Origin of the sequence: Azospira sp. I13 (assembly GCF_003112695.1) — a bacterium.
Taxonomy (GTDB): Bacteria; Pseudomonadota; Gammaproteobacteria; order Burkholderiales; family Rhodocyclaceae; genus Azospira.
The window spans coordinates 1-55,213 of sequence record NZ_BFBP01000025.1 but is presented as its reverse complement, the minus strand read 5'-3'; the positions used below and the strand labels follow the sequence as shown (position 1 = coordinate 55,213).

Sequence of the window (55,213 nt, the reverse complement as noted above, 5' to 3'; positions counted from 1 at the left end):
AGTGGTGGGAAGCGGTCCAGCTCGGCCCATTCGCTGGGCAGAGCGATATCGCCCCAGACTTCCTCCATGCCGCGGATGGCCACCAGGCGTTGCTGCTGCTCGTCCTGCAGGGCGGCGCAGGCTAGGCTGTAGCCGCCGGGGCCGCTCAATGCATGGCAGAAACGGTCGGCCAGGTCCGCTTCATCGGTGGCGGCAGCCATGGCATCGTGGCATTCCGCCAGCAAGGCCAGCAGGCGGCGCAGCCGGCCGCTTTCGCCGGGGGGGGCTTGATCGTGGTGTTGCGGGGACAAGAGGTCTCCTCCTCTGCAGGGTGGTGCTTTCTTTTTGTGCGGGCAGTGTAGCAAATGCCCCGCGCCCTGGTTGTTGCGGTGCGCCATGGGGCCCGGTCTTGCAGGCCTGTGCCATGACCGCTCGTTCCCCGTTCTGCCCCGTCCGGCGCCCTGCGGTTATCCCCCTATTGAGTCGCCCTCCAGGACTGGCACAATGACGGGGCACCCATCGGTGGTGCCTTCCTTCTTCCGCGTGGCCATTGCCCCTCCCTCATTACCCTCCCTATGCCTTTCCTCAATCGTCTGGCCGGTCGCCCCGGTTATCTACTTCTTGCTGTGGGCTGCATCAGTCTGGTTTCCGCCGGTCTGGTCATCCAGGAGATGGAGCGCTTGCAGCCTTGCCCCCTGTGCATTTTCCAGCGGGTGCTGTACATGCTGGTGGCTGTTCTTGCCCTGGGCGGGCTGGCCTGGCCCAAGGGGCGAGGCCTTTGGCTAGGCCTGATTGCCCTGACGGCGCTGGGCGGCATGGCTACCGCCGTTTACCAGACCTGGCTGCAATGGGTGGCGGACCCCGCCCTGGAGTGCGCCTACGGCGACCCGAATGCCATCGAACGCCTGGTGGATTGGCTGGGTATGCAATATCCGCCCCTGTTCATGGCAACGGGCTTCTGTTCCGCCCGGGACTGGACCTTCCTGCAGTTGAGCATGGCCAACTGGTCCATTCTTTGTTTTGGCGGCGTCCTTGTCGGTCTGCCGGTCATTGCCCGTCGCCCCGCAAGTATTTGAATCGTGCCGGACTGGCCGGCGGCTACCTGATTCGCGGTATGGCAAAGGCGAGTCTTTGCCGCATGGCAGCGACCTTGCCCAGCAGCACGGGGGAAAGGCGTATTGCTACGCGGAGAGGGGTGATGCCCTCCCTGCTAGGGGTCCTGCTGACGGCAGGAACGATGAAGATGCGAGGAGGTCTCAGGGTAGATCGCGCCGTTCAACGACTGCGGGACCAAAGTGGGGTGGGATGGTAACCCCCGCCTGTGATGCCGGGATGGGTAGCGCAAGGCGCGTCTTCCGCCTCTATTTTCCAGTTAGCAGCGAACCCCGATAACCCAACAAGCCCTGAGGTGGTGCCAGGTGCCAGGTAAGGACGTGCTGTTCAGGAGTTGAAGTACCAGAAGAAACACCTGCAGAAAAAGAAAAACCCGCCACGGGGGCGGGTTTTCAGTAGCCAAGCCAAGGGGCTTATTACTTCAGCTTGGTTTCCTTGTAGATCACGTGCTTGCGGACCTTCGGATCGTACTTCTTGATCTCGATCTTTTCGGGCTTGGTCCGCTTGTTCTTGGTGGTGGTGTAAAAATGGCCGGTCCCAGCAGTGGACTCCAGCTTGATCTTTTCGCGCATGGTTACAGCTCCTTAGCTCGTGAAGTGCTTACACTTCGCCGCGGGCACGCAGGTCGGCCAGGACCACGTCGATGCCCTTCTTGTCGATTACACGCAGGCCGGCGTTGGAAACGCGCAGGCGGACAAAGCGGTTTTCGCTCTCAACCCAGATGCGGCGATACTGCAGATTCGGCAGGAAGCGGCGCTTGGTTTTGTTGTTGGCATGGGAAATGTTGTTCCCGACCATCGGGGCCTTGCCCGTCACTTGGCAGACACGCGCCATGATTTTGCTCCAGAAGACTTGGAAGGAAAGCCCGCGATTGTAGCGCAAGCCCTAGGGGGATATCAAGACTATTTTTACTTTTTCTACAGGATGTTGCGTTTCGCAGCTGCATTCCGCGCCCTGCCTGTATCGGCCCGGGTTGGGCTGTCACGGGCACTACAAGGCGGCGGCCTTAACCGAAGTGCTGTTCCTGCTGGTTGGGCAGGAAGTGTTCGATGAGCACACGCTGCAGCTGGGATTTGGCCATACCCTTGAAACTGGTGAACTGGACCCCGTGGCGGAAGCAGCAGTGCTTGTGGGAGTGTACCGAATAGGCCATGTGACAGCGAATTTCCAGAACAATGGGCTTGCCCTGATTGTGGGTGGGGGGGACCGACAACATCATGGTAAAGGGGCTGGTGGTGCTCAAGTTGTGGTCGGTGAGGACCGCCGCTCCCGCTTCTGAGAGGTCATGGGTCCGGCCATGGTAGACCGTGCCGGGCTGGCAATCGAGCACGATCATGCATTGCCATCGGGCCGGATGCCGGATGTGCTGGCGCTGTTCTTTCATTTTATTAGGAATGGTTCGCGTTATCTGACTGGCGCCAGTATAACTTTGGTCGTTCCCTTCTGTTTGATTTAAATCAGAGCAAGCCCCGTTCAGCAAACGAAAGGGGCGGTGCGTTGCCGGCCACGACGAAATGGTCCAATACCTTCACGTCTACCAGGGCCAGGCTCTGCTTCAGGGCCGCGGTGAGTTGCTCATCGGCCCGGGAGGGCTCGGCGACGCCGGAGGGGTGGTTGTGGGCGAAGATGACTGCGGCCGCGTTGTGGGCCAGTGCCGTTTTCACCACCTCCCGGGGGTAAACGGCTGTCTGGGTCAGGGTGCCATGGAACAGGGCCTCGGCTGTAATCAATTGGTGGCGGGCATCCAGCCACAAGGCGAGAAAGACTTCCCGGGGTTCGGCGGCCAGGCGCAGGCGCAGATAGTCCCGCACGGCACCCGGAGAGGCGAAGGCGGTACCCTGTTTTAATTCCTCACCCAGGGCCCGCCGGGCCATTTCCAGTATGGCCTGGATCTGGGCGTACTTGGCATTCCCCATCCCGGGCACTGCCGCCAGTTCCCGCTGGCCGGCGGCAAAGAGACCATTGAGGCTGCCGAACCGTTGCAGCAGCTCCCGGGCCAGGTCCACCGCGCTTTTGCCCCGCACCCCGACGCGCAGGAAGATGGCCAGCAGTTCCGCATCGGAAAGGGCGCCAGCCCCCTGCCGGAGGAGGCGCTCACGGGGGCGTTCGTCTTCGGGCCAGTCGCTGATTGCCATAATTGAAGGGGATGGAGGTGGAGTTTTTGCCTGGGCAGCCGGGGAGATCAAGTAGAATCCGGCGAATCAGCCATTCTAGCGATTACGACAATGGAATTGTTGGGCAAAAAGATCGTACTCGGCATCACCGGCGGCATCGCCGCCTACAAAGCCGCCGAGCTGACCCGCCTGTTATTGAAGCAGGGGGCCGAAGTCCAGGTCGTGATGACCGAAGCGGCCACCCATTTCGTCGGCCCGGTGACTTTCCAGGCCCTGTCCGGAAAGCCCGTGTTCACCGACCAGTGGGACGCCCGGATGGCCAACAACATGGCCCACATCGACCTCTCCCGGGAGGCCGATCTGATCCTGGTGGCTCCCGCCTCCGCCGATTTCCTGGCCCGGGTGGCCCAGGGCCAGGCCGGTGACCTGCTCACCACCCTGGTTCTGGCCCGGGATTGCCCGTTGCTGGTGGCCCCGGCCATGAACCGGCAGATGTGGGAAAACCCGGCGACCCAGCGTAACGCCGCCACCCTGGCTGCTGACGGCATCGCCATTCTCGGCCCCGGCTGCGGCGAGCAGGCCTGCGGCGAGACTGGTGATGGCCGCATGCTGGAGCCGGCCGAGCTGTTGGAAGAGATCATCGCCTTCTTCCAGCCCAAGGTGCTGGCGGGCCGCAAGGTGCTGCTCACCGCCGGACCCACCTTCGAAGCCCTGGACCCGGTGCGGGGCATCACCAATCTCTCCTCCGGCAAAATGGGCTACGCCCTGGCCCGGGCCTGCCGCCAGGCCGGGGCCGAAGTGCTGCTGGTGTCCGGCCCCACCGGCCTGCCCTGCCCCCGGGGCGTGGTGCGGGTGGATGTGACGGCGGCCCTGGAAATGCACCAGGCCGTACTGGCCAAGGCCGCGGCCAGCGATGTTTTCATTGGCGTCGCCGCCGTGGCCGACTACCGGCCGGCGACCCCGGCAGAGCGCAAGATCAAGAAAAGTGCCGCAACCATGCAGGTGGACCTGGTCAAAAACCCGGACATCCTGGCCGATGTGGCCGCCCTGCCCAAGCCGCCCTATTGCGTCGGTTTTGCCGCTGAAAGCCACGACCTGCCCACCTACGCCGAAGGCAAGCGGGTAAACAAGAAGCTGCCCCTGGTGGTGGGCAACCTGATTACCGACGGCTTCGGCGGCGACCACAATACCGTGGTGCTGTTCGATGCCGCCGGTGCCCACCCCCTGCCCACGGCCAGCAAGGCCGAGGTGGCCCGGGCCATCGTGGCAGCCATTGCCGAGCGCCTGGCCTGAGCCGCGCCGATTTTCCGATCCTGACTCCCGGAGACCCCATGCACCCTGTCGACGTCAAACTGCTGGACCCCCGCCTGCACGAAAGTCCCCCTGAATACGCCACTGCCGGTTCTGCCGGGCTGGATTTGCGGGCCTGTGTCGAAGTGCCGGTCAAACTCAACCCGGGCGAGACCGTGCTCATTCCCACCGGCATTGCGGTGCACCTCAACGACCCGCGCATGGCCGCCATGATCCTGCCCCGCTCGGGCCTGGGCCATAAGCACGGCATCGTCCTGGGCAACCTGGTGGGCCTTATCGATTCCGACTACCAGGGCGAAATCATGGTTTCCACCTGGAACCGGGGCAAGGAAGCCTTCGTCATCAATCCCCTGGACCGTATCGCCCAGCTGGTGGTGGTGCCCGTGCTGCAGGTGAAGTTCAATATCGTGGACCAGTTCGCCGCCAGCAACCGGGGCGAAGGCGGCTTCGGCAGCACCGGCAAGAGCTGAGTCGCCGGCACCGCACCGTACCTGAATGCAAAAGGCCCCGGGTGATCCCCGGGGCCTTTTTGTTGGCCAGACGGTCGCCGCAGTGTTTCAGGCCAGGGCATCGGCCCAGATATTGCGGGCCCAGCTGAAGGCGTACTGGGCCTCCGCCGTGCTGCGGGCTGCTGACAGGCCACCGGCGCCGGGCACCGGCAGGACGGTCTTCTTCTCTGTGTCGTATTGGTGGATGGAGGCCACGTGGCAGGCCTCGCTGCCGCTGAGGAAGCTGTAGCAGGTGTTCATCACCACTGGCGTTGGATTGGGTGCCTCGCCGGCCAGCAGGTTGAGGATGGCCGCCGCTGCCACCTTGGCATGCTGGTTGGCCATATGGCCGGACTTGGGCATGGTGGGCGCGGAGAAGGTGGCGTCGCCCAGCACGTGGATGCCCGGGGTGGCAGTGGCCTCGGTGGTCAGCCAGTCCACATCCACCCAGCGATCATTGACCAGCTTGAGCCCGGCTGCCCGGGCGATGGCGCCCGCCCGCTGGGGCGGAATGACGTTCAGCACGTCGGCCCGGACCTTGTCGAATTCCAGCAGGGCGGTGCGGTTGCGTACATCCACATCTACCAGCTGCTGGTTCGGCTGGTATTCGATGATGCCCTTGTACAGCTCTTCCCAGGCCTTGAGGAACAGCCCCTTCTTGGAAATGATCTCCTCGTTGGCATCGAGGATCAGTACCTTGGAACGGGGTTTGTGGGCCTTGAAATAGCTGGCCACCACGGAGGCCCGCTCATAGGGGCCGGGGGGGCAGCGGTAGGGTGCCTTGGGAATGCTGATGGCGAAGACGCCGCCATCGGGCATGGCTTCCAGCTGGCGGCGCAGGGCCACCGTCTGGGGGCCGGCATTCCAGGCGTGGAGAATCTGCTGCCGGGCTTCCGGGGCCTGCAGGGCGGGCACTTTGTCCCATTGGAATTCGACGCCGGGGGAGAGCACCAGCCGGTCGTAGTTCAGTTCGCCGCCGCCGGCCAGGCGCAGGGTGCGCTTTACCGGGTCCACCGCCACCGCTTCGTCCTGGATGAGGCGCACGCCCCAGCGGTTCTTCAGGCCATCGTAAGAGACGGTCAGGTCTTCCAGGCGGCGATCGCCGGAGAGCACCAGATTGGAGAGGGGGCAGGAAACGAAGGCCGGGTCCCGTTCCACCAGGGTGACGCGGACGCCCCCTTCGCTCCACTTGCGCAGGTACTTGGCTGCGGTGGCGCCACCGTAGCCGCCACCCACGACGACGACGTGGCCGGAGGCCCGGGGGGGCGTCGTGGCGCAGCCCGCCAGGGCGGCAGCAGAGGCCAGGCCGGCGGCCTTGAGAAAATCGCGACGCTGCAGGGTCATGGCTTTTCCTCCCGCTTCTGGGCGGCCAGGTAGGCCGTGATCAGTTCCAGTTGTTGCGGGCTGTAGCCCTTGACGATCTGCTGCATGATGGTGGCCGGCCGGCTGCCGTCGCGAAAGCCTGCCAGCTTTTGCAGCAGCTGGGCCTGGTTCTGGCCGGCCAGGGAATCCAGGGCAGAGCCGGGCTGGGCCCGGCCGTCGGTACCGTGACAGTTGGCGCAGGTGGCGGCCAGATTGCGGGCCAGATAGGGGTCGGCAGCCTGGGCCAGGGCGCTGCCCAGGCCGAGCAGGAGGCCGAGGCAAAGGGATGCCAGGGGTAGGGGGCGGTGCGGGGGGCGGGGGAGGTACGGCGAGGAAGCAGGCGCGGCGGCCATGGAAATTCCCTTTCCGGAAAACGCTGAAATGCGGTTGGGCAGAAGCGCTGGGAGTATAGCAACGCCGCGCCAGCCCTGGATTTCCGGGGGAGTGGAATATTTTGGTCTGAGAGTTATAACCCGGGGATTTATAACCAGTGTCTAATTTTGTCGGGGGGCGCCTCCGGAGCCGGGACTCCGGAGGCTGCAGGCACAAAGTCTTTACACCACCGTCAGCCCTGGGTGGCGGCAGTGTCGTTGCCCAGGATTCGCACTTCCCGCTGGGGGAAGGGAATCTCGATGCCTTCCGCCTTGAAGCGTTTCCAGATGGCCAGGTTGATGTCCGAGCGCAGGGCGCCGGTGCCGGATTCCGGGTCGGCGATCCAGAACCCCACCTCCAGATTGATGCCGCTGTCGGCAAAGCCGGTGAGGTAGGCCCGGGGCGGCGAATCCTCCAGCACCCGGGGCTGGCTGCGGGCGATCTCTTCCAAAATGGCCATGGCCCGCTCCACGTCTGCGGTGTAGCCCACCTGCACGGCGGTCTTGAGGAAAACCCGGGTGTCGGTGAAGGACTGGTTCTGCACCACGTTGGCGACGAACTGCTCGTTGGGAATCAGGTATTCGGTACCGGCCAGGCCCCGCAGCACCGTGTAGCGGGTGGTGATCTGGGTGACCACGCCGCTGGTGTTGGCGTCGATGGATAGCACGCTGCCCAGGCGGATGGAGCGGTCCAGCAGGATGATGAAGCCGGACACATAGTTGCTGGCAATCTTCTGCAGACCGAAGCCCAGGCCCACGCCCAGGGCGCCGCCGAAGACCGAGAGGGTGGTGATGTCGATGCCCACCAGGGAAAGGCTGACCAGTACCGCCACCAGGGTCAGCAGGGCCTTCATGACCCGGGCCAGCACCACCCGCAGGTTGGAATCCAGCTTGTCTGCCGCCATCAGCCGGGTTTCGGCCATGCCGGCCAGCCACAGGGCACCGAGCACGGTGACGAAGACCGTCACCAGGCCGTGCAGGATCATCCACAGATCCAGCTTCTGCTTGCCGACGGCGAACTGCACCTGCTCCATGGCCTCGATTACCGGCACGTCCAGGCCGGTGATGTGCAGGGCCACGCCGCCCCACATCAGGGTGGCCACCAGGCGCTCCGAGGCCGCCAGCCAGCCGGAAGGGGCAAAGGCCCTGCGCAGGATGTACACCACCATGCGGATGATCGCCAGGGAAAGCAGCAGGGGCACGGCCAGGGAGAGCAGATTGACGTGCATGAAAGGCTTGAGCAGGGGCCGCGCCAGCAGCACCAGGCCCAGGGCCATGAGGGGAAAGAGCAGGCGGTTTACGCCGCTGCGGCCGGCATGCCAGCGCTCCGGCGTGGCCTGGATGCGCCCCCGCACGTGGCGGGCGGCGAAGAAGGCGGTGCCCAGGCAGACCAGCAGCACGGCGGCCTGCCACAGCATCTGGGGATTGCGCAGGTCGTCCCAGAGATCCCGGAGCAGGGTCGGCAGCATTTCCATGGCTTACCCCGGACGGCGCTCGAAGACAGCGGCGAAGAAGGCATCGCTGTCGTGGTGGTGGGGCAGCAGGGCCAGGCGGTTCTCAGGCATGGCTTCCAGGCCCGGCAGGGTGATGCCCTGGTCCGCCAGCAGGCCGGCTACCGGCACGGCGACGAATTCCGGGTGGGCCGCCAGGAAGGCATCGGCGACGGCGCCATTCTCTTCCTGCAGCAGGCTGCAGGTGGCGTACACCAGACGGCCACCGACCTTCACCAGGCGGGCAGCAGCGTTGAGAATGGCGGTCTGCTTGGCCGTCAGCTCGGCAATGGCCTGCTCGTTCTGGCGCCACTTCAGGTCCGGGTTGCGGCGCAGGGTGCCGAGGCCCGAGCAGGGCGCGTCCACCAGCACCCGGTCCAGCTTGCCGGCTAGGCGCTTGATCTTGGTGTCGTTCTCGCTGTCGATGCGCACCGGGTGCACGTTGGAGAGGCCGGAGCGGGCCAGGCGCGGCTTCAGGTTGGCGAGACGCTTTTCCGATACGTCGAAGGCGTAAAGGCGGCCGGTGGAGCGCATCAGGGCGCCCAGCAGCAGGGTCTTGCCGCCGGCGCCGGCACAGAAGTCGGCCACCATCTCGCCCCGCTTGGGGTTGAGCAGCAGGCCCAGCAGCTGGCTGCCCTCATCCTGCACTTCGAAGGCGCCTTCCAGGAACAGGGGGTGGCGGGAGAGGGCCGGCTTGCCCTTGAGGCGCAGGCCCAGGGGGGAGTAGGGGGTGGGCTGGGAGGCGATGCCATCCTTGGCCAGCTGGGCGGCCACGGCTTCCCGCTCGGCCTTCTGGCTATTCACCCGCAGATCCAGGGGCGCGCTGCGGTTGAGGGCGCCCACCAGGGCCTGCACTTCCTCGGCACCGTACTGGGCCAGCAGGCGCTGGTAGAGCCAGTCCGGCAGATCCAGGGCGATGGCGGGAGCGCTGTGGCTGAGGGGGCCGGCCGGGTCCAGGCAGTCCTCCCCCCGGGCGATGGCATCCCGGCGCTGGCGCAGGTGTTCCACCAACTCCGCCTCGCCTCCGCGCAGCAACGAGCCCAGGGCTTCGGTGTCCAGGTCCTGGTGGCAGGCCAGGTGAGCCAGCAGCAGGCGGCGGGAATTGACCTGGGGCATGACCAGGGCCTCCAGGCTGCGCTTGTGGCGCAGCACGGCGAATACCGCCTCAGCCACGAAACCCCGGTCCCGGTGGCCCAGCTGCTTGTGCTCACGGAAGTAGCGGGACAGCATGGCGTCTGCCGGGTGCGTCAGGCGCAACACCTCCGACAGGGCGGCGATGGCGTGTTGAAAAAGGGCGGGGGCAGGAGCTCGATTCATGGAGGCAGGTCGCAGTTCTTTGAGCCGCAGGGCGGCGGGTTCGGAGAGGGCGTGGCGGCAGGGCTGGTCGCCGCCCGGGGGCTGGCTGGTACGGCCGACTTGGCAGGTTTAGGCTGGGGAAGGCCGCAGCAGCCTCGGTCAGGTGGCATGAAGCCTGATCAGCTTGCCGCCGAAACCGCTAGTTTACCCTGTCGCACCGCTTCTTCCAGTTCCTTTGGCGTCATCGGGCGTCCGTAGAGGTAGCCCTGGAAGACGTGGCAGCCCGAATTGCGCAGGAAAGCGGCCTGGGCGTCGTTCTCCACCCCTTCCGCCAGCAGTTCTAGGCCCAGGTTATGGCCGAGGGCGATGATGGCGCAGGCGATGGCCCGGTCGCTGGCGTTGTTGGGCAGGTCCTTGACGAAGGCGCGGTCGAGCTTGAGGCGGTCCAGAGGCAAGGTCTTCAGGTAGGCAAGGGAGGAGTAGCCGGTGCCGAAGTCGTCCAGGGCTACCTTGATGCCCTTCTGCCGCAGCGTGTCGAGAATGGCGGCAGCCCCCTGGGGGTCGTGGATGAGCAGGCCTTCGGTGATTTCCAGCTCCAGCAGCCGGGCCGGCAGGCCGCTGTCCGCCAGGCAGCCGGCGACGGTCTGCATCAGGTCCTCGTGGCGGAATTGGCGGGCTGAGAGATTCACCGCCACCGGCAGGTCCACCCCAAACAGGCTGCGCCAGGCCTCAGCCTGGCGGCAAGCCTGCTGCATGACCCAGGCGCCGATGGGCAGGATGAGGCCGGTGGCCTCAGCGATGGGAATGAACTGGATGGGGGAGATGCTGCCCAGCTCCGGGTTGTGCCAGCGCAGCAGGGCCTCCATGCCCACCAGGCGCCGGCTGCCGGCGCTCACCTGGGGCTGGTACACCACGGAAAACTCACCCCGCTCCAGAGCCTGGCGCAGCATCTGCTCCAGTACCAGCAAACGGTTGCTGGCGGCGTTCATTTCCGCCGAGTAGAACTTGTAGCAGGCCCGGCCTTCTTCCTTGGCGCCGTAGAGGGCGGATTCGGCATTCTTCAGCAGGGCCCCGGTGGTGGCGCCGTCCGCCGGGTAGAGTACCGCCCCCAGGCTGACGGAGACATGCAGGGCCTGGCCATCCACTCCGATGGGCAGGGCAAAGGCGGCCAGCAGGCGTTCGCAGAAGGCGCCGATGTCCCGGGGGTCGTTCATGTCCTGCAGCAGGATGGAGAAGCGGTCGCCGCCGGAGCGGGCGGCCACGTCGTAGCGGCGCAGCAGGCGCTTGATGTTTTCCGCCGCCGCCACCAGCACCTTGTCGCCGGCCTCCAGGCCCAGGGATTCGTTGATCACCTTGAATCGGTCCAGGCCCACTTCAAGCAGGGCGAAATGGCCGTTGTTGCGCTGGGCCGTGGCCACCGCCTGATCCACCGCCGAATGCCAGGCCTCCCGGTTGGGCAGGCCGGTCAGGGGGTCGAAGGTGCGCAGCTGTTCCAGCAGGGCTTCCGTTTCCTTGTACTGGGTCAGGTCCACCGTCATGGCGATGTAGTGGCTGATGGCGCCCTTGCGGTCTTTCACGGCGACGATGGAGAGCAGGCCGGGGTAGATGTCGCCGCTCTTGCGCCGGTTCCAGATTTCCCCTTCCCAGCTGCCGTGGCGGTTGATCTTCTGCCACATGGCGGTGTAGAAAGCCTCGTCGTGGCGGCCCGATTGGAGCAGACGCGGGTGTTTGCCCAGCACCTCCTCCCGGCGGTAGCCGTTGATGCGGGTGAAGGCCTGATTCACCTCGATGATGCGGAAGTCGGCGTCGGTGATGAGGATGGATTCGACACTGTGGCCGAAGACCTTGGCCGCCAGGTGCAGGTTCTGTTCCGCCTCCTGCTTGCCGCGCCACAGCTTGACCAGCAGGGCGGCGGCCAGGGCGAAGGAGATCAGCACGGCCAGGGCGTTGAAGACCAGGGCCCACTCGGCTTCTTCCTCCAGGGCCCGGGAGCTGGCCAGGAGGCGGCCGCTCAGCACCTTCTCGAACTCCCCCAGGGCGTCGATGCGGCGGGAGGCCAGGTCGAACCATTGTTCCGCCGTGTAGCGGATGGCCGGCTTCTCCTGGCTGGCGGCCACGGCGACGATGAGGCGGCGGATGCGTTCGGCCTGGACCACGAAGGGTTCTTGGCTGATCCGGTCGTAGGCCGTCAGGGTTTCCGGGTCGGCCAGCTGGCGGAACTTCTCCAGCCGTGCTTCTTCCACCGCCTTGATGCGGTGATAGGCGGCCATGCGCAGGGCGCCGAAATCTTCTGCCGAAAGCATGGCGGTGACCAGGGCCCGTTCCTGGCCGGCCATTTCCTTGGTCTGCAGGAAAAAGATGAAGGCCAGCTGCTGGCGGTAGATCCAGCCTACCCGGCCGACGCTCATGGTGGCCATGAGATGGTCGAACTGAGGCGTGATGAGGGCGGAGTAACGGTCCACCACCGCCTCCCGGGAGAGGCGCAACTCCATGACCCCGGCCCGCAGCTGGGAGAGGGCCTCGAATCCCTGGAGCGTCGGCCGCAGGGCAGAATCCCGGTCGCTGACGGCGTAGAGCCGTTCCACGGCGCTGTCGGTGAGGTAGTACTGGGAAGCGAGGGCAGCGCCGAAGCGCTTGCCGCCGGAGGCGATGTAGCCGCTGGAGAGACCCCGCTCCTTCTGCAGTTCGTGAACCAGCTGGCTGATTTCAATGCTGGTTTCCGTCCAGCCGTGGATCAGCCGGGCGCTTTGCCGCTCCGCCGCTTTTTCCCGCAGGTTGTAGGCCGCCAGGGAGGAAATGGCGAGAAAGAAAGCCAGCAGCAGCCACAAGGCCTGGCGCTTGAGCGTGGTCAGGGACAGGGGCTGGCCGGAGGGCTCGGCCGGACTGTCGGAGGGCGACGAGGCAGGAATGTCCACGCTGATTTGGCTAGAATCGGAAACGGGAAGGGATAGCGCATTCTATGCTACTTTTCCCGCTATTTCGCCATGCGCAATGCGCCGTGTTTGCGCCCTCAGCCACAGGATGTCTATGCCTTTGAAATGGGATCAGAGCCTCGCTACCGGTATCCGCGAGATCGACCTGCAGCATCAGGAACTCATCGGCCTCATCAATGAGTTGGAGCGGGCCCAGTTGGCCGTGTCCGGCAATGGTGGCGATGCCGCCGGCCGGGCCGCGTTGGCGGAGGTGTTGCCGCGCCTCAGCAGCTATGTGCTGTTCCACTTTGGTACCGAGGAATCCATGATGGAAACCCTCCCAGGTCGGCCGCCCCACGTGGAAAAACACCTGCAGGAGCATCGCCGCTTCGCCGAGCGGGTGGCGGCCCTCAAGGGGCGGGAAGTGGCACCGGAGGAACTGGCGGCTTTCGTCGATTACCTGAAGCGCTGGATCGTCGAACACATCCAGCGTACCGACCGGGAACTGAGCACCTTCATTCTCTAGCCGGCACTTCGCCATCGGCCCGCAGTTCCGTGGCCACCTGATCGAAGACCTCGCCCTTCTTATCGATGTGGCGAATCTTCACCGGCAACAGGCTCCGCTCCGTGGCCAGCCAGACCTCCGTGGTGCTCTCACCCGCTGCCCGATAGTGGAGGGTAGGCACGGTGCCGAAGGCCAGGGCAAGGTTTTCCTCCCCGACCCGCATAAAACGCAGGGTTTCCAGCTTGCGCCCGGTTGCCACCGTCAATTCGACGCTGTTGCCGAGGGCGGGCAGCAGGCCGAACTGGTAATAGAAGCTGATGAAATCCTGGGCGCCCGCCGGCAGGTTCTGGCGCCGCCCCTCCTTGCCCAGGGCGATGCTGCCGCCCGGCCAGTCGAATTCTGCCCGGTCCCCCGTTTCGTTGCCGTTCTTGCGGGAGACGAAATGTTCCGGTACCAGTCCCGCCGCCAGCAGCTGCCCTCGGCTCTCGTAAGACACCCGCACCGGCTTGAAGAGGGCTGCCAGCCCCGTCGTCTCGGTCACGCCGGTGAGCTGGTAGGCCCCATCCACCACCTGCCATTCGTGGATGCTCTGGCCCACCTCGAAATTCTGATCCCCCTTGAATACGGCAAAGCGGATGCGGCCCCGGGGCGGCAGGGCAGGCATGGCGGCAGGCGCTGCGGTCGAAGTCTCAGGGCTTTGGCTCTCCCCGTTCGCGGGTCCGACGGGGCTTGCCGTTGTGGATTCCGCTGGCGATGCAGCGGCAGGGGACTCCGTGGGAGGGGGCGGCACCGCAGCAGGCCGGGGGGCGGCCGGTTGCGGCCGGGGGCGTGGCGAAGGCGCCGGTTTTGCCGGGAGAACTGCCGTCGGGGCAGTGGCCCGGGGCGGCGGTTGCAGGGTGGCCTCCAGGGGCGGCGGTGGTGTCTCCTCCCCCAGGCCGGGCAGGTCGATTTCCGGCAGGATCAGGGCTCCCAGGTGGAAGCCCAGGGATACTGCCAGCGCAACGGCCAGGGCCGTGGGGAGCGCAGGTTTCAGGGCATCAGCCCCAGACGGGCGGCGGCGAGGCGAGGGCAGCGCTGCCTGCCACCGGATTGTCGGCCAGGTGGACCCGGCCCTTGTCCAGGCGCAGGCGGCCCTGGCAGAACCAGGCCACGGCGGCGGGGAACACCTGGTGCTCCTGGGCCAGCACCCGGGCAGCCAGGGTGGCCTCGTCGTCCCCTTCCAGCACCGGCACTACGGCCTGGACGATGGCCGGCCCGTGATCCAGGGCTGGGGTGACGAAATGCACCGTGCAGCCATGGACGCGGCAGCCTTCCTCCAGGGCCCGCTGGTGGGTGTGCAAGCCCGGGAAGGCCGGCAGCAGGGAGGGGTGGATGTTGATCAGGCGGCCTTCGTAATGGGCGACAAAACCCGCCGAAAGAATGCGCATGAAGCCGGCCAGGATCACCAGGTCCGGCGCGTGGGCGTCGATGGCCTCGGCCAGGGCGGCATCAAAGGCTTCCCGGCTGGGGTAGGCCTTGTGATCCAGGGCGGCGGTGGCGATGCCGGCGGCCCGGGCCGTTTCCAGGCCCTTGGCGTCGGGCCGGTTGGCGATGACGGCAACCACTGCGCCGGGATAGGCGGGGTCGGCTGCGGCCTTGAGGATGGCTTCCATGTTGGAGCCGCGGCCGGAGATGAGGATGACGAGTCGTTTTTTCATTTCAGAGGAGTCAGGGCGGCGACGGGCAGGAGTACTGCCGTGGCCAGGTTTTGCATGACCCGGTTCACGGTGCGGCCGTTCTTGTCGGCCACCACCACCGAGAGGAAATCCAGGAGACCAATCAGCCGGCCGATTTCCCGTTCGAAGGAGAGATTGCGGAAAGCCGGGTCCGGTTCATTGGAAAGGATGAACAGTTCGCCTTCCACATTGCGGTTGTTGTTCAGCCGCCAGGCGATGATTTCCAGGTTGCGGGCGCAATTGTAGAGCTTCTGGGCATCCAGTTCGTCGAGAACGTAAAAATCCGTCTTGTGTTCGAAGGCTGCCTGGGTCATGCCCCGCAGGCCGGCCATGAGGGCCAGCACCCGGTCGCCGTGGTAGTCGTCGCGGAAGGCGAGGAGCACGGCCTGGCCCTCCTTGCGGCCTTCCAGTTCGGGCCAGTTGCTGCTTTCGAAGATGCGCGCCACGGCAGCTTCCAGCCCGGGCTGGCCGGCCTTCTTCCATTCCCGGGGATTGCGGCGGTAGAGCTTTTCCGTCAGGCGCTTGAGGCCGGCGGCCACTTCCCGCTGATTGGCGTCCACCACCCGGTCGATGTCGGTCTTGGCGATGGCCCGTGGGTCGAAGCGGGATTCGCCCTTGCCATCATGGCCAGTGCGGGTAGTGCAGCCGGGCAGGCAGAGCAGCCCCCCCAGCAGCAGGGCCGGCCCCCATTTGGTGTATCCCTGTTTCTCTGCCCCCATCTTGCGCCCCCGCTATTGTTGTCTTGTCGTTTCAATACGACTGGCTGTTGTCCGCCACTTTAACCGTTATTGGCTGTCGGCCTTGCGGGCCTTGAGAAAGCCGATGATGGCCGGCAGCAGGGAGACGACGATGATGCCGACCACCACTGCCGACAGATTGTTCTTGATCACCGGCAGGTTGCCGAACCAGTACCCGGCCAGGCTCAGGGAGACTACCCAGGAGAGTCCGCCCACCAGATTGAAGAAAGTGAAACGGCCGTAGCCCATTTCGCCCATGCCGGCGACGAAGGGGGCGAAGGTGCGCAGCAGGGGCAGGAAGCGGGAGATCACCAGGGTCTTGCCGCCGTGGGCTTCGAAGAAGGCGTGGGTCTTGGCCAGGGCCGCCCGGTTGATGATGCGGCGGGCCAGGGGGTGCTCCCAGGCCAGGATGCGGTGGCCGAACCAGCGGCCGATGGCGTAGTTGAGGCTGTTGCCGAGTACTGCCGCCACCACCAGGCTGGCCATCAGGGGCAGCAGGGAGATGTCGCCGATGGCGGCCAGGGCGCCAGCGACGAAGAGTAGGGAGTCGCCGGGCAGGAAGGGCAGCACGACGAAGCCGGTCTCGGAGAAGACGATGAAAAAGAGGATGGCGTAGATCCAGGGACCGTATTGCTGGACGAGGACGGCCAGGTACTTGTCCAGATGCAGGAGGATGTCGATGAAGCTGCTGAATAATTCCATGGGGTGACGGCGGGCTGGTGGGGTTGCGGCCCCGGATTCTAGCCTACTCCTCCTGCTTCCTACTTGTAGGCGGTGCCCCGGGGCGGTTCGTTGAGCACGGCCCAGAACAGGCCGAGGGATTTCACCGCGTCGATGAAATCGCGGAAGTTCACCGGCTTGACCACGTAGGCGTTGCAGCCCAGGTCGTAGGCCTCGTCCAGGTCCCGTTCTTCCCGGGAGGAGGTCAGCATGACCACCGGCACATGGCGCAGCTCCTCGTCCTGCTTGATCTCCCGCAGCACTTCCAGGCCGCTGACCAGGGGCATTTTCAGGTCCAGCAGGATGAGGGCCGGGTTGCCGGCCGGCCGGTCGGCGAAGGGGCCCCGGCGATAGAGGTAATCCAGTGCCTGCTCGCCGTCATGCACCACCTGCACTTCGTTGGCCAGGTGGCTGGCGCCCAGCCCTTCCAGGGCCAGTTCCACATCCCGGGGGTCGTCTTCGGCCAGCAGAATACGCTTCAATTCCATGCTCGTTCCTCGCAGTGGCGGCAGCCCCGGCTCATTCGTCCCGGGGCAGGGTAAAGGTGAAAGTGGCGCCGAGGTCCGGGGTGCCTTCAGCCCAGATGCGGCCACCATGGCGCTCGACGATACGGCGCACGTTGGCCAGGCCAATGCCCGTACCTTCGAATTCGGTGGCGCCGTGCAGGCGTTGGAAAACGCCAAAGAGCTTGCCGACGTATTTCATGTTGAAGCCGACGCCGTTGTCGGAAATACGGATGGCCCACTCGGGGCGCCCCTGGTAGTCAATGGGCGAGGCACTGATGCGGATCTCGGCGCGCTCGCGGCGACGGGAATACTTGAGGGCGTTGCCCACCAGGTTCCCCAGCACCTGGCGCATCAGGGTCCGGTCGGCCTGGACCTGGGGCAGTTCGGCGATGTCCCAGCTGACCACCGGAGCGCAGGGTTCGTGGGCCAGTTCTTCGATGACTTCCCGCAGCAGCCGGCTGAGGTCCACCGGCGTCTTCTGCACCGCTGCCCGGCCAATGCGGGAGAAGGTGAGCAGGCCATCGATGAGGTCGCTCATGCGGTTGGCCGAGTCGGTAATGATGGAGAGGTAGCGCAGGCTGTCCGGCGACAGCTGGTTGGCCTCGTCGTCCTTGAGCAGGCTGACGAAGCCGGCAATGTGGCGCAGCGGCGCCCGCAGGTCGTGGGAGACGGAATAGGAGAAGGACTCCAGCTCCTTGTTGGCCGCCTCCAGCTGCAGGGTGCGTTCCGTCACCCGCCGCTCCAGTTCCTGGTTGAGGGTGCGCATGGTGTGTTCCTGGGACATGCGCTCAATCTCCATGCCGGCCCGCAGGGCGAAGAGGCTGAGGATGGGCAGGTAGTCCGTGGATTCGGCGAGGGGCTTTGTATCCAGCACCACCAGCACCCCCAGGGGCTTGCCATTGCTGCCGGTGATGGGCGTGCCCATGTAACTTTCCAGGGCCATCTGGCGCAGCATGGCATCGGCCGGGAAGAGGTCCGCTACGCCCCGGGGATAGAGGCAGGGGCCGCCCTGCAAGAGGGTCTGGCAGGGCGTGTTGGCCAGGGTATAGCTGAAGTTCTCGGCTGGGGCGCCATGGGACCAGCTGGCCAGGGAACGCACCGAGGTGCCGTCCGGCTCCAGTATGCCGACGAAGGCGTAATCCACGTCGAACAGGGTGGCGACGTGCTGCACCAGGCTGTTGAGGAAGCGCTCGCCATAGACCGCCGCCGTGTTCTCCACCAGGGCCCGCAGGGCCTCCTGGGTGCGGCGCATTTCCGTTACGTCCCGGCCTTCGCGCACCAGATAGACCACTCGCCCGGCGGCATCCTTCACCGGCGAGATGCTCACGTCCATCCAGTGCAGTACGCCGAGGGCCGAGCGGTGGCTGGTGGCAAAGCGCACCGCTTCACCCTGGCGGGCCCGGGCCAGCGCCTGGCGCAGGTCTTCCCGTGCCCCCTCGTCGTGAGCCCACCAGGCCGTATCCCATAGGGGCTTGCCCACCACTTCGGCCTTTTCCTGGCCGATGAAGTCGAGGGCGGTGCGGTTTACTTCCAGCACGGTCCCCTGGGGGTCCAGCAGGCCGACGAAAGAGAAGGTGCTGTCGAGCAGGCCGCGGATGCGCTGTTCGCTATCCACCAGCGCCTGCTGGGTGAGCATGCGTTCGGTAATGTCCTGGCCGGTGCCCCGGTAGCCGCGGAAGCGGCCGTCTTCCGCAAAGACCGGACGGCCGTTGGCCATGTACCAGTGCAGTTCCCCGTCCTGGGTGCGGAACTGGTAAATGAATTCCCGGTAGGGCTGATGGGCTTCCACCAGGGCCCGGTGGGCGGTGATCTCTTCCAGGCTGACGCCCAGCAGGGGGAGTTCCCAGCGGGTCTTGCCCATGTAGACCTCGACCGGTAGGCGGCCTTTCTGGAAGGCGCCGCCGGACATCTGGGTGAAGCGGAAGTTTTCGTCCTGCTCCCAGTACCAGTCGTAGGAAAGCTCCGCCAGGTCGCGGAAGCGGGCTTCGCTTTCCCGCAGGTCCCGGTCCACCGCCACCAGCTCAGCCATCTGGGCGTCCAGCTGGGCGGTGCGGGAGGCCACTTCCCGGCGCAGCACCCGGTTCCACAGCAGCATGGTGCCCAGGGCCAGGGCCAACAGGGCCAATAGGCCGCCGGCCACCCACCAGAAGCGGGGATTGTTCCAGGGGCGGGCCTGATCCAGCTGCATCCAGCGTTCCATCACCTGGTTGCGTTCGGCGGGGGGCAGGCTGGCGTCCGCCAGATTGAGCAGGGTGGCCAGTTCCGGCCAGTCGCTGCGCACGGCGAAGGTGTAGGGGTAGCTGATGCCGGTATCGCCACCCACGGCCAGGTTGGAAAGCCCTTCCTTCTGCACGTAGTAGGTGACCCGGTTAAGGTCGGTGACCGCTGCATCGACTTCGCCGAAGGCCAGCTTGGTGAGGGCGGATAGCTCGTCCCGGGCGGGGACCAGGTGCAGGTCCGGGTATTCCCGCCGCAGCCGCTCTTCCAGGGCGCTGGCCGCCAGCACGGCGATGCTGCGGCCGCTCATGCGGTCCAGGGAAAGGGGGGTGATGGAGACGTTGTCCCGCCGCACGATGATCTTGGTGTCCAGCTCGGCGTAGGGCTTGGGAAAGGTCAGGTACAGCTCACGCCCGGGCGTGGCGACGGCGGCGAAGAGCAGATCCACCTCCCGATTGCGGATGCCTTCGTGCATGTCCTCCAGGCTGCCGTAGTAAACCAGCTGGAAGCGGATACCCAGGCGTTTTTCGTAGAGTTTGAGGAGGTCGACCGCCAGGCCGGAATAGCTGCCGCTGCGGAAGTCCCGCATCAGTAGGGTGGGCATTTCCGTGGCACCGACGCGAATCTCCGGGTGCTGGCCGAGCCAGCGCTGCTGTTCTGCCGAGAGGCTCTGGGCCTGGGCTGGCAGGGCCTGCAGCAGGCAGACAGCAAGCAGGAGGATGGGGCGGGCCAGGCCGCGGAGCATCGGCATTACCGTGGCCATGGCCGGCTCAGCCCCGGTTGGCCAGGGCCGCGGCCAAGGCGTCGGGCAGGGCCGGGCGGGCGAAGTGGAAACCCTGGCCCTCGCGGCAGCCGAAGGTGCTGAGCAGGGCGTGCTGCTCGGCGGTTTCCACGCCTTCGGCGATCACTTCCAGGCCCAGGCTGTTGCCCATGGCGACGATGGCTCGGGCGATGGAGAGCTCGCGCCCGGCGGCAGCTCCCCGCACGAAGGATTGGTCGATCTTCAGCCGGTTCACCGGGAACTGCTGCAGATAAGAAAGGGAGGAATAGCCGGTGCCGAAATCGTCGATGGCCAGGGAGACGCCGATGGCCCGCAACTGGTGCAGGGTATCGAGGACTTCCTCCTCCTGGTTCATGGCGATGTTTTCGGTGATTTCCAGTTCGATGTTGCGGGGATCGGCGCCGGAGCGTTCGATCACTTCCCGCACCGACTCCGCCAGGCGGGGCTGCTGGAACTGCAGGGCGGAGAGGTTGACTGCCACCCGCAGGTCGCCATGGCCGGCCTCGCGCCACAGCACGCTCTGACGGCAGGCCTCGGCCAGTACCCACTCGCCTACCGGGACGATGAGGCCCGTTTCTTCCAGCAGGGGAATGAACTCGCCTGGCGGCACCAGGCCCCGGTCCGGGCTTTGCCAGCGCAGCAGGGCTTCAACGCCGATGATGCGGCCGTTGCTCAACTCCACCTGGGGCTGGTAGTGCAGCACGAACTCCCGGTTCACCAGGGCGTGGTAGAGGGCGGCTTCCAGCACCAGGCGGCCCTTCTGGGGCTGGGCCATGCGCTCCTGGAAGAGGCGGCTCTGGCCCGGGCCGGTGCGCTTGGCGGTATCCAGGGCGGCTTCGGCGTGGCGCAGCAGATCGTCGCCCTGGGTGTTGTGCTCGGGAAACAGGGCACCGCCGACACTGGCGGTGAGAAACAGCTCCTGGCCCTGGATGGAGAAGCCCTGGGCGAAGGCTTCCCGCAGGTGGGCGAACCATTTTTCCGTCTCTTCCGCGTTGTCCGCGCCGGCTACCACCAGGGCGAAACGGTCGGCGGATACCCGGGCGACAAAATGTTCCTGCCCGGCCAGGGCCGCCAGGCGCCGGGCCACGGCCCGCAGCACGCGGTTGGCGAGGACCATGCCCATGCCGTGCATGATTTTGCGGAAGCGGTTGATATCCACCAGCAGCACCAGGAAGGGCGAGGGGCTGGGGTGGGCGGTGAGGCGCTCCAGGTGTTCCTGGAGGAAATCCACATTGGCGATGCCGGTGAGGGGATCGAAGCGCAGCAGGTGTTCCAGGCTGGCCTGGGCCTGGCGCAGGGCGGCCCGGTCGCTGGCGTCCCCCACTTCCCGGGCGATTACCGGGGCCAGGCGGGCCAGGTTGCTCTTGCCGACGAAGTCCCGGGCGCCGCGGCGCATGGCCTCGATGGCAACTTCGTCGGGAATCATGCCGGAGACGATGACGAAGGGCAGGTCGGCGCCCTTGGTCAGCAGCAGCTCCAGGGCGGAGACGGAATCGAAGTCGGGCATGTTGTGGTCGCAGACCACCACATCCCAGCCGCCGTGGGCCAGTTGCTCCTCCATGGCGGAGGCCGTTTCGACCCGCACCCATTCCACCGCGTGGCCGCTCTGGCGCAGGCTACGGGCGGCCAGCTCCACATCCAGTTCGGAGTCGTCGACGAACAGCACGCGCAGCGAGCTCGGAGCGGGCATGGGGAAAGGGCCGTTTATGACAGATGTGGCCCGATTATAGCCGCTTCCCGGGGCCGGAGTAGCCCCGGCGGGAGCGGCTATAATGCGGCCTCTCCGGTGCCGCGATTTGCCGTTTCGCGCGGTGGCCGGCCCGCCCTGCCGGGCGGGTCTTTCCGGGCCGGGGGGCATCGCCCTGCGGCCCCCGTTTCTGCTTGCCATTGCTGGGTTCCAGCTGCTGCGTTGCCGCGAGTCTTTCCATGCCCATTCGTCTCCTGCCCGACCTCCTCATCAGCCAGATCGCCGCCGGCGAGGTGGTGGAACGGCCTGCCTCGGTCCTGAAAGAGGTGCTGGAAAACGCCCTGGATGCTGGCAGCCAGGCTATCCAGATCCAGCTGGAAGAGGGCGGGGTGAAACTGATCCGGGTCAGCGACGACGGTTGCGGCATTCCCCAGGAAGAACTGCCCCTGGCCCTGACCCGCCACGCCACCAGCAAGATCGCCAGCCTGGAAGACCTGGAACGGGTGGCCACCCTGGGCTTCCGCGGCGAGGCCCTGGCCTCGGTGGCGGCGGTGGCCCGCCTCACCCTCACCAGCCGTGCCGCCGGCGCCGGCCATGCCTGGAAGCTGGCGGCCCACGGCAGCGGCGAGGCGGAACCGGCCGCCCTGGCCGCCGGCACCGTGGTGGAAATGCGGGACCTCTATTACAACACCCCGGCCCGCCGCAAATTCTTGAAGTCCGAAGGCACCGAATTCGCCCACTGCGCCGATGCGGTCAAGCGCGTCGCCCTGGCTCATCCGGGCGTGGCCTTTTCCCTCGCCCACAACGGCCGGGTCAGCCTGTCTTTGCCGAAAACGGATCTGGCCGGCCGGGTCGGCGCCATCCTGGGCCAGGATTTCCTCGCCGAATGCCGCCGCGTCGAGGCCGCCATCAACGGGCTGTCGATTGTCGGCTACGCCGCCCAGCCCGCCTGGTCCCGCCCCGGGCGGGACGCCCAGTACGTCTTCGTGAACGGCCGCTTCGTGCGCGACAAACTGCTGGCCCACGCCCTGCGCGAGGCCTACCAGGACATGCTGCACGGCAGTCGCCACCCGGGCTACGCCCTGTTCATCGAGATCGACCCGGCGGCGGTGGATGTGAATGTGCACCCGGCCAAGACCGAAGTGCGCTTCCGCGACGGCCGGGCGGTGCATCAGTTCGTCTATCACGCGGTGCATAAGGCCCTCTCCCAGGTCATCAGCGATCCGACCCGGGACGTTCAGACTGCCTCCCCCGGCCTGGATGCCCTGGGAGGCAATAGGGGCGAGGGGTTTGCCCATGCCACCCCGGAGCCTGGCGCCTCTTCTGCCTCTCCGGCCATGCCGGCCTGGAATCCGCCCCGACAGGGCAGCCTGGGGGTGGCCGAACCTTCCGCCGCCTCCTATCTGGCCTTTGCTGCTGCTGCCCGGCCGGCAGTCGGCAGCCCGGCGTCTGCGGGATTCGGTGTCGGCGGCAGCACCGCGCCCCAGGCAGCGCCTGTCGCCGCCGTTCCCGGCCAGGAGGCCCCACCCCTGGGCTACGCCCTGGCCCAGCTGCACGGCATCTACGTACTGGCCCAGAACGCCCGGGGCCTGATCCTGGTGGACATGCACGCCGCCCACGAGCGCATCCTCTACGAGAAGCTTAAGACCGCCTACGACAGCAAGGCGGTGCCGACCCAGGCCCTGCTCATTCCGGCGGTGTTCTCCGCCAGCGCCCACGAGGTGGCAGCGGTGGAAGAACACGGCGCCACCATGGCCGAACTGGGCTTCGAACTGGCGCCCCTGGGTCCCAACGAACTGGCCCTGCGCTCCGTGCCCCAGCTTTTGGCCGGCGGCGATCCGGTGAACCTGGCCCGTAGCCTGCTGGCCGAGCTGATGGAACATGGGGCTTCCCAGGTCTCCACCGCCCGGCGCAACGAACTCCTGGCCACCCTGGCTTGTCACGGCGCCGTGCGGGCCCGGCGCATCCTCACCGTACCGGAAATGAACGCCCTCTTGCGCCAGATGGAAGAGACGGAGCGGGCCGACCAGTGCAACCACGGCCGCCCCACCTGGACCGAGCTGTCCCTGGCGGACCTGGACAAGCTCTTCCTGCGGGGGCAATGACCATGGCCCTGCCGACTTACGGGTTCAAGTCCCGTCCCGGGCACCGGGCGGGAATCGTCGGGGTGACGGCATGAGCGCCCATCCCCCCGCCATCCTGCTCATGGGGCCCACCGCCAGTGGCAAGACTGCGGCGGCCCTGTACTTGTTCGATCGCTTCCCGGTGGAACTCATCAGCGTCGATTCGGCCCTGGTCTTCCGCGACATGGAGATCGGCACCGCCAAGCCGGACCAGGCCACCCTGGCCCGCTACCCGCACCGGCTGGTGGATGTGATCTCACCGGAGGAGGCCTACTCCGCCGCCCGTTTCCGCGACGAAGCCCTGGCCGCCATGGCCGAGGCCACCGCCCGGGGCAAGGTGCCCCTGCTCGTGGGCGGCACCATGCTCTATTACAAGGCCCTGCGGGAAGGGCTTTCCGACCTGCCGCAAGCTGATCCGGCCCTGCGCGCCGAGTTGGAAGCGAAGGCAGCGGCCTATGGCTGGCCGGCCCTGCACGCCGAACTGGCGAAGCTGGACCCGGTCACCGCCGCCCGCCTGCACGCCACCGACTCCCAGCGTATTTCCCGGGCCCTGGAAATCTGCCAGCTCACGGGCCGGCCCATGTCCGAATTGCTGGCGGAGCAGCAGCGGCAACCTCTGCCCTGGAACCTGCTGCCCCTGGCCCTGGCCCCCTCCGACCGGGCCGTGCTGCACCAGCGCATCGCCGAGCGTTTTGCTCAGATGCTGGCCCAGGGCTTCCTGGACGAGATGCACGCCCTGCGCGCCAAGTACCGCCTCAACGCCAGCCTGCCTTCCATGCGCTGTGTCGGCTATCGCCAGGCCTGGGAAGTGCTGGAGGGCGAGGCCCCCGCCGCCGAATTGCTGGACCGGGGCATCTTCGCCACCCGTCAGCTGGCCAAGCGCCAGATCACCTGGCTGCGGGCCGACCCCACGGCGGAAGTGTTCGATTGCCTGGCGCCGGACCTGGTCCCCCAGGTGGAAGCCCGGGTGGCCCGCTTCCTCGACGAGCAACGGATTTAAGCGGGGCTGGCATGACCGTCAGCCGGGAATACGTGGATTACCTGCTGGAATGCCTCGCTCCTCTGGGGCGGGTGGTGTCGCGGCGCATGTTCGGCGGCGTCGGCCTTTTTCTCGATGGCCTGATGTTCGCCATCGTCCTCGATGACCTGCTGTGGTTGAAGGCGGACGATACCAACCGGGGCGAGTTCACCGCCCTGGACCTGCCGCCCTTCACCTACCCGCGCCAGGGCAAACTCACCGCCCTCAGCTATTACCGGGCGCCGGACGAGGCCCTGGATGCCCCCCATGCCCTGCTGCCCTGGGCCCGCTCCGCCTTTGCCGCCGCCCTGCGGGCGGCGGCTTCCTCCTCCTCCCGCACGGCCCGCGCCGCCGGCGCTTCCTACCCTTCCTGAACCCGCCCTCCTGGCAATTAGCCTAGGCGTCGCCGGTGCAAACTCGGCATAGAATAATACTTAGGTAATATCGGGGTGCGCCAACCCACCGCCCCAGCATCCAGCGGGATATCGTGTCCGGTAACCCCTCCGGGCAGGTCGTCTCGAGGAAACCACACAAGGAAAGAGGCAGCGCATGTTCACTGGAAAGTACAAGGCTCGTATCGCAGAACTTGAAGCGCAGCTGCGAGAGGCCCAGCTACGCCGGGAAGCCCTGAGCCGCGGCAATGCCGTGGTGGATTTGTCTCCCCAGGGGGAAGTGCTCGGCGCCAACGACAATTTCTGCCGCGTCATGGGCTACGGATTGCAGGAGCTGGTCGGCATGAACCATCGCCGGCTTTGCGATCCGGCCTTTGCGGAAGGCCCGGAATACAGTGAATTCTGGCGCCGCCTGCGGGCTGGCGAGTTTTATCGTGGCACCATCGCCCGCCGCCGTAAGGACGGCAGCACCGTATGGCTGGAGGCGAGCTACAACCCGGTGCTGGATGAGGCCGGCCGGGTAGTGCGCATCGTCAAGCTGGCCAGCGAGGTCACCCAGCAGGTAGAAGAGGCGGCCGGGCTGAAGGCCCTGGTGGCGGCCATCGACCGTTCCATGGCCGTGATCGAGTTTTCCCTGGAAGGGCGGATTCTGCAGGCCAACGAGAATTTCCTGCAGGTCATGGGCTATACCCGCGACCAGGTGATCGGCCAGTTCCATCGCCAGTTTTGCCCGCCGGAACTGGTCAATTCCAAGGAATACAGCGATTTCTGGGCCCGTCTCGGGCGGGGGGAGTACTTTTCCGGCCAGTTTCGCCGCATTGCCCGGAATGGGCGGGAAGTCTGGCTGGAGGCCAGCTATTCTCCGGTGATCGGCGCCAACGGCCAGCCGGTGAAGGTGGTGAAGTTCGCCGCCGACATCTCGGCGCGGGTGGCCCAGCATCTGGCGGAAAAGAACGGGGCGGCAACCGCCTACGAGGTGGCCCTGGAAACCCAGGAAGTTTCCCGGGGCGGTGAGCAGGTGATCCGCCGTACGGTGGACAAGATCCAGTCCATTGCCGACATCGTCAATCAGTCCTCTGCGCTGGTGCAGTCCCTGGACCAGCAGACCGGGCAGATCACCTTCATCGTCAATACCATCCGGGAAATCGCCGACCAGACCAACCTGCTGGCCCTCAATGCCGCCATCGAGGCGGCCCGGGCCGGGGAAAGCGGGCGTGGGTTTGCGGTGGTGGCCGACGAGGTGCGCAAGCTGGCCGAGCGGACCAGCCTGGCCACCGGGGAAATCGGTCAGAAGATCCAGTCCATCCAGTCAGAGACCTCTTCCGTCAGCACCAGCATGGCCCGGGGTCTGACGGTGGTGGAGGAGGGGGTGGAGCTAGCCCATCAGGCCGGACAGGCCATTGAACACATGAATCAGGGCGCCAGCCGGGTCGTGGAAGTGATCCAGGAACTCTCGGCCACGGTGGACCGGCTGGACACGCCGCACTAGCAGCCGTGCTTGTTGAACTTGCCGTGCTTGTAGTGGCCCTCCTTGCGGCCATTGCAAGCGGGGTGGGTGCCGCCGCCCTGGCGGCCCCGGCCGTCGTAGCGGTCACCGCGGCGGCTGTCCTTGGTCAGGTTTTCCCCCAGGGCCGCACCGGCGCCTGCACCTAGGCCGGCGCCCACGACGGCACCAGTCTTGCCGCCCATCTTCTGGCCAGCCAGGGCGCCACCGGCACCGCCCACGGCACCGCCGACCACGGCGCCGGTCTTGTCCTTGCTGTTGCTGGCCACGCCAGCCCCCACGCCGCCACCGACAGCACCGCCGACCACGGCCCCGGTGTTGCCCCCCAGCTTCTGGCCGACGGCGGCCCCGGCGGCACCGCCGAGGGCCCCGCCGATGCCGGTTTTCAGTTCATCGGCCTGGCTTGGTGCGGCAAAGCCCAGCAGGGCGGTGAGAAGAAGGGGCAGGGCAAAGGTTTTCATGACAGTACGCTCCATCAAAGGGGGAAAAGGTTTGGTCGGGCAGCGGGTATGGCCGTAGATGATTTTCCATACGCGTCGGTATTGTCGAACGGCCGTGATCCGTGTAAAAACGAGCCTCTTCCAAAAGTTATAGTTTGGCTGGCGCCTTGTCAGCACCAGCCCGGCATCGTTACACAATTATCAGGGGATTCCATGAGTATTCGCAGCAAATTGATCCTGCTTCTGGTGGCAGCAACCATCGCCCTCGTTGCCGTGGGCGGGCTGGGTCTGCGCGGCATGAGTTCGGAACAGGAGGCCATTGCTGCCATCGGCGGCAATCGTATGCCCTCCATTGCCGCCCTGCTGACCCTGAAGGAAGGCTTTACCAATGTTTCCCGCAGCACCTACATGATTCTGGCGGTGCCGCCGGGCCTTGCTGCCGACAAGAAAAAGGCCGAACTGGAGCTGGCCGTGCGGCGCAAGAAGGAGGGCATGGATGCGGTGACCAATTCCATCAAGGCCTACGAGGCTCTGCCCATGGATGGCGAAGAGGCCCGCCTGTGGTCTTCCACCAAAGGTCTGATGGACCAGTGGGTGGCCCTGGAAAAGCGTATCAGCGGCGCTGAAAGCCATTTCCTGCAGAACAACAGCGATGAGGCTTTCCAGAGCCTCCTCAACGATGCCCGGGAGGCCATCACCCAGCGCCGGCCGGTCAATACCGCCATGCTGGATACCCTGCAGAAGCTGATCGACCTGCAGAACCAGGAGTCGGACAAGGCCTACGACAGCGCCATTGAAGCCGCGACCTTCGCCAAGAATGCGGAGCTGGTGGTCTTCCTCGTCGCCGTTGCCGGCATTATCGGCCTGGGTCTTTCCACCCTGGTTTCCATCATGCGGCCCATCACCATCGCCCAGGAGACGGTGCGCCACATTGCCGCCAGCAGCGACCTGACCCGTCGCGTGGATTATTCGGCAAATGACGAGATCGGCACCATGGTGTCCGCCCTCAACCAGATGCTGGAGAAAATCCAGGGCTCCATGCGCAGCATCCAGGGCAGCATGGGCGAGGTGCGGGGCGCGGTGTCAGCCTTGTCCACCGCTGCTTCCGAGGTGGCCAGCAGCTCTGCCCACCAGAGCAGCGCCTCCTCCGCCATGGCCGCCTCCATCGAGGAAATGACCGTCAGCGTGAACACGGTGAGCGACAGCGCCCACGTGGCGAAGGAGCTGGCCATGCGTTCCGGCGCCGTGTCCACCGAAGGCGGCGAGATCATCGAAAAGACTGTGACGGAGATGGCCTCCATCGGCACCATCGTCACCAGCGCCTCCCAGGTCATCGAATCCCTGGGCAACGATTCCCAGCAGATTTCCGCCGTGGTCCAGGTGATCAAGGAAGTGGCCGACCAGACCAACCTGCTGGCCCTCAACGCTGCCATCGAGGCGGCCCGGGCCGGCGAGCAGGGCCGCGGTTTTGCCGTGGTGGCCGACGAAGTGCGCAAGCTGGCCGAGCGCACCACCCAGTCCACCCTGGACATTGGCAGCATGATCGAGAAGATTCAGCGTTCCGCTACCCAGGCTGTGGCAGAAATGCGTCAGGTGGTGGAGCAGGTTGGTGCCGGCCAGGCCCTGGCTGCTGATGCCGGCCAGCGTATCAACGAGATTCGTGATGCGGCCCAGCAGGTTAGCGCCGCCATCGTCGAAATCAGCAGCGCCCTGCAGGAGCAGAGCGCCGCCAGCCTGGATATCGCCCGCCACGTCGAGGGCATCGCCCAGATGACCGACGAGAACCATGCCGCTGCCGACAACACGGCCGATAGCGCCCGCCGCCTGGATGGCCTGGCGACGGAGGTGGACCAAGTGATTTCCTCCTTCCGCGTCTGATTTCCGGTCGTTCTTCACACCGGCCAGGCCGCCCCCCGGGGCGGCCTTTTTCTTGCCATGCACCTGGGCGGACGCCATGCCGGGCCGCTGCTTTGCCTTAGAATCCTGCGACACCCCCGACCGACAACAACAACCGGAGCGAAGGAGACACCATGCATCATCACGCCCAGCTTTACATTGACGGCCACTGGGTGGCCCCGGCTTCCCCCGGCCTGATTGCCGTGGAAAACCCTGCCACGCAGCAGAGCATCGGCCAGGTGCCCGAAGGCACGGCGGCTGACGCGGATCGGGCCGCCCGGGCCGCGGCGGCGGCCTTTCCCGCCTGGGCAGCGTTGCCTGGCGCGGAGCGGGGCGCTTACCTGCAGAAGATTGCCGACGGCCTGAAGGCCCGGCAGGACGAGCTGGGTCGCCTCATCGCCAGCGAAGTGGGCATGCCGGTGAAGCTGGCCACCCGGGTGCAGGCCGGCAACCCCATTTTCACCTTTGGCGCCTGCGCCAAGATCGCGGCGGAAGGGTTCCCGGAAGAGCGGATCGGCCATTCCCTGGTCAGCCGGGTGCCCACCGGCCCGGTGGCCTGCATCACCCCCTGGAACTTCCCCTTGCACCAGATCGCCGCCAAGGTCGGCGCCGCCCTGGCCGCCGGTTGCACGGTGGTGCTCAAACCGTCGGAAGTGGCGCCCCTCAATGCCTTTCTCCTGGCCGAGGTGATCCACGCCGCCGGCCTACCCGCCGGGGTTTTCAATTTGGTGACCGGCTACGGCCCGGTAGTGGGCGAGGCCCTGGCTGCCCACCCCGCTCTGGCCGGGGTTTCCTTCACCGGCAGTACCGCCGCTGGCAAGCGGGTGGCGGCAGTGGCGGCGGCCACGGTCAAGCGGGTATCCCTGGAGCTGGGCGGCAAGTCCGCCTCCGTGGTGCTGCCGGATGCGGATCTTGCCGCAGCGGTGAAGGGCTCGGTGGCTGGCTGCTTCCTCAATTCCGGCCAGGCCTGTTCCGCCCTGTCGCGCCTGCTGGTGCCTGCCGAGCGCTACGAAGAGGCCGCTGCCCTGGCGGTACAGGCAGCGGCTGCCTACACCCTGGGGGATCCGATGGTCGACGGCACCCGGCTTGGCCCCCTGGCCTCCGGCCTGCAACGGCAGCGGGTGCGGGCCATGATCGACCAGGCCGTGGCCGACGGGGCCGAGCTGCTGTGCGGCGGCAGCCATCCTTCCGAGGAACTGCCTCTTGGCTATTACGTGCGGCCCACGGTGTTCGGCCGGGTGCGGCCCGATGCCCGATTGGCCCGGGAGGAGGTATTCGGTCCGGTGCTGGCCATCCTCACCTACGAGAATGAGGAGGAGGCCCTGGCCATCGCCAATGGCACGGATTACGGCCTGGCGGCCGCCGTCTGGTCCGCTGACGAAGGGCGTGCCCTGGCCTTTGCCCGCCGCCTGCAGGCGGGCCAGGTGGATATCAACGGAGCCTTCTTCAACATGCTGGCGCCCTTCGGCGGCTTCAAGCAGTCGGGCTATGGCCGGGAGTTGGGGCGTCACGGGGTGGAGGATTTCCTGGAAACCCGGTCCATCCAGTTGCCCCAGCGCCAGGGCTGAGGGGCGGGGTGGCCGGGGAAGGCGGGTACCGCCACCGGTAGGTACAGCGGAGTAGTTTGCGAAGTCGTGGTAGTGCCGTACGCGTTTTGGCGGCTACCCCCGGCCGGGCATTGGGCTAGACTGAGGCCATTCCTTGTCTGTCAGACTGCCCTCCGCCGTGTCCGTCCACTTCCTTCCCTGCCGAGCAGCATCCCCGCGCCTCTCCAGCGCCGGGCGGGTTGGAGCCTGGGCTGACCGGGGCCTTCCGGCCCATCCCTTCCCGGCCCGGCAGCTGCGCTGAAAGCAGCCCGCTGCCGGGCGCTCACTTGTCGCTCTCCCTGCGACCTGCCTCACAATTCCTGTTTCATCCCTTTTTCTGTTGTCCCCGGGACTGCCCGCCGGGACGCCTGCTTCTCAGGAGCTGCCATGCCTAACGTTGCCAACGCCGCCCACGCTGCCCCAAGCCATCCTGCCGCCGTTGCCGGAGGCCTCATCATTTCCGCCCTGGACCAGGAACGCTTGGTTCCCCTCATCGAGCGCATGTATCTGCGCGACCACAGCATCCACGTTTCCGCCGGGGCCGTGCTGCGGCGCCTGCGGGCGGCCAGCCCGGTGCCGCCGGAAGCCATTCCGCCCACCCTGGTGACCATGAATTCCACCGTGGTGTTGCACAACATCGACAGCGGCGAGCGCCGCGAGGCGACCCTGGTGTACCCGGAAGATCATGATCCGTCCGAGGGCTGCTGGTCCGTGTTGTGCCCGCTGGGGGCCGCCATTTTCGGCGTCCAGGTCGGCGACCCGGTGGCCCTGGAGGTGGAAGGCTGGGCTCCCGGCCGCTGGGTGCTGGCCGAGCTGGCCTTCCAACCCGAGGCCCGGGGCTGGCTGACCATGTGAGCCTGGCCTGCCGGTGACAAAAAAGGCGCCCCGCGGGGCGCCTTTTTCATTCTGCGGCCGGCGGTGCCGGCGGCAGGGTGCGGATCTCCAGGCTGCCCTGGGCGATGGCCTTGTTGAGCAGGCGATAGATTTCCGGGTCGAAGGGGCCGGCGTGGCGGCGGGCCTCGGCCAGGAGCTCGGGGATTTCGTCATCCTGCCGGGCGGTGCCGAGATAGACCCAGTGATCGACCAGATGCAGGTCGGTGGTGGCGCTGAAATCATCCTTCTCCACCAGGCCCACCGGGCCGCCGTAGGGCCAGGCCTTGAGCTTGAGCTTGGCCAGGGCGGCCATCAGGCGGGCGCTGTGCTGGCCGAGGGGCTCCTTGCCGCAGCAGGCACCCTTGCAGTTATGCATCTGGTGGCCGAAGCAGGGCTTGCCCGGGCGCTGTGCCTCCAACCCCAGGAGGACATGGCAGAGGTGGTGGGCATCGGCGATCTTCTTCAGGCTGTTGCGGGCTTCCTTGGCGGAATTGAAAAGGCCGTAGAGGTCGTTCTGGCGGCCAAAATCCATTTCCGTGGCAAGAGCCAGGCGGGGGCGGAAATCGCCAGGGCTTTCTTCCACCAGCTGCCAGGCACAGAGTTCCCCCGCCTTTTTTGGATGGCGGTTGAGGGGCGGCTGGTGGGCTTGCATCAGCCGGGCCTCGAGCAGGGTGGCGCCCAGTTCGCCAGCCGTTTCCTGCCAGTCGATGCGATAGACCTGGGCGGCCAGGGCCTGATCCCGGGCGTCGTTCTTGTCGCCGGAAAAGTGGGAGAAGACCCGTTGCCGCAGGTTGCTGCTCTTGCCGATGTAGAGGGGCGCGCTGCCCGGCGCCTGGCCGTAGAGCAGGTAGACGCCAGGCAGTTCCGGCAGGTCGTCGAGGGCCTCCGGCGGTAGCTGGGGCGGCAGCTTGGGGCGCTGGGTCAGGCCTTCCACGGTCTGCCAGATATGTTCTGCCGGGTGGGCGCCGTGCAGGCGGTCCCAGAACTGGTGGATCAGGCGAGCGTCGGAAAGAGCCCGGTGGCGGGCTTCGTCGTAGAGTTGGTGCCGTTCCACCAGGGCATCCAGGCTGTGGCGGTGGTGCTGAGGCTCCAGCTTGCGCGAGAGCTTGACAGTGCACAGCACGTCGGCGTGGAACTTGAGGCCCAGGCGGCGGAATTCGTTTTTCAGGAAGCCGTAGTCGAAGCGGGCATTGTGGGCAACGAACAGGCGCCCCTTGAGCCGCTCCAGCACTTCCTCGGCCAGGGCGGCAAAGGGCGGGGCGCTGGCCACCATCTCGTCGCTGATGTGGGTGAGGCCCTGGATGAAGGGGGGAATGGGAATGCCGGGATTGACCAGGCTGCTCCACTGGGTCACGCCTGCCGGGCTGACTTCGACAATGCCCACTTCGGTGATGCGGTCCCGCACTGGGTTGGCGCCGGTGGTTTCCAGGTCCACAAAGACCAGGGTTTCCCGGAAGGGGGCGGGGGCAGGGGGCGTGAAGCCGGGAGGGAAGGGGGGCTGGGCGGCCATGGAGCAGGGCGCGTGACGCGGCGAGGGAGCAAGGGGGGCGAAGCATAGCCCGCTCCACCCCGGTCGACAATACGTGGCGTCCGGCTTGGGCGGCGGGCCGGTGGTTACAAGCCGTTACCCCGGGCGGGCGAAGGCCCCATGCTAGAATGCCTCTCACTTTTCCAACGCAAGTGCCTCACATCACAATGGATTTGATTTCCCGCATCAGCCACCACTTCCAGGATAGCGCCCAGACCAAGCTGGACGCCGTGGAACTGCTGGCCGCCCCCATCGCCCAGGCGGTGGAAACCATGGTTGGCTGTCTGGTGAACGACGGCAAGATTCTGGCCTGTGGCAACGGGGGGTCCGCCGCCGATGCCCAGCACTTCGCCGCCGAGCTGGTGGGCCGTTTCGAGGCCGAGCGCCAGGAATTGGCCGCCATTGCCCTGACCACGGATAGCTCCATCCTCACCGCCATCGCCAACGATTACGCCTACAACGTCATCTTTGCCAAGCAGGTGCGGGCCCTGGGCCGTTCCGGTGACGTGCTGCTGGCGATTTCCACCTCCGGCAACTCCGGCAATGTCATTGAGGCCATCCAGGCCGCCCACGACGCCGATATGCGGGTGGTGGCCCTGACCGGCAAGGGCGGCGGCAAGATCGGCGAAATGCTGCGGGAGGGCGACGTGCACCTGTGCGTGCCGGCCGAGCGTACGGCCCGTATCCAGGAGGTGCATCTGCTCTCCATTCACTGTATTTGCGACGGTATCGACTGTCTGCTTCTGGGAGTTGAGGAATGACCAAACCCCGTACCCCCCTGCGTTTCCACCTGGCCCTGCCCCTGCTGCTGGCCGCCTCCGTGCCCGTCCTGCAGGGCTGCTTCCCGGTTGTGGCCGGCGGCGTCACTGCCGGCGTGCTGATGGCTGCCGACCGCCGCTCTTCCGGCACCTATGTGGAAGACGAGGGCATTGAGGTGAAGGCGGCCAGCCGCATTTCCGAGCAGTTCAAGGATCAGGTCCACGTCAATGTCACCAGCTACAACCGCAAGGTGCTGCTGACTGGTGAAGTGCCCAACGAAGACATCAAGGCCCGGGTGGAGCAGGCGGTCAGCGCCGTGCCCAATGTGGCCGGGGTCACCAACGACTTGCAGGTGGCCGGGGTCAGCTCCCTGTCGGCCCGCAGCAACGATGCCTACATCACTTCCAAGGTGAAGGCCCGTTTCATCGATGCCCAGCGTTTCTCCGCCAACCACGTCAAGGTGGTGACCGAATCGAGCGTCGCCTACCTGCTGGGCTTGGTCACCGAGCGTGAAGCCAAGGCCGCCATCGACGTGGCCCGCACCACTGCCGGTGTGCGCAAGGTGGTCAATGTGATGGAAGTGATCAGCGACGCCCAGGCCCGTGACCTGGATGTGCGCCAGCAGCAGGATCCGAAGCAGGCCACGCCTCGCTCCGGCAGCTGAGATGTCCTACATCCTGGCCCTGTTCCTGCCGTTCCTCGCGGTCATGCTGAAGGGCCGGGTGCTGGTCGGCATCGTTCTGCTGGTCTTGCAGGTCACCCTGATCGGCTGGTTGCCAGCCACCATCGTGGCTTTCTTCATCATCCATCAGGAAAATACCAAGCAGGCGATACGGGAAGCCATGGACCGGCGGGATTAGGCCCGGCCAGAATTTCTGCCAGAAAAAAGGGGCCGCGAGGCCCCTTTTCCATTGCTGCCGCCGCCTGGCCTACATCGCCAACAGGGCTTCGGCCGGCACACCGACCCGCACGTTGCCCCAATGGCGGCCGTTGATGTGGATCGGCATGGCGATGTCGCACAGCACCTCGCCAGTATCTCGCTGGTAGGTTTGCAGCAGCATGGGTTCGGTGTTGCGGGCGGAGCGCAGCTCCGAGGGGCGGTCGAACTTGCGGCAGGTACGGTTGCCCACCAGGTCGGCGTCGTAATTGCCGGTAAGGGGCTTGGAGAACTTCAGGTTGTGGGCCGAGAGGTAGCTGTCGTTGGTCATGCCCACGGCGAAGGTACAGCCCGGGATATCCCGTAGGCAGTCTTCCAGCAGGCCCTGGCAGGACTGGGCGTAGGCATCGCCCCAGCTGACCTTGAATTTGGGTGGATTGGTGTCGGGAATGGGCTTGTAGTCCCGGTCGAAAATATTGACACCGCGCTTGGCCAGGTTGTCCAGCTGGGCCTGGATGTCGTCGCGGAAACGGCGGGTGCGGTCCACCGCGAAGTCGAAAGCACCGGCGCCGATCTTGAAGCGGGAGACCAGCTCCTGCACCGCCTCGGTGGCCTGGGCCAGTTCCAGGGTGCGCTGTTCCGATTCTTCCATGTGGCGGGCCACGCTGCCGGAAAGGGCATGGATGCCGTCCACGTTTTCGTGCACCTGCTCGTTGGTGGCGGAAAGCTCTTCCATGGCAGAGGCAATCTGCAGCAGCTTTTCGCTGGTGCCTTCGAAGTCTTCCACCATGTGCTCGAACTGCTCGGCGGAGCGGGTGACCACTTCCCGGGTCTGCAGCACGTCGGCGTTGATGATTTCGTTCTCGGCCCGGGTGTTTTCCACCAGGGTGATGACGCCATTGATGTTGCCGGCGATCTCCGCCGTGGCCTTGTTGACCCGCTCGGCCAGCTTGCGTACCTCGTCGGCCACCACGGCGAAGCCCCGTCCGGCCTCACCGGCCCGGGCAGCCTCGATGGCCGCATTCAAGGCCAGCAGATTGGTCTGGTCGGCCACGTCGCGGATCAGGGCGGCGATCTGCTTGACGCTCTCGGAGCGGTGGGAGAGGTCGTCCACCGTGTGGTTGAACTGCAGCACCTTGTCGCTGACGGCGTTGATCTTGCCGGCGATGTCCTGCATTTCGCCGAGGGAGCTGCGGGCGATATCCAGGTTGCCGTGGGTGGAGTCGGAAATGGCGTGGGTGCTGCCGGACACGTTCTGAATGGCGTGGGTGCTCTCGGTGCTGGCGGTGAACACCGTTTCGGTCAGGCGCACCTGTTCCCGGGCGCTCTTGGCGGTTTCTTCCACTCGAGCCTTCACCAGCACGGCCTCCCGGGCGATGCTGACGGACATTTTGCGTACTTCACCGATGATCTGCCGCATCTTGTCGGCAAAGCGGTTGTAGCCGGCGGAAAGCTCCCGCAGTTCGTCGTTGGTGGTGAGCGGCAGGTTGCGGGAGAAGTCCCCTTCGCCCCGGGCGATTTCGTTGAAAATCGTGGTGATGACCTTGATGGGGCGGACAATGAGGTGGCGCAGATAGAGAATCTGGCCGATGTTCATGAACAGGGCCAGCAGGGTGAGGGCGCTAATGGCGTAGAGGCCGGCATCCAGACTGCTGCCGATCCTGGCAGCCAGCTCCGGGGTGGCGTTGCCGCTACGCAGCAAATCCTTGACCACCGCTTCCTGGTAGAGATAGACCCCCACATAGGCGAGGTCTACACAAAAAAGCAGAAGAAAACTGGCCAGTTTCTTCGAAAGGGAATTAAAGAAGGTTTTCTCGACGTTTTCGTATAACTGCCAGAACGCACTCTTATGTTGCGGTGCAGTATTCATTCCGGGTCTCCTCCGCGAATTTTTTCACACTGGTTATTGTTTAACGTATGGTAATACGCCGGCCCTGGTGAGGAAACTAGGGTTTTCATCGGGGAAACGTCCTTTTCCCGCCAATATCACATTCGCATCCAATAAAGGTGCGGGAAGTCCTTGTTTTCAGGCATCTATCGCCCCCTTGTCGTTGACTTGCATCAAGACGCCTCCGTATGGAGGCTGCTAGCATGGCCCGCTTTACTAACACCCGAAACGAATCAGGGGGAGACAATATGGCCGTCATCGCGCCAATGCCGGCACAGAGCCGGCTGCTCATGTCCGGCAACGAAGCTGTTGCCCGCGCCGTCTGGGAGGCCGGCGTCAAGGTCGCCGCCGCCTACCCGGGCACACCGGCTACCGAAATGCTGGAAGTGATTTCCACCTATCCGGACCTCTACGCAGAGTGGTCCGTCAATGAAAAAGTTTCCCTGGAGGTGGCCGTGGGCGCCGCCTACGCCGGTTCCCGCTCCTTCTGCTGCATGAAGCACGTGGGCATGAACGTGGCCTCCGATGCCCTCATGACCCTGACCCTTACCGGCGTGGCCGGCGGCCTGGTCATCGCCATCGCCGACGATGTGGGCCTCTCTTCCTCCCAGAACGAGCAGGATTCCCGCACCTGGGGCCGCTTTGCCCATCTGCCCATCCTGGAGCCCGCCGATTCCCAGGAAGCCTACGAGATGACCAAGCTCGGCTACGAGCTCTCCGAGCGCTTCCAGGTACCGGTGATCCTGCGCATGACCACCCGCATCTGCCACGTCAAGGCCCTGGTCACCGTGGGCGAGCGGCAGGAGCATGTGGGCGCCGGCTTCAAGAAGGAGCCGGCCCGCTGGGTCATGACGCCCTCCGGCGCTGCCCGTCGCATTCCCCTGATGTTCGAGCGGGAAGCCGCCCTCCAGGCCGAGTCCGAGGTCTCTCCCCTCAACGTCATCGAGGCCGGCAGTGACCGCCGCCTCGGCTTCATCACCTCCGGTCCGGCCTACATGCACGTCAAGGAGGCCTTTCCTGACGCGCCGGTGCTGAAGCTCGGCTTCTCCTACCCGGTGCCCGTGGAAAAGTGCCGTGAACTGGCCGCCCAGTGCGACCAGGTGGTGCTGGTGGAAGAGGTGGAACCCCTGCTGGAAACCGAATTGAAGGCCCAGGGCCTGGCCCTGCTGGGTAAGGAAATCCTCCCCCGCATCGGCGAGCTGGCTCCGCCGGTACTCAAGGCGGCCATTGCCAAGCTGCGCGGCGAGCCGGTGCCGGCCACCACGGCAGTGGCCCCCATGCAGGTTTTCCCCCGCCCCCCCACCATGTGCGTGGCCTGCCCTCACCTGGGCGTCTATTACACCCTCTCCCAGGTCAAGAACATCACCATCGCCGGCGATATCGGCTGCTACACCCTGGGCGCTGGCCACCCCTGGAATGCCCTGGATACGTGCATCTCCATGGGGGCCTCCATGGGCGTTGCCCTGGGCCTGGACAAGGGCCGGAGCGAGTCTGACAAGGACAAGCGCATCCTGGCGGTGATCGGTGATTCCACCTTCCTGCACATGGGGATGCAGGGCCTGCTGGACATCGTCTACAACAAGGGCAATGTCACCGTGCTGCTGCTGGACAACCGGGCCGTGGGCATGACCGGCGGCCAGAACAATCCGGGTAACGGCTTCGACATTCACGGCGAGGAAGCTCCTCGGGTGGACTTCGTGAAACTGGTGGAGGCCCTGGGCGTGAAGCCGGAGCGGGTGCACAAGGTGAACCCCTACGAACTGCCCACCCTGTTCAAGACCATCCGGGAAGAAGTGAAGACCGAAGGGCCTTCCGTCATCGTCACCGACCAGCCCTGCGTGCTGACCCAGGCTTACCACAAGACGAAGCCCTACCTGGTGGAAGAGGACAAGTGCACCGGCTGCGGCAACTGCGTCGAGGTGGGCTGCCCCGCCATCCACGTCACCCGCCGCGACAAAGTGGTGAAGCCCAACGGCCGCGAGGTGGATCTCAACTTCGTGCGCATCGAGACCGCCGCCTGTACTGGCTGCGGCCTCTGCGTCCAGCCTTGCGCCCCCGACGCCATCGTCCATGCGGATACGGTGGTGCCCATCAACATCCTCAAGAAGCACTGAGAGCGCGACATGAGCATTGCAACGACCAATATCCTGGTGGTGGGCATCGGCGGTCAAGGCGTGATGACGGCCACGGAAATCCTGGCCGAGGCCGCCATTGCCCTGGGCCACGACGTGAAGAAAACTGAAGTGGCCGGCATGGCCCAGCGTGGCGGGGTGGTGTCTTCCCACCTGCGTTTCGGCCCCAAGGTGCTGTCGCCCCAGATTACTCCGGGCACCGCCCATGTACTGCTGGGCTTCGAGGCCGCCGAGGCCATGCGCTGGCGCCACATGCTGGTGCCGGACGGCATCGCCCTGATGAACACCGCTCAGCTGACGCCGCCGGTGGTGGACCTGGGGCTCTACGACTATCCCGAAGATCCCGTCGGGTCCATGAAGGATTCCGGCTGCCGCGTGGTGGCTTTTGACGCCATGGCCATTGCCAAGGAGCTGGGTGACATCCGCCTCGGCAACACGGTAATGCTGGGGGCGGTGGCGGACCATCTGCCCTTCTCGGCCGACATCCTGCTCAACTGCATCCTGCAGCGCTTCGCCCGCAAGGGGGAAAAGGTGGTGGAGCAGAACCGCAAGGCCTTTGCTGCCGGGCAGGCGGCAGTTTCCGCCTCCGCTGCGGCGCCAGCCCTGGCCTGATGCGGCCTTCCGGGGGAGTCCAATCTCCTCCGGGTTTCTGATAAAATTGCAGCAATTCAAAGGGAAAGGCCTGGCCTGCCGGGTCCTTTCCCCTTTTCTTTTTTGTTGGCAGAGAAATCCATGACGGCACAAATTCTCGACGGCAACGCGCTGGCCCAGGAACTGCGCGAAAGCTTCCAGTCCCGCGTCGCAGCCCTGACGGCCAAGGGCCACCGCCCCGGCCTGGTGGTCATTCTGGTGGGCGAAGACCCCGCTTCCCAGGTGTACGTGCGCAACAAGGTCAATGCCTGCGAGAAGGTGGGCCTGTATTCCGAGAAGATCACCTACGACAAGGATGTGAATCCTCAGGTGGTGTTGGACAAGATCGCCGAACTGAATGCCGACCCCAAGGTGCACGGCATCCTGGTGCAACTGCCCCTGCCCAAGCACTTCGACGAAGAGGCCGTGCTGGAGGCCATCGCCGCCGAGAAGGACGTGGACGGCTTCCACGCCGAGAACGTGGGGGCCCTGGCCCAGGGCAATCCCCGCTTCATCCCCTGCACCCCCTACGGCGTCATGAAAATGTTCGAAAAGGGCGGCGTGGACCTGACCGGCAAGGAAGCCGTGGTGGTGGGCCGCTCCAACATCGTCGGCAAGCCCATGGGCCTGCTGCTGACCAATGCGGGCGCCACCGTCACCATCTGCCATTCCAAGACCAAGGATTTGCTGTTCCACACCTCCCGCGCCGACATCGTGGTGGCCGCCGTGGGCCGTCCGCGCATGATCACCGGCGACATGATCAAGCCCGGCGCCGTGGTCATCGACGTGGGCATCAACCGTTTGCCCGACGGCAAGCTCTGCGGCGACGTGGATTTCGATTCCTGCAAGGAAGTGGCCTCCCTCATCACCCCGGTGCCCGGCGGTGTGGGCCCCATGACCATCACCATGCTTCTGGCCAACACCATCGAGGCCGCTGAACGAAAGGCACAGCAATGAATCTGCCCAAGCACCCCGTGGTCGGCATCGTCATGGGTTCCGACTCCGACTGGCCGGTGATGCAGGCCGCCGCCGTGATGCTCAAGGAATTCGGCGTGCCCTTCGAGGCCCGCGTGGTTTCCGCCCATCGCACTCCCGACCTGCTCTTCGACTACGCCGCCGTGGCTGCCGAGCGGGGTCTCAAGGCCATCATTGCCGGTGCCGGCGGTGCCGCCCACTTGCCCGGCATGCTGGCCTCCAAGACCACCGTGCCGGTGCTGGGCGTGCCCGTGCCCTCCAAGCACCTCTCCGGCCAGGATTCCCTGTACTCCATCGTGCAGATGCCCAAGGGCATTCCTGTCGCCACCTTCGCCATCGGTGAAGCTGGTGCTGCCAATGCAGCCCTTTTCGCCGTGGCCCAGCTGGCCACCCACGATGCCGAACTGGCCGAAAAGCTGGCCAATTTCCGTCAGGCCCAGAGCGAAAAGGTTCTGGCCATGAAGCTGCCGGAAGTGTGAGCGGAGAGAATAGAACCATGGCCATGATCCTGCCCCCCGCAACCCTGGGCATGCTCGGCGGCGGCCAACTCGGCCGCTTCTTCGTTTCTGCCGCCCACGAAATGGGCTACAAGGTCTGGGTGCTGGATCCGGACCCCCACAGCCCTGCCGGCCAGATCGCCGAGCGCCACCTGCAGGTCGCCTACGACGACTATGCCGCCCTGGACGAACTGGCCCAGGGCTGTGCCGCCATTACCACCGAATTCGAGAACGTCCCCGCCGATACCCTGGACTACCTGGCCAAGTTCCTGCCGGTGCGCCCCGCCGCAGCGGCAGTTTCCGTCTGCCAGAACCGCATCGTCGAAAAGACCTTCCTCAAGGACAACGGCTTGCCTCATGGCCCCTTCGCTGCCATCCGCAGCGAGGCCGACCTAGAAGCGGCCAATGCTGGCCTGTTTCCCGGCATCCTGAAAGTGGCCCGCTTCGGTTACGACGGTAAGGGCCAGGCAGTGGTGAACAGTCGGGAAGAGGCCCTGGCCGCCTTCCGTTCTTTCAAGGGCGAAATCTGCGTGCTGGAACAGAAGCTGCCCCTGGACTACGAAGTTTCCGTGGTCCTGGCCCGGGACGAGCACGGCAACGTCGAGTGTTTCCCCGTGGGTGAGAACCAGCACCGCAAGGGCATCCTGGACGTTTCCATCATCCCCGCCCGGGCGTCTGCCTGCACTGCCGACAGCGCCCAGGAAATCGCCGAGCGCATCGCCGAGAAGCTGGGCTACATCGGTACTCTGGGGGTGGAGTTTTTCATCTCCCGCGGCCAGCTGGTGGTCAATGAAATGGCGCCCCGGCCCCACAACAGCGGCCACTACACCCTGGATGCCTGCGTTACCGACCAGTTCGAGCAGCAGGTGCGCGCCCTCTGCGGCCTGCCCCTGGGCGAGGCCCGGGCCCACAGCGCCGCCGTCATGGTGAATATCCTGGGCGACATCTGGTACGAGCAGAAGGATGGTGTCGAGTATTACCGGGAGCCGGACTGGTCCAAGCTGTATGCCGTGCCCAACCTGAAACTGCACCTCTACGGCAAGCACCACGCCCGTCCGGGGCGCAAGATGGGCCACTTCACCGTTATCGGCGAAGACCCGGTGCAGGTGCAGCAAGCCGCCCTGGCCGCCCGCGCCGCCATCGGCATCCGCGACGAGTAAGCCTTTCCTGTCGATGTCCCAGCACCTTTCCGCCTGCCCTCCCAGCCCGGCCGAGATCGACCGGGCGGTGGAACTGCTCAAGGCCGGCGAGTTGGTGGGCATCCCCACCGAAACGGTATACGGCCTGGGGGCGGATGCCGCCAACGCCGAGGCGGTGGCCAAGATTTTCGCCGCCAAGGGTCGTCCGGCGGACCATCCCCTTATCGTCCATCTGCCCGGTCACGACTGGATCGAGCGTTGGGCCGTGGATATTCCCGAGGCGGTCTGGGAACTGGCCGAGTCCTTCTGGCCCGGTCCCCTGACCCTGATCCTGAAGAAACAACCCTGGGTGCCCGACGCCGTGACCGGCGGCCAGGATACGGTGGGTCTGCGGGTGCCCGGCCATCCGGTGGCCCTGGCTCTGCTGCGGGCCTTCGCCCAGGCTGGCGGCAGCGGCGGGGTGGCCGCCCCTTCGGCCAACCGCTTCGGCCGTATCAGCCCTACCGCCGCCCAGCACGTGGCGGACGAACTGGGCGAGCGGGTGCCGTTCATTCTGGATGGCGGGGCCTGCCCGGTGGGTATCGAATCCACCATCATCGACTTTTCCTCTGGCGTGCCCCGCCTGCTGCGGCCCGGCCACATCATGCCGGAGCAGATCGAGACCGTCATTGGCGTCCGGCCGGAAAAGCCCCAGGGCGCCGTGCCCCGGGCCTCCGGTACCCTGGAGGCCCACTACGCTCCCCGCACCCGTCTCAAGGTGGTGGCCCGGGAGCGCCTGCTCGACTTTCTCAATGTGATCCGCCACCGCGGCGGCTTCTGCGGCGTCATCGGCCACAGTCAGCCGCCCCACGCGGGCATGCCCCACGTCTGGAAAATGCTGCCGGCCGAGCCGGCTGGTTACGCCCACGGCTTCTACGCCGCCCTGCGGGAACTGGATGGCGTGGGCGCCGATACCATCGTCGTCGAAGCCATCCCCGAGTCGCCTGAGTGGGTGGCAGTCGCCGATCGCCTGCGGCGTGCCGCCTACGGTTCCGGGGAATAAGCGCCTGAGACCCAAGTATGGCGCGGACCTTGGCTCCAGCGCTTATCACCAATAGGTTATTGGCGGGTAGGGCATTTTTTGCCATCATGCCTGCGGTCTTCTGACCTGGCTTTGCCCTCGCTGCGAGGCGGTGTGTCACGGTGCCAGATTGCCTGGAACCGTGCCCGTGGGATCGGCTAGGGGGAATACTAGGTTTCAGGCTTGGCTGCCGTACGTACAATTTCCCGGTTTCCAAACGACGAGCAGGTTCAGCAACGGGGTGCGTGTCGGCAGTGGCTGGCCGGAGTGGTCGCCAGCAGTAGCCCATGATTCATCGCTATTTCAAAAATATGGCCTCAGGGGGGCAGGATGTTCAACTTTGAACGCATCAAGGTGCGCACACGGCTGGTGATTTTCTTTGCCGGCGTGGTCATCGGCCTGCTGGCTATCGGCATCTTTTCGCTCTATGTGCTGCGCGACAACCTCATGGAAGACCGGCGGCTGAAAACCCGCAATGTGGTGGAGTCGGTTTTGGGGACGGTGGGCTATTTCCAACAGTTGCAGCAGGCAGGGAAACTCACCGAAGACGAAGCGAAGCGCATGGCCATGGATGCCCTGCGCAACACCCGTTATGACAAGACGGAGTATTTCTGGGTCAACGACCTCAACGCCGTCATGCTCATGCACCCCATCAAGCCTTCCATGGAAGGCCAGGCTCAAGGCGCCGTCAAGGATGCGGACGGCAAGCCCCTCTTCGCCGAGATGGTCCGGGTGGTCAAGGAGCAGGGGGCCGGCTACGTGGATTACAAGTGGCCCAAGCCTGGCGCCGAGCAGCCGGCCCCGAAAATTTCCTATGTGGCGGGCTTTCCGGCCTGGGGCTGGGTGGTTGGCTCCGGCATCTACGTGGACGACGTGGATGCGGTCTTCCGTCAGCAGTCCGTGGTGTTCGGCATCATGGTGGCCCTGACCCTTGGGATCTTGTCGGTCATTTCCTGGCTGATCAACAGCAGTATCCTGCGCCAGTTGGGTGGCGAGCCTGCTTATGCGGTGGATGTGGTGCATCGTATTGCCGCCGGCGATCTGGCCCATCCGGTGCATAGCCGTTCCGCCGACAGCCTGCTGGGCGCCATGCAGGCGATGCAGGACAAGCTGGCCACCATCTTTGGCGACATCAACGCCATGGCGGCCACTCTTTCCGGCGGCGCCGAGCATGTTTCAGTCGCTGCCCGGGAAACCAGTATTGCCGCCCACAATCAGGCCCAGTCCACCTCGGCGTCGGCCGCTTCGATTGAACAGATGACGGTCAGCATCAGCGAAGTGTCCGAAATCGCCAGCCAGACCGAAAGCAACTCCAGTCAGACCGCTGCCTTGGCAGAAGAAGGTGCGGGGCTGGTGAAGAATGCAGCCCAGGAGATCGAGCTGATTTCCCGGACCGTTGCGACCTCGTCCGAGCAGATCCAGTTGCTGCAGCAGCGTTCCCTGGAGATCGGCGGTATCGCCAACGTCATCAAGGAAATTGCCGACCAGACCAATCTGCTGGCCCTCAACGCTGCCATCGAGGCGGCCCGGGCCGGCGAACAGGGGCGGGGCTTTGCCGTCGTGGCCGATGAAGTGCGCAAGCTGGCGGAGCGTACGGCGAAGGCCACCACGGAAATCGGCCAGATGATCGACGCTATCCAGGTGGAAACCCAGACGGCGGTGCAGGCCATGTCCACGGCCGGCCCACAAGTCGACAAGGGGCTGGACCTGGCGCGTCAGGCCACCGGGATGCTCGATGAAATCCATCGCCAGGCCCTCGACTCCCTAGGCAAGGTGCGGGACGTGGCGCTGGCCACGACTGAGCAGGCAAGCACGGCGACCGATATTGCCAAACACGTGGAGCACATCGCCTCCATGGCCGAGGAGACCAACGCCACCATGCAGAACAACGCCGCTGAGGCCGAGCAGCTGGAAGGGCTGGCGGACAAGCTTCGGGATACGGTCAGTTACTTCCGGGTCTCCTAAGGGCGAACAGCGAGCCCGTTTTTGATTCCAGGAGCGGGCTTGCTATAATCTTTGGACTCAGTGGGGGGGTAGCTCAGCTGGGAGAGCGTCGCGTTCGCAATGCGAAGGTCGGGAGTTCGATCCTCCTCCTCTCCACCACAAACAAGTTCTAAGCAGTCTAAAGAAGGCCGGATTTTCCCGTAAATACAGGGGTTCCGGCCTTTTTTTCGTCTATTCCTGTCTCATGCGTTCTATTGCGATCCATGGGCATGTGGGGGTATAAAACGGGGGTATAAGGTTTTCTTGCGAAGGCTTGTTCCCCCAAATGTCTCTGAATGCCGCATCAATACAGGCTCTGGTGCCTAAGGCTGCGCCCTACAAAGCAACGGATAGCAAAGGGCTATACCTACTGATCCAGCCGAACGGCGCTTGCTACTGGCGTTTTCGTTTTCGGTGGGCTGGGAAGCAGAACACCGTGTCTTGTGGCGTCTATCCCGAAACTGGCTTGGATGAGGCTAGAGCGCGCCGTGATTCCGCTCGTCAGTTACTCGCCGAGGGAATTAACCCCAGCGAAAGTAGAAAGGTGGAGCGCGCCGCACAATCGGTTGAGCAAGCGCAGCATTTGGCGGCCATGCGTTTCATGCTCGACAACAGCGGGGCTCTGACAGTCACTCTTGGGAAACGCGCCTTTTCTCTGACTCCCGACGAGACAGTCGACCTTCGGGTATTCCTAGATGCCACTCGTGCCTTAACTCTAAAGGTGACGCCATGCCCCTGACTGAGCTTGCAATCAGGGCTGCTAAGCCCACAGATAAGCCCTACAAGCTCCCAGATGAAAAGGGACTGTTCCTGTTAGTTCACCCCAACGGTTCTAAATACTGGCGGCAGAAGTATCGCTTCCAGGGCAAGGAAAAGCTCCTGGCCCACGGGGTATATCCAGATCTGGGGTTAAAGGATGCCAGGGAGCGACGGGACGAGGCCAGGAAGCAGCTGGCCAATGGGGTTGATCCTGGGGCGGCAAAGAAGGCAAGCAAGCTGGCCGGCTTGGAACGGGCGGCCAACAGTTTTGAGGCTATTGCCCGGGAATGGCATGGCAAGCACTCAACTGGCTGGGCTCCTAGTCATGCTAAGAAAATCATTGAGAGATTGGAGCGGGACGTTTTCCCTTGGTTGGGAGGACGGCCTATTGCCGAGATTACTCCGCCCGAAGTCCTTGCCGTTGCTCGACGGATTGAATCTAGAGGGGTGCTGGAGACTGCCCACCGGGCTCTGGCCAACTGCGGTCAAGTATTCCGCTATGCAGTAGCTACAGGCCGGGCCGAGCGAGACCCCTGTGGCGATCTGAAGGGAGCTTTGCCGCCCTGGAGGAAAGGAAACTTTGCCAGCATCACCGAGCCGGAGAAGGTAGCCGAGTTGCTGCGGGCTATTGATGGCTTCAAGGGCACATTCGTTGTGAAGAGCGCCTTGCTACTGGCCCCCCTGTTCTTTGTTCGCCCCGGCGAGCTGCGGCGGGCCAAGTGGGAGGAGATTGACCTAGACAAGGGAGAGTGGCGCTACTTCGTTACCAAGACCAAGACGGAGCATTCTGTCCCTCTTGCCTCCCAGGCTGTGGCAATCCTTCAGGATCTATATCCCCTAACTGGCCGTGGTGAGTATGTCTTTCAGGGACGAGATCCCAAAAAGCCAATGAGCGAAGCGGCAATCAACGCTGCTCTGCGCCGGATGGGATACGACACCAAGACCGAGATAACCGGCCACGGCTTCCGCGCCATGGCCCGCACGATCCTGGCAGAAGAACTGCACCAGAAGCCGGAAGTGATTGAGCATCAACTAGCCCACAAGGTGCCGGACGCCCTGGGCACCGCCTACAACCGGACCAAATTTATCAAGGAGCGCCGCGCCATGATGCAGCTTTGGGCCGATTACCTGGACAAGCTGAAGGCTGGTGCTGAGGTGATTTCCCTTCAGGGTTTAACCGCCGCCTGACGGTATCAGGCAAAGCGGGCCAGGAAGTGGTGGCAGCCACGACCCAGCCCTAACCACAATGCAACATATGGAGATTGCACTATGGCTGATAGCAATGTACTTCAAAGAAGATTTGAGGCGAATGCCTCAGGCGCAGAGGGAATCAGACTAATTCCTTCTCATGGCTGCTACTACCCCCCTGCCGTAAAAAGCGCAGACCTACTATTGGTCGATTTTGACCAGAGGGCAATCAATCGGCCGGGGCTCTATCTTGTTGAAGAGGTTAGTGCAGGGCGTGTGGTTTGGATGGGATGCCGCCGCTTTGATGTCATGCCTAGCGGGGTTCGGATTGACATATCCGGAGATGGGGACTGGCAGCCGTTTATTGGAAATACAGCGATGAGTTGGCGCATTGCTGGCCAAGTGCAGGAGGTATATAGGCCAACCAAAAATGAGGGTGGGCGATGAAACTAATCGACTTTGATTACAACCCCGAGAAAGCCATACAGGCTGCGCTGAATCGGTATGTGCAAGAGAGTGGAGCCCTGGGCGGAGCCATGATCATCACCTTCCCAGATGGAACGCAAAAGAAATTTTCCGCTTGTGATGACGGTTGTTTCAGTGGGGAAAGAAAATGGAGCTGATTAAATTCCAGACAAAGACTCCCGCTGAGATGGCTAGAGCGAGTGCAGCTGGTCTTTAATGGCTGATCGAGTATGCCGCGCCTAGCCCGACGGGGCGAAAACCGGGAGCCCCTTGTCCGGCCGGCGCGGTACCGAATCAGGGGGGGGCGCGAAAGGGACGCTAATGATCAATGAAATTAGACAGCAAGCAGCTTTAATTCAGGATGGGCTATGGGAAATAGCAAAGCGCAGATTTGGGCTAGATAGAACCCAGGAAAACGTTGATCGAATGCAGAAAGCATTCGCGGACATAGCCTGTTCAGAAATGGATGCTTCTGAATGGATGGAGGCCCACCGGGGCATTGATGTAGGCCTTGCTGCTGCTTTTTTTGCGGTCAGTTATGCAGAGTCTGAAACTGATCTTTCTACGGCTCTTGAGATTTTAGTTGTTGCTGCAGAGGCCAAGGGTGCTCTTACGAATGAGCCGGCCGTTGAACTAGCGAGAAAGCGACATGCAGAACATCAAGCGATGATTGAGTATGCGATCAAATACTGGAGGGCAAATATCGATCCGAAACTATCTGCACAGAAGGCAGCAAATGAGTTGCTGAACGTTGTTAACCTAGGCCACAAAAAGCTGGCAGAAATAGTCTCAAAGGCAAAAAGAGGGGAGGCGTAAAAGCTTCCCGTCTGCGCAGAGAGGAACCTTTGCGCATAGCGTCCATCCTGCGGTTAGATGTAGCAAACATCGTCTAGATGTAAAAAATAACGAGCCATGCCAACGGGGAACGCGTTGGCCTTCTATACACAAAGGAAGAACATGGCCGACCAGATGAAACCCCGCATTGTGATCCTGCGCCGCAAGGAGGTAGAAGCTCGTACCGGGCTGTCCCGCTCCACCATTTACAAAAAAATGCGTCAGGACCATAAACATCCAGGTTATTACGATCCCACCTTTCCCCTCCCTGTCTCTCTCGGGGCTAATGCCATTGGCTGGGTTGAGTCAGAGATTGATGCTTGGCTGGAAGCTCAGATAGCAAAAAGCCGCAAAGCAGCATAAGGGGGAAGGTCATGACCCCCAACAACAAAAAAGCCGCACCGGCTGGCACCGGGACAGCCTCAAATGCTGCATTCACAGGCAACGATCGTACGACGCCCACGGTAACGGGACAAGCCGCCCAGGTACTCGGTCTGATCCGAAAGTATCAACCGATACTGTCTCTGCATCTGACCGCTGACCATGCGATCCCTCAGGCCGCAGCACGGATTCATGGCATGCGTGCCATGGGCTTCAACATCCTGACCACAATTCGCCCCAGCGTTGTATTTCGTGGCCGGATCCGGCGGAACATTGCTGCCTACTCTCTGGGGGTTCCAGAATGGCCTCGCCCTGGATTCTCGACGGGGGCGCATGAATCCGAGCAGTTCGGATTGGACAGTATCCAGGGTGGTGCGAAATGAGCCGACAAATTCACGGACGCACCTCGTTTGATCGCCCACCCTATCTGTCTGGAGTGGCCCGTCCCTCGCTCCGGGTCCAGTTCCATGCGCCAGTTCGCTACGAGAACATCCGCGGCCCCTTCCAGTTCTCGTTTCAGCTTGAAGCGCCTGCCATTGTCTGGGGGCGGGATGGGCGCTGCTGGGCCTTCCTGCATGATTTCGATCCGCGCTCCGTCCAGATCATCCTGGAGCGTTGCAGGGAGGCAACCTACGCCCGGCGTGGCATGGCGGCCTGTCCGTTTGGGGTTGATCAGCGACGGGGAGCATAGCCATGGCCCGTTCCCGCAACCTCAAGCCTGGCTTCTTCAAAAACGAGACACTGGCGGAGTGCTCGCCTTTGGCCCGGATTCTCTTCGCCGGCCTCTGGTGCCTGGCCGACCGTGCCGGGCGCCTTGAAGACCGACCAAAGCGGATTCGCGCCGAGGTTCTGCCCTACGACGACGGCAGCGTTGACGACATGCTGAACGAACTGCACAAGGCCGGCTTCATCCTGCGTTACAGGATTGATGGGCAGGGGTACATCCAGGTTCTTAACTTCGATAAGCACCAGAATCCGCACCACCGCGAGCAGGAAAGCGAGATACCAGCACCATCCGATGACATGGGAGGTTCCAGCCAAGCCTCAGACAAGCCCCAGGCTAGCCCAGGACTTGCCTCAGATAAGCCCGGAACTAGCCGTGCTGATTCCCTCTTACTGATTCCTGATTCCCTTAACCCTATAACTACTACGTCGCCTGCCGGCGACCCCCTGGCATGTCCTGTAGAGGAAATCGTCTCGCTTTACCACGAGGCCATGCCAACCAATCCAAGATGCAAGGTGCTCAACTCGTCGCGCCGTGGATCGATCAAGGCCCGTTGGCTGGAAGCCGCCCGCCTGACATGCAAGCCATTCGGGTACAGCAGTCGTGCTGATGGCCTAGCTGCCTGGCGGACCTTCTTCGAGACGTGCAGTGAGTCGGCTTTCCTGACCGGGAGAACATCAGCGCAGCCAGGAAAGCCGCCATTTCTGGCGGACATCGACTTTCTAATGTCCGCCAGTGGGTTCGCCAAATGCCTCGAGAACAAGTACCACCGGGAGGCTGCATGAGTGCGCGAGGCCACCTGCTTCCCCCGCAATCCATCGAGGCAGAGCAATCCGTCCTGGGCAGCCTGCTGCTGGACAATTCAGCCTGGGAGCGCATCGCCGGCCTAGTGAGTGATGTGGATTTCTACCGGGACGATCATCGGCGCATTTTCCGCCACATCGCCTGCTTACTCGACCGTGGACAGCCGGCCGACCTGGTTACCGTTGCTGATGCCCTGGAGGCTGCCGGCGAGGCTGAACATACCGGGGGCCTGGCGTACCTGGGCGAAATCGCCAACAACACCCCCTCGGCCGCCAACATCCGGCGCTATGCCGAAATGGTCCTGGGAAGTAGCAAGCGCCGTGATGTGCTAGCAATTGGCCATCAGATTGCCGATCTTGCGACTTCGACTGGTGGTGACACGAGCACCCTGGTGGAAGAGGTCACAGGCCTAGTAATGAGGCTGGCTGATGCCAGAAATGCCGGTAGGGAACCCCAAAGCATCGACGAGTTGCTGCCTGGTGTCCTGGATGCACTGGAGCAGCGCTCCCAGAAACGTGGACATATTTCCGGCCTGCCGACAGGGTACCGCGACCTTGACCAACTGACGTGTGGCCTCCACCCCGGAGACCTCGTTATCGTCGCTGGCCGCCCGAGCATGGGGAAAACCACCCTGGCCGTGAATGTTGCCGAAAACGTGGCGGTGGCCGGCGGCACTGCTTTCGTGGTGTCGCTGGAAATGGCCGCATCCCAGCTTGCCGAGCGCAGCATGGCCCGCTTCGGGAGTATCAGCACCCAGGCACTACGATCCGGCAACCTTGACGACGCAAGCTATGACCGCGTTTCTGCATCGCTGGAACGGCTTACCGGGAAACGGCTCGTCATCGCCGATGATCCGACCCTATCCCATGTGGCGCGTATTCGCCTAGCGGCCCGCAAAGTGCGGCAGCGTATGGGGTGCATTGATCTGATTGTTATCGACTACCTGCAGCTGATGCGCGGCGACGGCAACACCCGCAACGAGGAACTGGGTGGCATTACTCGTGCGCTGAAGTTGCTGGCACGGGAAATGGCTTGCCCCATCATCCTGCTGAGCCAGCTCTCACGGAAGGTAGAGGAACGGTCTGACAAGCGACCGATGCTGTCCGATTTACGCGACTCCGGAAGTATCGAGCAGGATGCTGATGTGGTGCTCATGGCCTACCGCGATGACTACTACAACCCGGACAGTCCGTTTAAAGGGTTTGCCGAGATCCTTATCCGTAAGCAGCGCATGGGGCCCCTAGGTGATGTGCGCCTTATCTTCCAAGGGGAGTTTTCCAGGTTCTGCGATGCCTGCCAGCAGGAATTTGCTGAAGCTGCCGCACGTGCAGCTCAGGCTAAGCCGACTAGATCCGGCCGGAGGGGGTTTGATGATTGAGCGATTCCCCTTCCGACAAAGGCCAATTGCCTCCCTTATTTCATCTCTGCAAATTTCCCATAGACCTCCAGAAACTGCCAAGAGGGAAGTCGTTCGCAATGAACAATCTGAGCGTCTGTCTAGGGCTCAGCGCTATAAGGTTGCGGAGAGCAAGGTGAAGAAAGTCTTGCAGCGGACAAATAGGTGGGTCAGTGCTCACGAGGTGGGTGAGGAGGCCTTGATACCTTGGCGTTGTGCGGCTCGGGCCTTGCTAAGGCTAGTAGGTCAGGGAGAGGTAGAAGCTCGGTTGGTTTCCAGGAAGGATGAGAACTTCCGACAGCGGGAAAGCCGGCTCTATCGGTGTTGCCCCAAGTTGGATGGTTTCCCCTCCTGGATGATTCTGCCCCCAAAGCGGTGAACCGCCATGGGTGTGCCAGTACTCATGCCCCCCGCGGCTGCAGCTTCCGTGTCGCTGGAGGAATCCAGCAAGGCGGCAAGGGTGCTCGGACAGATGGGGGGACGGCCAAAAGGATCTCGATCCTCCTCCTTGGCTGCCTGGCTTCGGCGTGAGGTGGCGCAGCGTCGAGCCGAAGGGTATTCGTGTAGGGAAGCATTCGTAATCCTTCGTGATACCGAAGATCCAGACGGTGACGATGCTTTGACGCTAAAGGACTGGACTAGTGACAAGCATGGCGTTGAGCCAAATGCTCGTGTGAGCTGGGCCTACTTCAAGAGGCTTTGGTACGAAAAAAACTGAGTTACAAAAACCGGTTTCTGTAACCACCGTCAAGAAAATGGCCTTATCCCCATTTTCTTGAGACCACCATGCCCTTACCCAATCAGTTTGAGACTCGGCAGCAGCAGCTGGAGCGTATTGCTGGAAATGTTCAAAAGCAGGAGTACCAGGATCAACCTGTTTCAAAGGGCGCCACTGGTTCTTCTATGGTTCCTGCGTTGAAGCCACTGCCTGCAGCCAAAGCACCCCTGTCCCCGCAAGGTACGGACAGAGATCAGGGGGGAATTGCTGGGGACGTGGATAAGCAAGGGCGGCGCACCTCTGCTGGCAATAGTTTCTCAAGCGACCCGGGGGCCAGCAAAGATGGTGGCTGGGACTTGGCCGGCAATAACGCCCAGCTTGAGCAGTCCATTCGAGACATGCGAAAAATCCAAGAAATGCGTGGCGACCACGGCGCCTTTGCAGGTCTTATGAGTAACCCGGGAGCGGCTGACAGTCAGGCCATCCACGCCAAATGGGACATGGAGAACCAGCTTAAAAACATGTCCTCCCGGAGCCGGGCCCAGGTGCTTGCCGCCATGCTCAACAAAGATGCTGCTGTTCAGAATGCCCAGACCAATGCCGAAGTGGTTATGGCTGGCCAGAGGAACAACCAACATGACCAGAATTTGCTACTCCGTAGCAGGGCATTGGATTTGCAAGGGGAGCGACTTGGCTTGATCGGTCGGGGGCAAGACTTGCGAGATAAACAGGTGCAAAAGCGGATCGACAGCCAGGAAGACATTGCCTTTTCCCGGATTACGGAACGGTCTGGCTTGAGTCTGGCGCAGCAGCGCAGCAATGCTGAGATTGCCGCTGCCAGACAGGCAATCTCTGGGCTGAGTCAGGACGATATCAAGCGTAAGACGAGCGACTTCACTTCGACCGGGCGGCAAAATCCTGACTTTGATCCAATGCTTGCGAAGTCAGTTGCTTTGGCAAATCGCCGCATGGTTGGTGATGACGAGTTGTTTGACGCCAAGCAGCAGGGAATGGCGCCGGCGCAAGGAAAGGCCTCTCCAGGTACCGGAAACGATGTCTTAGATCGTTTCAAGGCCGATACGTCGATGAGCAAGTACCGCGTAGGAAAGGAAACGGAGCGGGGGATAGAGGTCCTGGATCAAAACGGCAAGCTGCTTGGCCACTACCGGTAAGGGGGGACTTTCGATGACCGAAAACGAAATCCGTGAGCTTCCCCCTGCAGTTCGGGAGCAATTTCACAAGGTGGCCAATCACGAGATTGATCAAGACCCGGGTGTAAAACTGCTCCTGGAGGAACTGAGTGGCTGTGAGAAAGAGGAGCGCCTGACACTCGAAAAGTCGAATGCAGTTCGGACGTTATCCCAAGTAGCCAATGACAGTTTGGTTGAGGCTAGGGCCGGCCTGGCAGCGATTGAGGCTGAGCGGCCTAACGTCGTTATTCAAGCCCTCATCGATGGGGATGGGTTTGAAAAGGACGATGAACTGCTTGAAAGGCGGCAAGAGCTGATGCTGAAAATTGATCGCTTGGAACTGGCTCTGCCGCAGCTAGAGAAGCTGTTAAAGCGTGATGCCCAGATCCACAGTATGTGTGTAATGCGCATCGAGTCGCTGAACGCCAGTCTCAAAGAAATACGAGATCGCCTGAAACTGCAAATTGCTCAAATGCGAGTCTTCGGCTGAAACCGCTATGACTTTCATTCCTCTAGACCAAGATAGTCCCGGGCAGAGGGGGTTTGTCCCTCTGGCAGAAAAAGAACCAATGGGCTTTTCCCCGGTGGGCGCAGGGGAACCCCAGAAAGAATCCCCTCTCAAGGCCATCGCTCTCAATAACCCGCTGACAGCGATTGGGGAGGCGGCCTTGAATTTGGGCTCCCAGGCGGTTGCACTTCCATTGGCGGGCCTTGCCGGCCTGGCTACCGAGACCGGTAACGCTCTGGGCCTAACGGAGAAGCGCGGGGCAGATGTGGTCCACCAGGTGGGGGAGGGTATGACCTACCTGCCGCGGGGAGATATGGGAAGGCAGGCTGCAGGCATCGCTACCTATCCTCTTGAGAAGTTGGCCGAGGCTGGGCAATGGCTGGGGGGAAAGACACTCGCAGCGACTGGGAGCCCTCTGGCTGCCACAGCCGTAGATACCGCCGTGAATGTCGCCCCGATGCTGCTAGACCCGGCCCTGCGCCCCAGGAAACGTGGGGGTGCTACGGATGCGCACTCTGTATCAGATGTCACTGGTGTAGAGGAGGGGAGCCGGGCGGGAAGGCAATCTACGATCGGAGAAAAGTCGGGGCCTTTAGAGGACTATTCCCCAATAGGTGCTCAGGGCGTGGTGAAGGAGGCCCAAGTGGGGGCAGATCCTGGGCGGCGCGTTGATGATGCCGCAACTCGGATCCAGGAGCATGCCCCTGGGGCTGATCGCCCCACGATTCCCGCCGATGACATGCTTCACCAGGAAGTAATCCATCGACAGGGTAATGGGGCTCCGGTGGTAATTGATGCCCGTGATGGCCCTCTGAGTGAGGCTGCTGTTTTGAGCATCCGAGCCAACAAGCCGGAGCAAGGCTCCATTCCCCTGGATCCCGCCCGGGCTGTTGCTGAGCAAGCCCTGTCAGACGAGCCCATGGGCACGAGCTTCTCTGCGAGCCTGGAAGATGGGGCTCTGAAAGTGAAGAGGGGGCCAGGGGAGTCCATCTCCAATGAGACGCTGAACAGTTCCATCCCGGGGCAGAGTGACTTTGCTCCCGGTGCGAACTATGTACCACTACGGGACGATGCAAGCCTGCCGGCCGGTGCAGGTAGCGTGGCAGAGCTTCCTGCACCCATGCGCCGGGAGAACATCATCAGGGACTTTACTCGGGCCCTGGATAGCTCCCTTTATGAGGGGAGGGTGACAGGTAAGAACCGATTGGGGTTCTTTCGCCCAGGGGTAGAAGAGGTCCGAATCAAGCGGGCTAATGACCTTGAGGTGGCAGCCCATGAAATGGCCCATCTAATCGATTTTCGTGATCCCGATATTTCCCGGGCAGTACGTTCCGACAAGGAGCTGACTGCGGAAATGCGGGGGATCAGTTACGACCAAAGCAAGCTGGCCGAAGGGTTTGCCGAAGGTGTCCGGCTATGGATGACCCAGCCGGATGCTCTCGTTGCCAAGGCGCCAAAGGTTGCTGCCTTTCTTGATCGGCTGTCTGCCAGTCATCCCTACGGGTCTGCCCTGAAGAAGGCCCAGGCTGACATGACGGCTTGGTTTGGCCAGGATGCCTTGTCAACAACAACCTAAAACTGACCCGCTAAGACAACACCCATCAACATAAAATTGACCCACATGGGGTGGTTGACGCATCGT

At 64.0% G+C, this 55,213-nt stretch carries 52 protein-coding genes and 1 tRNA gene (1 of these 53 cut by a window edge); 33 read left to right on the top strand and 20 right to left on the bottom strand.

Annotated features, from left to right (window positions below; all coding sequences use genetic code 11):
- Positions 1-290, bottom strand: partial view of a bifunctional diguanylate cyclase/phosphodiesterase gene (locus tag AZSI13_RS16000; protein WP_109042184.1) — the 5' end (the start) only. It extends 1,936 nt beyond the left edge of the window; only the first 290 of its 2,226 coding nucleotides appear in the window; the start codon lies at positions 288-290; the stop codon falls past the left edge of the window.
- Positions 291-554: 264 nt separating this feature from the next.
- On the opposite strand from AZSI13_RS16000, the gene AZSI13_RS15995 reads away from it, so the two are divergent.
- Positions 555-1,055, top strand: a complete 501-nt coding sequence (locus AZSI13_RS15995) for a disulfide bond formation protein B (RefSeq protein WP_109042183.1) — start codon at positions 555-557, stop codon at positions 1,053-1,055.
- A gap of 453 nt (positions 1,056-1,508) precedes the next feature.
- Here AZSI13_RS15995 and rpmG read toward each other — a convergent pair whose 3' ends face one another.
- From rpmG to radC, 4 genes are all read right to left on the bottom strand, one after another.
- A complete protein-coding gene (gene rpmG / locus AZSI13_RS15990; RefSeq protein WP_014236622.1) occupies positions 1,509-1,664 on the bottom strand; it encodes a 50S ribosomal protein L33 in 156 nt (51 codons plus the stop codon).
- 28 nt (positions 1,665-1,692) lie between these two features.
- Entirely contained in the window at positions 1,693-1,926 is a 234-nt protein-coding gene (gene rpmB, locus AZSI13_RS15985; protein WP_109042267.1) for a 50S ribosomal protein L28, read from the bottom strand.
- Positions 1,927-2,098: 172 nt separating this feature from the next.
- On the bottom strand, positions 2,099-2,476 hold the full coding sequence (locus tag AZSI13_RS15980; RefSeq protein ID WP_109042182.1) for a PilZ domain-containing protein: 378 nt from the start codon (positions 2,474-2,476) through the stop codon (positions 2,099-2,101).
- Positions 2,477-2,549: 73 nt separating this feature from the next.
- Complete coding sequence (gene radC, locus AZSI13_RS15975) at positions 2,550-3,227, bottom strand: DNA repair protein RadC (protein ID WP_109042181.1); 678 nt, start codon at positions 3,225-3,227, stop codon at positions 2,550-2,552.
- Positions 3,228-3,317: 90 nt separating this feature from the next.
- Between radC and coaBC the strand changes: the two genes are divergently transcribed.
- Positions 3,318-4,499 (top strand): bifunctional phosphopantothenoylcysteine decarboxylase/phosphopantothenate--cysteine ligase CoaBC, encoded by a 1,182-nt coding sequence (gene coaBC, locus AZSI13_RS15970; protein WP_109042180.1) that lies wholly within the window; start codon positions 3,318-3,320, stop codon positions 4,497-4,499.
- Positions 4,500-4,537: 38 nt separating this feature from the next.
- Positions 4,538-4,987 carry a dUTP diphosphatase gene (gene dut / locus AZSI13_RS15965; protein ID WP_109042179.1) on the top strand — a complete coding sequence of 150 codons (450 nt, stop codon included), beginning with the start codon at positions 4,538-4,540 and terminating at the stop codon, positions 4,985-4,987.
- Between the two features lie 87 nt (positions 4,988-5,074).
- Here the strand turns inward: dut and AZSI13_RS15960 are convergent, their stop codons facing one another.
- From AZSI13_RS15960 to AZSI13_RS15940, 5 genes are all read right to left on the bottom strand, one after another.
- Positions 5,075-6,349 carry an NAD(P)/FAD-dependent oxidoreductase gene (locus AZSI13_RS15960; protein WP_109042178.1) on the bottom strand — a complete coding sequence of 425 codons (1,275 nt, stop codon included), beginning with the start codon at positions 6,347-6,349 and terminating at the stop codon, positions 5,075-5,077.
- Positions 6,346-6,720, bottom strand: coding sequence for a c-type cytochrome (locus AZSI13_RS15955; RefSeq protein WP_268807542.1), 375 nt, complete (start codon positions 6,718-6,720; stop codon positions 6,346-6,348). Before AZSI13_RS15955 ends, AZSI13_RS15960 begins: the two co-directional genes overlap by 4 nt.
- 212 nt (positions 6,721-6,932) lie before the next feature.
- Positions 6,933-8,213 (bottom strand): mechanosensitive ion channel family protein, encoded by a 1,281-nt coding sequence (locus tag AZSI13_RS15950; protein WP_109042177.1) that lies wholly within the window; start codon positions 8,211-8,213, stop codon positions 6,933-6,935.
- Between the two features lie 3 nt (positions 8,214-8,216).
- Positions 8,217-9,545, bottom strand: coding sequence for an RsmB/NOP family class I SAM-dependent RNA methyltransferase (locus AZSI13_RS15945; RefSeq protein WP_109042176.1), 1,329 nt, complete (start codon positions 9,543-9,545; stop codon positions 8,217-8,219).
- Positions 9,546-9,703: 158 nt separating this feature from the next.
- The gene (locus tag AZSI13_RS15940) at positions 9,704-12,439 is read right to left on the bottom strand and encodes an EAL domain-containing protein (protein ID WP_109042175.1); all 2,736 of its coding nucleotides are present in this window, start codon (positions 12,437-12,439) and stop codon (positions 9,704-9,706) included.
- A gap of 118 nt (positions 12,440-12,557) precedes the next feature.
- Here AZSI13_RS15940 and AZSI13_RS17650 point away from each other — a divergent pair, with 118 nt between their 5' ends.
- The gene (locus tag AZSI13_RS17650) at positions 12,558-12,962 is read left to right on the top strand and encodes a bacteriohemerythrin (RefSeq protein WP_165833583.1); all 405 of its coding nucleotides are present in this window, start codon (positions 12,558-12,560) and stop codon (positions 12,960-12,962) included.
- On the opposite strand, the gene AZSI13_RS15930 is transcribed toward AZSI13_RS17650, so the two are convergent.
- The 7 genes from AZSI13_RS15930 to AZSI13_RS15900 all read right to left on the bottom strand — a co-directional run bounded on the left by AZSI13_RS15930 (position 12,952) and on the right by AZSI13_RS15900 (position 21,307).
- Positions 12,952-13,605 carry a DUF3108 domain-containing protein gene (locus AZSI13_RS15930; protein ID WP_109042174.1) on the bottom strand — a complete coding sequence of 218 codons (654 nt, stop codon included), beginning with the start codon at positions 13,603-13,605 and terminating at the stop codon, positions 12,952-12,954. The genes AZSI13_RS17650 and AZSI13_RS15930 overlap by 11 nt on opposite strands.
- A 373-nt stretch (positions 13,606-13,978) precedes the next feature.
- Positions 13,979-14,638, bottom strand: a complete 660-nt coding sequence (purN, locus tag AZSI13_RS15925) for a phosphoribosylglycinamide formyltransferase (protein WP_109042173.1) — start codon at positions 14,636-14,638, stop codon at positions 13,979-13,981.
- Positions 14,635-15,375 carry a hypothetical protein gene (locus AZSI13_RS15920; protein ID WP_109042172.1) on the bottom strand — a complete coding sequence of 247 codons (741 nt, stop codon included), beginning with the start codon at positions 15,373-15,375 and terminating at the stop codon, positions 14,635-14,637. Before AZSI13_RS15920 ends, purN begins: the two co-directional genes overlap by 4 nt.
- A 66-nt stretch (positions 15,376-15,441) precedes the next feature.
- Complete coding sequence (locus AZSI13_RS15915; RefSeq protein WP_109042171.1) at positions 15,442-16,095, bottom strand: DedA family protein; 654 nt, start codon at positions 16,093-16,095, stop codon at positions 15,442-15,444.
- A gap of 59 nt (positions 16,096-16,154) precedes the next feature.
- On the bottom strand, positions 16,155-16,601 hold the full coding sequence (locus AZSI13_RS15910; protein WP_109042170.1) for a response regulator: 447 nt from the start codon (positions 16,599-16,601) through the stop codon (positions 16,155-16,157).
- A gap of 31 nt (positions 16,602-16,632) precedes the next feature.
- Positions 16,633-19,587 (bottom strand): transporter substrate-binding domain-containing protein, encoded by a 2,955-nt coding sequence (locus tag AZSI13_RS15905; protein WP_165833581.1) that lies wholly within the window; start codon positions 19,585-19,587, stop codon positions 16,633-16,635.
- A 19-nt stretch (positions 19,588-19,606) separates the two neighbouring features.
- Positions 19,607-21,307: a bifunctional diguanylate cyclase/phosphodiesterase gene (locus AZSI13_RS15900; protein ID WP_165833579.1), complete on the bottom strand. Its 1,701-nt coding sequence runs from the start codon at positions 21,305-21,307 to the stop codon at positions 19,607-19,609.
- A gap of 236 nt (positions 21,308-21,543) precedes the next feature.
- Between AZSI13_RS15900 and mutL the strand changes: the two genes are divergently transcribed.
- The 4 genes from mutL to AZSI13_RS15880 all read left to right on the top strand — a co-directional run bounded on the left by mutL (position 21,544) and on the right by AZSI13_RS15880 (position 26,326).
- A complete protein-coding gene (mutL, locus tag AZSI13_RS15895; protein WP_109042167.1) occupies positions 21,544-23,409 on the top strand; it encodes a DNA mismatch repair endonuclease MutL in 1,866 nt (621 codons plus the stop codon).
- 70 nt (positions 23,410-23,479) lie between these two features.
- A complete protein-coding gene (gene miaA / locus AZSI13_RS15890) occupies positions 23,480-24,427 on the top strand; it encodes a tRNA (adenosine(37)-N6)-dimethylallyltransferase MiaA (protein WP_109042166.1) in 948 nt (315 codons plus the stop codon).
- A gap of 11 nt (positions 24,428-24,438) precedes the next feature.
- Complete coding sequence (locus tag AZSI13_RS15885; protein WP_109042165.1) at positions 24,439-24,819, top strand: TfoX/Sxy family protein; 381 nt, start codon at positions 24,439-24,441, stop codon at positions 24,817-24,819.
- A 175-nt stretch (positions 24,820-24,994) separates the two neighbouring features.
- Entirely contained in the window at positions 24,995-26,326 is a 1,332-nt protein-coding gene (locus tag AZSI13_RS15880) for a PAS domain-containing methyl-accepting chemotaxis protein (RefSeq protein WP_109042164.1), read from the top strand.
- Here the strand turns inward: AZSI13_RS15880 and AZSI13_RS15875 are convergent.
- Positions 26,323-26,802, bottom strand: coding sequence for a hypothetical protein (locus AZSI13_RS15875; RefSeq protein ID WP_201262415.1), 480 nt, complete (start codon positions 26,800-26,802; stop codon positions 26,323-26,325). The genes AZSI13_RS15880 and AZSI13_RS15875 overlap by 4 nt on opposite strands.
- A 192-nt stretch (positions 26,803-26,994) precedes the next feature.
- On the opposite strand from AZSI13_RS15875, the gene AZSI13_RS15870 reads away from it, so the two are divergent.
- The 3 genes from AZSI13_RS15870 (at position 26,995) to AZSI13_RS15860 (ending at position 31,118) form a co-directional block, all read left to right on the top strand.
- Entirely contained in the window at positions 26,995-28,659 is a 1,665-nt protein-coding gene (locus AZSI13_RS15870) for a methyl-accepting chemotaxis protein (RefSeq protein ID WP_165833577.1), read from the top strand.
- 152 nt (positions 28,660-28,811) lie between these two features.
- Positions 28,812-30,245, top strand: a complete 1,434-nt coding sequence (locus tag AZSI13_RS15865; protein WP_109042162.1) for an aldehyde dehydrogenase family protein — start codon at positions 28,812-28,814, stop codon at positions 30,243-30,245.
- Positions 30,246-30,650: 405 nt separating this feature from the next.
- Positions 30,651-31,118, top strand: coding sequence for a GreA/GreB family elongation factor (locus AZSI13_RS15860; RefSeq protein WP_109042161.1), 468 nt, complete (start codon positions 30,651-30,653; stop codon positions 31,116-31,118).
- A gap of 46 nt (positions 31,119-31,164) precedes the next feature.
- Here the strand turns inward: AZSI13_RS15860 and AZSI13_RS15855 are convergent, their stop codons facing one another.
- Positions 31,165-32,646 (bottom strand): 3'-5' exonuclease family protein, encoded by a 1,482-nt coding sequence (locus tag AZSI13_RS15855; protein WP_109042160.1) that lies wholly within the window; start codon positions 32,644-32,646, stop codon positions 31,165-31,167.
- A gap of 185 nt (positions 32,647-32,831) precedes the next feature.
- Between AZSI13_RS15855 and AZSI13_RS15850 the strand changes: the two genes are divergently transcribed.
- From AZSI13_RS15850 to AZSI13_RS15840, 3 genes are read left to right on the top strand one after another with little or no spacing between them, the layout of a single operon-like run.
- Entirely contained in the window at positions 32,832-33,425 is a 594-nt protein-coding gene (locus AZSI13_RS15850; RefSeq protein ID WP_109042159.1) for a phosphoheptose isomerase, read from the top strand.
- Positions 33,422-34,087, top strand: coding sequence for a BON domain-containing protein (locus AZSI13_RS15845; protein ID WP_109042158.1), 666 nt, complete (start codon positions 33,422-33,424; stop codon positions 34,085-34,087). The genes AZSI13_RS15850 and AZSI13_RS15845 overlap by 4 nt, the downstream gene beginning before the upstream one ends.
- Position 34,088: 1 nt before the next feature.
- Complete coding sequence (locus AZSI13_RS15840; protein WP_109042157.1) at positions 34,089-34,283, top strand: YqaE/Pmp3 family membrane protein; 195 nt, start codon at positions 34,089-34,091, stop codon at positions 34,281-34,283.
- 69 nt (positions 34,284-34,352) lie between these two features.
- Here AZSI13_RS15840 and AZSI13_RS15835 read toward each other — a convergent pair whose 3' ends face one another.
- Positions 34,353-36,170 (bottom strand): methyl-accepting chemotaxis protein, encoded by a 1,818-nt coding sequence (locus tag AZSI13_RS15835; protein ID WP_109042156.1) that lies wholly within the window; start codon positions 36,168-36,170, stop codon positions 34,353-34,355.
- Positions 36,171-36,436: 266 nt separating this feature from the next.
- On the opposite strand from AZSI13_RS15835, the gene AZSI13_RS15830 reads away from it, so the two are divergent.
- From AZSI13_RS15830 to AZSI13_RS17385, 19 genes are all read left to right on the top strand, one after another.
- Positions 36,437-38,302, top strand: coding sequence for a thiamine pyrophosphate-dependent enzyme (locus tag AZSI13_RS15830; protein WP_109042155.1), 1,866 nt, complete (start codon positions 36,437-36,439; stop codon positions 38,300-38,302).
- A 9-nt stretch (positions 38,303-38,311) separates the two neighbouring features.
- Positions 38,312-38,932, top strand: a complete 621-nt coding sequence (locus tag AZSI13_RS15825; protein ID WP_201262414.1) for an indolepyruvate oxidoreductase subunit beta — start codon at positions 38,312-38,314, stop codon at positions 38,930-38,932.
- Positions 38,933-39,052: 120 nt separating this feature from the next.
- Positions 39,053-39,907 (top strand): bifunctional methylenetetrahydrofolate dehydrogenase/methenyltetrahydrofolate cyclohydrolase FolD, encoded by an 855-nt coding sequence (folD, locus tag AZSI13_RS15820; RefSeq protein WP_109042154.1) that lies wholly within the window; start codon positions 39,053-39,055, stop codon positions 39,905-39,907.
- Complete coding sequence (gene purE, locus AZSI13_RS15815) at positions 39,904-40,404, top strand: 5-(carboxyamino)imidazole ribonucleotide mutase (RefSeq protein WP_109042153.1); 501 nt, start codon at positions 39,904-39,906, stop codon at positions 40,402-40,404. Before folD ends, purE begins: the two co-directional genes overlap by 4 nt.
- Positions 40,405-40,427: 23 nt before the next feature.
- The gene (locus tag AZSI13_RS15810) at positions 40,428-41,582 is read left to right on the top strand and encodes a 5-(carboxyamino)imidazole ribonucleotide synthase (protein WP_109042263.1); all 1,155 of its coding nucleotides are present in this window, start codon (positions 40,428-40,430) and stop codon (positions 41,580-41,582) included.
- Positions 41,583-41,595: 13 nt separating this feature from the next.
- A complete protein-coding gene (locus AZSI13_RS15805) occupies positions 41,596-42,603 on the top strand; it encodes an L-threonylcarbamoyladenylate synthase (RefSeq protein WP_201262413.1) in 1,008 nt (335 codons plus the stop codon).
- 348 nt (positions 42,604-42,951) lie between these two features.
- Positions 42,952-44,586: a methyl-accepting chemotaxis protein gene (locus tag AZSI13_RS15800; RefSeq protein ID WP_109042152.1), complete on the top strand. Its 1,635-nt coding sequence runs from the start codon at positions 42,952-42,954 to the stop codon at positions 44,584-44,586.
- Positions 44,587-44,648: 62 nt separating this feature from the next.
- Positions 44,649-44,724, top strand: a tRNA-Ala gene (locus AZSI13_RS15795).
- A 166-nt stretch (positions 44,725-44,890) separates the two neighbouring features.
- Positions 44,891-45,343, top strand: a complete 453-nt coding sequence (locus AZSI13_RS18430; protein WP_109042151.1) for an Arm DNA-binding domain-containing protein — start codon at positions 44,891-44,893, stop codon at positions 45,341-45,343.
- Complete coding sequence (locus AZSI13_RS15785; protein ID WP_109042150.1) at positions 45,334-46,551, top strand: integrase arm-type DNA-binding domain-containing protein; 1,218 nt, start codon at positions 45,334-45,336, stop codon at positions 46,549-46,551. The genes AZSI13_RS18430 and AZSI13_RS15785 overlap by 10 nt, the downstream gene beginning before the upstream one ends.
- Positions 46,552-46,994: 443 nt before the next feature.
- Positions 46,995-47,174: a hypothetical protein gene (locus AZSI13_RS17390; protein WP_133247339.1), complete on the top strand. Its 180-nt coding sequence runs from the start codon at positions 46,995-46,997 to the stop codon at positions 47,172-47,174.
- 163 nt (positions 47,175-47,337) lie between these two features.
- Positions 47,338-47,832, top strand: coding sequence for a hypothetical protein (locus AZSI13_RS15780; protein WP_133247338.1), 495 nt, complete (start codon positions 47,338-47,340; stop codon positions 47,830-47,832).
- 141 nt (positions 47,833-47,973) lie between these two features.
- Entirely contained in the window at positions 47,974-48,213 is a 240-nt protein-coding gene (locus tag AZSI13_RS15775) for an AlpA family transcriptional regulator (protein WP_109042261.1), read from the top strand.
- A gap of 11 nt (positions 48,214-48,224) precedes the next feature.
- Complete coding sequence (locus tag AZSI13_RS15770) at positions 48,225-48,614, top strand: helix-turn-helix domain-containing protein (protein WP_109042148.1); 390 nt, start codon at positions 48,225-48,227, stop codon at positions 48,612-48,614.
- A 310-nt stretch (positions 48,615-48,924) separates the two neighbouring features.
- The gene (locus AZSI13_RS15765) at positions 48,925-49,740 is read left to right on the top strand and encodes a hypothetical protein (RefSeq protein WP_109042147.1); all 816 of its coding nucleotides are present in this window, start codon (positions 48,925-48,927) and stop codon (positions 49,738-49,740) included.
- On the top strand, positions 49,737-51,137 hold the full coding sequence (gene dnaB / locus AZSI13_RS15760; protein ID WP_109042146.1) for a replicative DNA helicase: 1,401 nt from the start codon (positions 49,737-49,739) through the stop codon (positions 51,135-51,137). The genes AZSI13_RS15765 and dnaB overlap by 4 nt, the downstream gene beginning before the upstream one ends.
- An 804-nt stretch (positions 51,138-51,941) precedes the next feature.
- Complete coding sequence (locus tag AZSI13_RS15755) at positions 51,942-53,045, top strand: hypothetical protein (RefSeq protein WP_109042145.1); 1,104 nt, start codon at positions 51,942-51,944, stop codon at positions 53,043-53,045.
- Positions 53,046-53,058: 13 nt separating this feature from the next.
- A complete protein-coding gene (locus tag AZSI13_RS15750) occupies positions 53,059-53,553 on the top strand; it encodes a hypothetical protein (protein WP_109042144.1) in 495 nt (164 codons plus the stop codon).
- A 757-nt stretch (positions 53,554-54,310) separates the two neighbouring features.
- Entirely contained in the window at positions 54,311-55,147 is an 837-nt protein-coding gene (locus tag AZSI13_RS17385; protein WP_133247337.1) for a hypothetical protein, read from the top strand.
- The last annotated feature ends 66 nt before the right edge of the window (positions 55,148-55,213 follow it).

Excerpts from the sequence above, each read along its gene's own strand:
- AZSI13_RS15900 (WP_165833579.1), bottom strand. The coding sequence starts at position 21,307 with ATGCCCGCTCCGAGCTCGCTGCGCGTGCTGTTCGTCGACGACTCCGAA.
- AZSI13_RS15880 (WP_109042164.1), top strand. The coding sequence starts at position 24,995 with ATGTTCACTGGAAAGTACAAGGCTCGTATCGCAGAACTTGAAGCGCAG.
- purN (WP_109042173.1), bottom strand. The coding sequence starts at position 14,638 with ATGAAAAAACGACTCGTCATCCTCATCTCCGGCCGCGGCTCCAACATG.
- mutL (WP_109042167.1), top strand. The coding sequence starts at position 21,544 with ATGCCCATTCGTCTCCTGCCCGACCTCCTCATCAGCCAGATCGCCGCC.
- AZSI13_RS15755 (WP_109042145.1), top strand. The coding sequence starts at position 51,942 with ATGCCCTTACCCAATCAGTTTGAGACTCGGCAGCAGCAGCTGGAGCGT.
- AZSI13_RS15775 (WP_109042261.1), top strand. The coding sequence starts at position 47,974 with ATGGCCGACCAGATGAAACCCCGCATTGTGATCCTGCGCCGCAAGGAG.
- AZSI13_RS15980 (WP_109042182.1), bottom strand. The coding sequence starts at position 2,476 with ATGAAAGAACAGCGCCAGCACATCCGGCATCCGGCCCGATGGCAATGC.
- AZSI13_RS15920 (WP_109042172.1), bottom strand. The coding sequence starts at position 15,375 with ATGGGGGCAGAGAAACAGGGATACACCAAATGGGGGCCGGCCCTGCTG.
- AZSI13_RS15785 (WP_109042150.1), top strand. The coding sequence starts at position 45,334 with ATGCCCCTGACTGAGCTTGCAATCAGGGCTGCTAAGCCCACAGATAAG.
- AZSI13_RS15905 (WP_165833581.1), bottom strand. The coding sequence starts at position 19,587 with ATGCCGATGCTCCGCGGCCTGGCCCGCCCCATCCTCCTGCTTGCTGTC.
- AZSI13_RS15885 (WP_109042165.1), top strand. The coding sequence starts at position 24,439 with ATGACCGTCAGCCGGGAATACGTGGATTACCTGCTGGAATGCCTCGCT.
- AZSI13_RS15995 (WP_109042183.1), top strand. The coding sequence starts at position 555 with ATGCCTTTCCTCAATCGTCTGGCCGGTCGCCCCGGTTATCTACTTCTT.
- AZSI13_RS15875 (WP_201262415.1), bottom strand. The coding sequence starts at position 26,802 with ATGAAAACCTTTGCCCTGCCCCTTCTTCTCACCGCCCTGCTGGGCTTT.
- AZSI13_RS15835 (WP_109042156.1), bottom strand. The coding sequence starts at position 36,170 with ATGAATACTGCACCGCAACATAAGAGTGCGTTCTGGCAGTTATACGAA.
- purE (WP_109042153.1), top strand. The coding sequence starts at position 39,904 with ATGAATCTGCCCAAGCACCCCGTGGTCGGCATCGTCATGGGTTCCGAC.
- AZSI13_RS15780 (WP_133247338.1), top strand. The coding sequence starts at position 47,338 with ATGATCAATGAAATTAGACAGCAAGCAGCTTTAATTCAGGATGGGCTA.
- AZSI13_RS15955 (WP_268807542.1), bottom strand. The coding sequence starts at position 6,720 with ATGGCCGCCGCGCCTGCTTCCTCGCCGTACCTCCCCCGCCCCCCGCAC.
- AZSI13_RS15770 (WP_109042148.1), top strand. The coding sequence starts at position 48,225 with ATGACCCCCAACAACAAAAAAGCCGCACCGGCTGGCACCGGGACAGCC.
- AZSI13_RS15910 (WP_109042170.1), bottom strand. The coding sequence starts at position 16,601 with ATGGAATTGAAGCGTATTCTGCTGGCCGAAGACGACCCCCGGGATGTG.
- AZSI13_RS15750 (WP_109042144.1), top strand. The coding sequence starts at position 53,059 with ATGACCGAAAACGAAATCCGTGAGCTTCCCCCTGCAGTTCGGGAGCAA.
- AZSI13_RS15840 (WP_109042157.1), top strand. The coding sequence starts at position 34,089 with ATGTCCTACATCCTGGCCCTGTTCCTGCCGTTCCTCGCGGTCATGCTG.
- AZSI13_RS15860 (WP_109042161.1), top strand. The coding sequence starts at position 30,651 with ATGCCTAACGTTGCCAACGCCGCCCACGCTGCCCCAAGCCATCCTGCC.
- rpmB (WP_109042267.1), bottom strand. The coding sequence starts at position 1,926 with ATGGCGCGTGTCTGCCAAGTGACGGGCAAGGCCCCGATGGTCGGGAAC.
- AZSI13_RS15915 (WP_109042171.1), bottom strand. The coding sequence starts at position 16,095 with ATGGAATTATTCAGCAGCTTCATCGACATCCTCCTGCATCTGGACAAG.
- AZSI13_RS15930 (WP_109042174.1), bottom strand. The coding sequence starts at position 13,605 with ATGCCTGCCCTGCCGCCCCGGGGCCGCATCCGCTTTGCCGTATTCAAG.
- AZSI13_RS15960 (WP_109042178.1), bottom strand. The coding sequence starts at position 6,349 with ATGACCCTGCAGCGTCGCGATTTTCTCAAGGCCGCCGGCCTGGCCTCT.
- AZSI13_RS15765 (WP_109042147.1), top strand. The coding sequence starts at position 48,925 with ATGGCCCGTTCCCGCAACCTCAAGCCTGGCTTCTTCAAAAACGAGACA.
- AZSI13_RS15865 (WP_109042162.1), top strand. The coding sequence starts at position 28,812 with ATGCATCATCACGCCCAGCTTTACATTGACGGCCACTGGGTGGCCCCG.
- AZSI13_RS15830 (WP_109042155.1), top strand. The coding sequence starts at position 36,437 with ATGGCCGTCATCGCGCCAATGCCGGCACAGAGCCGGCTGCTCATGTCC.
- folD (WP_109042154.1), top strand. The coding sequence starts at position 39,053 with ATGACGGCACAAATTCTCGACGGCAACGCGCTGGCCCAGGAACTGCGC.
- AZSI13_RS15850 (WP_109042159.1), top strand. The coding sequence starts at position 32,832 with ATGGATTTGATTTCCCGCATCAGCCACCACTTCCAGGATAGCGCCCAG.
- miaA (WP_109042166.1), top strand. The coding sequence starts at position 23,480 with ATGAGCGCCCATCCCCCCGCCATCCTGCTCATGGGGCCCACCGCCAGT.
- AZSI13_RS15845 (WP_109042158.1), top strand. The coding sequence starts at position 33,422 with ATGACCAAACCCCGTACCCCCCTGCGTTTCCACCTGGCCCTGCCCCTG.
- AZSI13_RS15825 (WP_201262414.1), top strand. The coding sequence starts at position 38,312 with ATGAGCATTGCAACGACCAATATCCTGGTGGTGGGCATCGGCGGTCAA.
- AZSI13_RS15950 (WP_109042177.1), bottom strand. The coding sequence starts at position 8,213 with ATGGAAATGCTGCCGACCCTGCTCCGGGATCTCTGGGACGACCTGCGC.
- rpmG (WP_014236622.1), bottom strand. The coding sequence starts at position 1,664 with ATGCGCGAAAAGATCAAGCTGGAGTCCACTGCTGGGACCGGCCATTTT.
- AZSI13_RS15810 (WP_109042263.1), top strand. The coding sequence starts at position 40,428 with ATGATCCTGCCCCCCGCAACCCTGGGCATGCTCGGCGGCGGCCAACTC.
- AZSI13_RS15855 (WP_109042160.1), bottom strand. The coding sequence starts at position 32,646 with ATGGCCGCCCAGCCCCCCTTCCCTCCCGGCTTCACGCCCCCTGCCCCC.
- AZSI13_RS15800 (WP_109042152.1), top strand. The coding sequence starts at position 42,952 with ATGTTCAACTTTGAACGCATCAAGGTGCGCACACGGCTGGTGATTTTC.
- AZSI13_RS17390 (WP_133247339.1), top strand. The coding sequence starts at position 46,995 with ATGAAACTAATCGACTTTGATTACAACCCCGAGAAAGCCATACAGGCT.
- coaBC (WP_109042180.1), top strand. The coding sequence starts at position 3,318 with ATGGAATTGTTGGGCAAAAAGATCGTACTCGGCATCACCGGCGGCATC.
- dnaB (WP_109042146.1), top strand. The coding sequence starts at position 49,737 with ATGAGTGCGCGAGGCCACCTGCTTCCCCCGCAATCCATCGAGGCAGAG.
- AZSI13_RS15945 (WP_109042176.1), bottom strand. The coding sequence starts at position 9,545 with ATGAATCGAGCTCCTGCCCCCGCCCTTTTTCAACACGCCATCGCCGCC.
- AZSI13_RS15870 (WP_165833577.1), top strand. The coding sequence starts at position 26,995 with ATGAGTATTCGCAGCAAATTGATCCTGCTTCTGGTGGCAGCAACCATC.
- radC (WP_109042181.1), bottom strand. The coding sequence starts at position 3,227 with ATGGCAATCAGCGACTGGCCCGAAGACGAACGCCCCCGTGAGCGCCTC.
- AZSI13_RS18430 (WP_109042151.1), top strand. The coding sequence starts at position 44,891 with ATGTCTCTGAATGCCGCATCAATACAGGCTCTGGTGCCTAAGGCTGCG.
- AZSI13_RS17385 (WP_133247337.1), top strand. The coding sequence starts at position 54,311 with ATGCTTCACCAGGAAGTAATCCATCGACAGGGTAATGGGGCTCCGGTG.
- AZSI13_RS15805 (WP_201262413.1), top strand. The coding sequence starts at position 41,596 with ATGTCCCAGCACCTTTCCGCCTGCCCTCCCAGCCCGGCCGAGATCGAC.
- dut (WP_109042179.1), top strand. The coding sequence starts at position 4,538 with ATGCACCCTGTCGACGTCAAACTGCTGGACCCCCGCCTGCACGAAAGT.